This is a genomic window from Enterobacter sp. 22466 (assembly GCF_052044775.1).
Lineage (GTDB): Bacteria > Pseudomonadota > Gammaproteobacteria > Enterobacterales > Enterobacteriaceae > Enterobacter > Enterobacter dissolvens.
In genome coordinates this window covers 173,015-230,685 of record NZ_JBQENX010000003.1, presented here as the reverse complement: position 1 = coordinate 230,685, position 57,671 = coordinate 173,015, and the positions used below count along the sequence as shown (strand labels likewise).

Annotated in this window: 51 protein-coding genes, 1 pseudogene and 1 other annotated feature (2 of these 53 running past the window's edge); of the genes and pseudogenes, 39 read left to right on the top strand and 13 right to left on the bottom strand. The window is 54.8% G+C overall.

Annotation, left to right across the window (positions count from 1 at the left end; translation table 11 throughout):
• On the bottom strand, nt 1-1,220 hold the 5' portion of the coding sequence (locus tag ACTJJI_RS10850) for a YjjI family glycine radical enzyme (RefSeq protein ID WP_440654010.1). It extends 328 nt beyond the left edge of the window; 1,220 of the gene's 1,548 nt are visible here — the first part of the coding sequence; the start codon lies at nt 1,218-1,220; its stop codon lies beyond the left edge, outside the window.
• A gap of 262 nt (nt 1,221-1,482) precedes the next feature.
• On the opposite strand from ACTJJI_RS10850, the gene deoC reads away from it, so the two are divergent.
• The 4 genes from deoC to deoD all read left to right on the top strand — a co-directional run bounded on the left by deoC (nt 1,483) and on the right by deoD (nt 5,815).
• Nucleotides 1,483-2,262, top strand: a complete 780-nt coding sequence (deoC, locus tag ACTJJI_RS10845; protein ID WP_014830577.1) for a deoxyribose-phosphate aldolase — start codon at nt 1,483-1,485, stop codon at nt 2,260-2,262.
• Between the two features lie 100 nt (nt 2,263-2,362).
• The gene (gene deoA / locus ACTJJI_RS10840) at nt 2,363-3,685 is read left to right on the top strand and encodes a thymidine phosphorylase (RefSeq protein WP_014830578.1); all 1,323 of its coding nucleotides are present in this window, start codon (nt 2,363-2,365) and stop codon (nt 3,683-3,685) included.
• 53 nt (nt 3,686-3,738) lie between these two features.
• A complete protein-coding gene (gene deoB / locus ACTJJI_RS10835) occupies nt 3,739-4,962 on the top strand; it encodes a phosphopentomutase (RefSeq protein ID WP_028015441.1) in 1,224 nt (407 codons plus the stop codon).
• Between the two features lie 130 nt (nt 4,963-5,092).
• The gene (deoD, locus tag ACTJJI_RS10830; RefSeq protein WP_013095492.1) at nt 5,093-5,815 is read left to right on the top strand and encodes a purine-nucleoside phosphorylase; all 723 of its coding nucleotides are present in this window, start codon (nt 5,093-5,095) and stop codon (nt 5,813-5,815) included.
• Nucleotides 5,816-5,876: 61 nt separating this feature from the next.
• Here the strand turns inward: deoD and lplA are convergent, their stop codons facing one another.
• On the bottom strand, nt 5,877-6,893 hold the full coding sequence (gene lplA / locus ACTJJI_RS10825) for a lipoate--protein ligase LplA (protein ID WP_047360282.1): 1,017 nt from the start codon (nt 6,891-6,893) through the stop codon (nt 5,877-5,879).
• 39 nt (nt 6,894-6,932) lie between these two features.
• The gene (locus ACTJJI_RS10820) at nt 6,933-7,577 is read right to left on the bottom strand and encodes a YtjB family periplasmic protein (RefSeq protein ID WP_013095494.1); all 645 of its coding nucleotides are present in this window, start codon (nt 7,575-7,577) and stop codon (nt 6,933-6,935) included.
• Nucleotides 7,578-7,694: 117 nt separating this feature from the next.
• Between ACTJJI_RS10820 and serB the strand changes: the two genes are divergently transcribed.
• From serB to nadR, 3 genes are all read left to right on the top strand, one after another.
• Nucleotides 7,695-8,663, top strand: coding sequence for a phosphoserine phosphatase (gene serB, locus ACTJJI_RS10815; protein WP_014830581.1), 969 nt, complete (start codon nt 7,695-7,697; stop codon nt 8,661-8,663).
• Between the two features lie 75 nt (nt 8,664-8,738).
• Nucleotides 8,739-10,124, top strand: coding sequence for a DNA repair protein RadA (gene radA, locus ACTJJI_RS10810; RefSeq protein ID WP_440654008.1), 1,386 nt, complete (start codon nt 8,739-8,741; stop codon nt 10,122-10,124).
• A gap of 35 nt (nt 10,125-10,159) precedes the next feature.
• Nucleotides 10,160-11,392 (top strand): multifunctional transcriptional regulator/nicotinamide-nucleotide adenylyltransferase/ribosylnicotinamide kinase NadR, encoded by a 1,233-nt coding sequence (gene nadR, locus ACTJJI_RS10805; RefSeq protein ID WP_014830583.1) that lies wholly within the window; start codon nt 10,160-10,162, stop codon nt 11,390-11,392.
• 70 nt (nt 11,393-11,462) lie between these two features.
• Here the strand turns inward: nadR and ACTJJI_RS10800 are convergent, their stop codons facing one another.
• The gene (locus ACTJJI_RS10800; protein ID WP_440654005.1) at nt 11,463-12,464 is read right to left on the bottom strand and encodes a zinc-binding alcohol dehydrogenase family protein; all 1,002 of its coding nucleotides are present in this window, start codon (nt 12,462-12,464) and stop codon (nt 11,463-11,465) included.
• Between the two features lie 108 nt (nt 12,465-12,572).
• Here ACTJJI_RS10800 and ACTJJI_RS10795 point away from each other — a divergent pair, with 108 nt between their 5' ends.
• Complete coding sequence (locus ACTJJI_RS10795; RefSeq protein ID WP_440654003.1) at nt 12,573-13,472, top strand: LysR family transcriptional regulator; 900 nt, start codon at nt 12,573-12,575, stop codon at nt 13,470-13,472.
• A gap of 91 nt (nt 13,473-13,563) precedes the next feature.
• On the opposite strand, the gene ettA is transcribed toward ACTJJI_RS10795, so the two are convergent.
• Nucleotides 13,564-15,231 carry an energy-dependent translational throttle protein EttA gene (ettA, locus tag ACTJJI_RS10790; protein WP_013095500.1) on the bottom strand — a complete coding sequence of 556 codons (1,668 nt, stop codon included), beginning with the start codon at nt 15,229-15,231 and terminating at the stop codon, nt 13,564-13,566.
• Nucleotides 15,232-15,458: 227 nt separating this feature from the next.
• On the opposite strand from ettA, the gene sltY reads away from it, so the two are divergent.
• Nucleotides 15,459-17,396 (top strand): murein transglycosylase, encoded by a 1,938-nt coding sequence (sltY, locus tag ACTJJI_RS10785; RefSeq protein ID WP_440654001.1) that lies wholly within the window; start codon nt 15,459-15,461, stop codon nt 17,394-17,396.
• 55 nt (nt 17,397-17,451) lie between these two features.
• Nucleotides 17,452-17,781: a trp operon repressor gene (trpR, locus tag ACTJJI_RS10780; protein ID WP_013095502.1), complete on the top strand. Its 330-nt coding sequence runs from the start codon at nt 17,452-17,454 to the stop codon at nt 17,779-17,781.
• A gap of 27 nt (nt 17,782-17,808) precedes the next feature.
• Here the strand turns inward: trpR and yjjX are convergent, their stop codons facing one another.
• Nucleotides 17,809-18,324, bottom strand: a complete 516-nt coding sequence (yjjX, locus tag ACTJJI_RS10775; RefSeq protein ID WP_118283619.1) for an inosine/xanthosine triphosphatase — start codon at nt 18,322-18,324, stop codon at nt 17,809-17,811.
• Between the two features lie 50 nt (nt 18,325-18,374).
• Here yjjX and gpmB point away from each other — a divergent pair, with 50 nt between their 5' ends.
• Nucleotides 18,375-19,022, top strand: coding sequence for a 2,3-diphosphoglycerate-dependent phosphoglycerate mutase GpmB (gene gpmB, locus ACTJJI_RS10770; protein WP_008502057.1), 648 nt, complete (start codon nt 18,375-18,377; stop codon nt 19,020-19,022).
• Here the strand turns inward: gpmB and robA are convergent.
• On the bottom strand, nt 19,019-19,888 hold the full coding sequence (robA, locus tag ACTJJI_RS10765) for an MDR efflux pump AcrAB transcriptional activator RobA (RefSeq protein WP_013095505.1): 870 nt from the start codon (nt 19,886-19,888) through the stop codon (nt 19,019-19,021). The genes gpmB and robA overlap by 4 nt on opposite strands.
• Before the next feature lie 211 nt (nt 19,889-20,099).
• Here robA and creA point away from each other — a divergent pair, with 211 nt between their 5' ends.
• Nucleotides 20,100-20,573, top strand: coding sequence for a protein CreA (creA, locus tag ACTJJI_RS10760; RefSeq protein ID WP_014830590.1), 474 nt, complete (start codon nt 20,100-20,102; stop codon nt 20,571-20,573).
• 46 nt (nt 20,574-20,619) lie between these two features.
• Here the strand turns inward: creA and arcA are convergent, their stop codons facing one another.
• Complete coding sequence (arcA, locus tag ACTJJI_RS10755; protein ID WP_003856501.1) at nt 20,620-21,336, bottom strand: two-component system response regulator ArcA; 717 nt, start codon at nt 21,334-21,336, stop codon at nt 20,620-20,622.
• Between the two features lie 95 nt (nt 21,337-21,431).
• Here arcA and yjjY point away from each other — a divergent pair, with 95 nt between their 5' ends.
• The 7 genes from yjjY (at nt 21,432) to ACTJJI_RS10720 (ending at nt 28,239) form a co-directional block, all read left to right on the top strand.
• A complete protein-coding gene (gene yjjY / locus ACTJJI_RS10750; protein WP_001541509.1) occupies nt 21,432-21,572 on the top strand; it encodes a protein YjjY in 141 nt (46 codons plus the stop codon).
• 399 nt (nt 21,573-21,971) lie between these two features.
• Entirely contained in the window at nt 21,972-22,658 is a 687-nt protein-coding gene (locus ACTJJI_RS10745) for a tRNA/rRNA methyltransferase (protein WP_153907965.1), read from the top strand.
• A gap of 211 nt (nt 22,659-22,869) precedes the next feature.
• On the top strand, nt 22,870-22,938 hold the full coding sequence (thrL, locus tag ACTJJI_RS10740; RefSeq protein WP_015572623.1) for a thr operon leader peptide: 69 nt from the start codon (nt 22,870-22,872) through the stop codon (nt 22,936-22,938).
• Nucleotides 22,877-22,994: a sequence feature (Thr leader region), on the top strand. Its footprint overlaps the gene before it by 62 nt.
• A 24-nt stretch (nt 22,995-23,018) precedes the next feature.
• Nucleotides 23,019-25,481, top strand: coding sequence for a bifunctional aspartate kinase/homoserine dehydrogenase I (gene thrA, locus ACTJJI_RS10735; RefSeq protein ID WP_096927786.1), 2,463 nt, complete (start codon nt 23,019-23,021; stop codon nt 25,479-25,481).
• Nucleotide 25,482: 1 nt separating this feature from the next.
• Nucleotides 25,483-26,412: a homoserine kinase gene (gene thrB / locus ACTJJI_RS10730; protein WP_013095510.1), complete on the top strand. Its 930-nt coding sequence runs from the start codon at nt 25,483-25,485 to the stop codon at nt 26,410-26,412.
• Nucleotides 26,413-26,415: 3 nt separating this feature from the next.
• Entirely contained in the window at nt 26,416-27,702 is a 1,287-nt protein-coding gene (gene thrC, locus ACTJJI_RS10725; protein WP_440653996.1) for a threonine synthase, read from the top strand.
• A 243-nt stretch (nt 27,703-27,945) separates the two neighbouring features.
• On the top strand, nt 27,946-28,239 hold the full coding sequence (locus ACTJJI_RS10720; protein WP_014830594.1) for a DUF2502 domain-containing protein: 294 nt from the start codon (nt 27,946-27,948) through the stop codon (nt 28,237-28,239).
• 32 nt (nt 28,240-28,271) lie between these two features.
• Here ACTJJI_RS10720 and yaaA read toward each other — a convergent pair whose 3' ends face one another.
• Nucleotides 28,272-29,045, bottom strand: coding sequence for a peroxide stress protein YaaA (gene yaaA / locus ACTJJI_RS10715; RefSeq protein ID WP_046889357.1), 774 nt, complete (start codon nt 29,043-29,045; stop codon nt 28,272-28,274).
• Between the two features lie 66 nt (nt 29,046-29,111).
• On the bottom strand, nt 29,112-30,542 hold the full coding sequence (locus tag ACTJJI_RS10710) for an alanine/glycine:cation symporter family protein (protein WP_014830596.1): 1,431 nt from the start codon (nt 30,540-30,542) through the stop codon (nt 29,112-29,114).
• Nucleotides 30,543-30,804: 262 nt separating this feature from the next.
• Here ACTJJI_RS10710 and tal point away from each other — a divergent pair, with 262 nt between their 5' ends.
• The 3 genes from tal (at nt 30,805) to ACTJJI_RS10695 (ending at nt 33,901) form a co-directional block, all read left to right on the top strand.
• The gene (gene tal / locus ACTJJI_RS10705; protein WP_014830597.1) at nt 30,805-31,758 is read left to right on the top strand and encodes a transaldolase; all 954 of its coding nucleotides are present in this window, start codon (nt 30,805-30,807) and stop codon (nt 31,756-31,758) included.
• Nucleotides 31,759-31,868: 110 nt separating this feature from the next.
• Entirely contained in the window at nt 31,869-32,456 is a 588-nt protein-coding gene (mog, locus tag ACTJJI_RS10700; RefSeq protein WP_013095516.1) for a molybdopterin adenylyltransferase, read from the top strand.
• 122 nt (nt 32,457-32,578) lie between these two features.
• Complete coding sequence (locus ACTJJI_RS10695; protein WP_046889355.1) at nt 32,579-33,901, top strand: MFS transporter; 1,323 nt, start codon at nt 32,579-32,581, stop codon at nt 33,899-33,901.
• On the opposite strand, the gene satP is transcribed toward ACTJJI_RS10695, so the two are convergent.
• Nucleotides 33,878-34,444: an acetate uptake transporter gene (gene satP / locus ACTJJI_RS10690; protein WP_014830599.1), complete on the bottom strand. Its 567-nt coding sequence runs from the start codon at nt 34,442-34,444 to the stop codon at nt 33,878-33,880. The two genes, ACTJJI_RS10695 and satP, sit on opposite strands and share 24 nt — an antisense overlap.
• Nucleotides 34,445-34,741: 297 nt before the next feature.
• Here satP and dnaK point away from each other — a divergent pair, with 297 nt between their 5' ends.
• From dnaK to nhaR, 4 genes are all read left to right on the top strand, one after another.
• The gene (gene dnaK, locus ACTJJI_RS10685) at nt 34,742-36,655 is read left to right on the top strand and encodes a molecular chaperone DnaK (RefSeq protein WP_013095521.1); all 1,914 of its coding nucleotides are present in this window, start codon (nt 34,742-34,744) and stop codon (nt 36,653-36,655) included.
• Between the two features lie 87 nt (nt 36,656-36,742).
• Nucleotides 36,743-37,888 carry a molecular chaperone DnaJ gene (dnaJ, locus tag ACTJJI_RS10680; RefSeq protein ID WP_014830600.1) on the top strand — a complete coding sequence of 382 codons (1,146 nt, stop codon included), beginning with the start codon at nt 36,743-36,745 and terminating at the stop codon, nt 37,886-37,888.
• A gap of 175 nt (nt 37,889-38,063) precedes the next feature.
• Complete coding sequence (nhaA, locus tag ACTJJI_RS10675; RefSeq protein ID WP_014830601.1) at nt 38,064-39,239, top strand: Na+/H+ antiporter NhaA; 1,176 nt, start codon at nt 38,064-38,066, stop codon at nt 39,237-39,239.
• Nucleotides 39,240-39,297: 58 nt separating this feature from the next.
• Nucleotides 39,298-40,197 (top strand): transcriptional activator NhaR, encoded by a 900-nt coding sequence (gene nhaR / locus ACTJJI_RS10670; protein ID WP_046889354.1) that lies wholly within the window; start codon nt 39,298-39,300, stop codon nt 40,195-40,197.
• 57 nt (nt 40,198-40,254) lie between these two features.
• Here nhaR and rpsT read toward each other — a convergent pair whose 3' ends face one another.
• Complete coding sequence (gene rpsT / locus ACTJJI_RS10665) at nt 40,255-40,518, bottom strand: 30S ribosomal protein S20 (RefSeq protein WP_003856458.1); 264 nt, start codon at nt 40,516-40,518, stop codon at nt 40,255-40,257.
• 101 nt (nt 40,519-40,619) lie between these two features.
• Between rpsT and ACTJJI_RS10660 the strand changes: the two are divergent.
• The 10 genes and pseudogenes from ACTJJI_RS10660 to ACTJJI_RS10615 all read left to right on the top strand — a co-directional run bounded on the left by ACTJJI_RS10660 (nt 40,620) and on the right by ACTJJI_RS10615 (nt 52,899).
• Nucleotides 40,620-40,838: pseudogene (locus ACTJJI_RS10660) on the top strand (DUF2575 domain-containing protein).
• A 7-nt stretch (nt 40,839-40,845) separates the two neighbouring features.
• On the top strand, nt 40,846-41,772 hold the full coding sequence (ribF, locus tag ACTJJI_RS10655; protein WP_046889353.1) for a bifunctional riboflavin kinase/FAD synthetase: 927 nt from the start codon (nt 40,846-40,848) through the stop codon (nt 41,770-41,772).
• Nucleotides 41,773-41,817: 45 nt separating this feature from the next.
• On the top strand, nt 41,818-44,634 hold the full coding sequence (gene ileS, locus ACTJJI_RS10650; protein ID WP_440653987.1) for an isoleucine--tRNA ligase: 2,817 nt from the start codon (nt 41,818-41,820) through the stop codon (nt 44,632-44,634).
• A complete protein-coding gene (gene lspA / locus ACTJJI_RS10645; protein WP_047360289.1) occupies nt 44,634-45,134 on the top strand; it encodes a signal peptidase II in 501 nt (166 codons plus the stop codon). The genes ileS and lspA overlap by 1 nt, the downstream gene beginning before the upstream one ends.
• Nucleotides 45,135-45,251: 117 nt before the next feature.
• Nucleotides 45,252-45,701 carry an FKBP-type peptidyl-prolyl cis-trans isomerase gene (gene fkpB / locus ACTJJI_RS10640; protein WP_333487565.1) on the top strand — a complete coding sequence of 150 codons (450 nt, stop codon included), beginning with the start codon at nt 45,252-45,254 and terminating at the stop codon, nt 45,699-45,701.
• 1 nt (nt 45,702) lies between these two features.
• Nucleotides 45,703-46,653, top strand: coding sequence for a 4-hydroxy-3-methylbut-2-enyl diphosphate reductase (gene ispH, locus ACTJJI_RS10635; RefSeq protein ID WP_440653984.1), 951 nt, complete (start codon nt 45,703-45,705; stop codon nt 46,651-46,653).
• Nucleotides 46,654-46,858: 205 nt separating this feature from the next.
• Nucleotides 46,859-47,680: a 4-hydroxy-tetrahydrodipicolinate reductase gene (gene dapB / locus ACTJJI_RS10630; RefSeq protein WP_440653982.1), complete on the top strand. Its 822-nt coding sequence runs from the start codon at nt 46,859-46,861 to the stop codon at nt 47,678-47,680.
• A 454-nt stretch (nt 47,681-48,134) separates the two neighbouring features.
• The gene (gene carA / locus ACTJJI_RS10625; protein WP_046889351.1) at nt 48,135-49,283 is read left to right on the top strand and encodes a glutamine-hydrolyzing carbamoyl-phosphate synthase small subunit; all 1,149 of its coding nucleotides are present in this window, start codon (nt 48,135-48,137) and stop codon (nt 49,281-49,283) included.
• Between the two features lie 18 nt (nt 49,284-49,301).
• Nucleotides 49,302-52,526 carry a carbamoyl-phosphate synthase large subunit gene (carB, locus tag ACTJJI_RS10620; protein WP_440653979.1) on the top strand — a complete coding sequence of 1,075 codons (3,225 nt, stop codon included), beginning with the start codon at nt 49,302-49,304 and terminating at the stop codon, nt 52,524-52,526.
• A 139-nt stretch (nt 52,527-52,665) separates the two neighbouring features.
• On the top strand, nt 52,666-52,899 hold the full coding sequence (locus ACTJJI_RS10615; RefSeq protein WP_013095533.1) for a YgdI/YgdR family lipoprotein: 234 nt from the start codon (nt 52,666-52,668) through the stop codon (nt 52,897-52,899).
• A 48-nt stretch (nt 52,900-52,947) separates the two neighbouring features.
• Here the strand turns inward: ACTJJI_RS10615 and ACTJJI_RS10610 are convergent, their stop codons facing one another.
• A complete protein-coding gene (locus ACTJJI_RS10610) occupies nt 52,948-55,491 on the bottom strand; it encodes an autotransporter family protein (protein WP_440653977.1) in 2,544 nt (847 codons plus the stop codon).
• Between ACTJJI_RS10610 and ACTJJI_RS10605 the strand changes: the two genes are divergently transcribed.
• From ACTJJI_RS10605 to kefC, 3 genes are all read left to right on the top strand, one after another.
• On the top strand, nt 55,382-55,873 hold the full coding sequence (locus tag ACTJJI_RS10605; protein WP_163281471.1) for a hypothetical protein: 492 nt from the start codon (nt 55,382-55,384) through the stop codon (nt 55,871-55,873). The genes ACTJJI_RS10610 and ACTJJI_RS10605 overlap by 110 nt on opposite strands.
• A gap of 353 nt (nt 55,874-56,226) precedes the next feature.
• Nucleotides 56,227-56,757, top strand: a complete 531-nt coding sequence (gene kefF, locus ACTJJI_RS10600) for a glutathione-regulated potassium-efflux system oxidoreductase KefF (RefSeq protein WP_046889350.1) — start codon at nt 56,227-56,229, stop codon at nt 56,755-56,757.
• Nucleotides 56,750-57,671, top strand: partial view of a glutathione-regulated potassium-efflux system protein KefC gene (gene kefC, locus ACTJJI_RS10595; RefSeq protein WP_440653974.1) — the 5' end (the start) only. Its footprint extends 944 nt past the window's final position; the window shows 922 of its 1,866 coding nt (coding positions 1-922); it begins with the start codon at nt 56,750-56,752; its stop codon lies off the right edge, out of view. The genes kefF and kefC overlap by 8 nt, the downstream gene beginning before the upstream one ends.

The following is a 57,671-nucleotide window of genomic DNA, read 5'->3' as shown; positions in this document are numbered from 1 at the left end:
GCCAGCAGATGACTGATCGGATCCGGCTCATCGCCGTACGGCAGACGCGCGCCCGGCGTCGTACCGGTATCGGAACTTATTCCCGACTGTGCATGGAGCATCGCACGCTGTTTCCAGCCGTATTTCACCGGCGTGTTTTCCACAAACGCCGCCAGCTGTTCGCTGATGCGATAGCCCAGCGCGTTGGCCTTCTCGCTTTTACCGTAACGGCCTTCAATGCCCGCCTTCTCGCAGAGCGTATTCACCGCTTCTGCCAGACCGTACATGCCAAACATCGGGACAAAGCGATAGGCATCAATCAGCCCCTCTTTCACCAGAAAGCTATTCTCAAAGAAGCCGGATTGTTGATAGAGAAACGCGCAGCGGGCATCAATGATGGCGATTTGTTGCTGGCAGTAGTGCGGCAACATACGGGTGAAGAAATCATCGGGTGACGTGCTGTGTTCAGCAATCGCCCGCAGATTGAGGCGGACCAGCGTGCTGCCACCGCCCGCCAGCGGCAGCGAGTTGTAACAGCTCACGATGCCATAGCGTCCTTTTGTGAAAATTTTATCATTCGCCGGTCCATGGGAAATATGCGGTTTGCTGCACTCACAGATGTTTTTTGCCACCTCGAGCAGCAGATCGTCCGGCGTCACGTCCGGGTCATAAATAAACGTCAGATTCGGTGCGACCTGCTTCAGTTCTGCATCGGCACGCAGAATGGCACGGGTGACAGGCGTATCTGCCGGACCGATGTTGACGTGCGTGAAGGCATCCGGCAACGTTCTGTCGAGATAGCGCCAGAAACGTTTTATTCGGCTATCAATCTCTTCTTGTGTTAGAATTCTAACATAAGGTTGCAGTAAGGCATCAAGATGACCGAGATAGACCGGCATCGATGTGACGGACGGAACATGATGGTAGAGAATGGTTAACAGCGAGAGGGCATCATCCAGATCTTTCGCCCCCTCCAGTTCCAGCCATTCTGAACCCTTAGCCAGAAACGTTGCGTAATCCGGCAGAACATAACGGGGTTTGTAAGGTGCATGGCCTTCGAACATGTCGCAGATAAATCCCTTGTCCAGCGCGGCACGAGCCGCCTCAGGAAGTGCCGGATAAGGCAGAGTGTTTTCCGCTTCCAGCGCCAGAAAATGACGTTTTTGTTCCGGGCTTAACACCGGGCTTGTCACAATGTGCTGGCAACGTTGTTGCAGGGTGTCGGGGCTGGCGTGGGGCATGTTCGCTTCCTTGAGTGTTCTGCGGATGATGAACGGATTGTAGGAAGCCATCCCGTCAGGGCTTTTGATCTGACAAGGGGAATCGCTGCATTCGTCAGCAGTTTACGCATTAAAGTTTGAAGAAGATCTCATTACAGTAATGCAAATTTGTACGTAGTTTTCATTAACTGTGATGAATGTCGAAGTGTGAATGCGGGTGGATGTTAGAATACTCACAGACCCGCAAGGTAAAATTGATACGGCACCGCCGTTGGAGAATGTTATGACCGATTTAACTGCAAGCAGCCTGCGCGCGTTGAAACTGATGGACCTGACCACCCTGAACGATGACGACACTAATGAAAAAGTCATCGCCCTGTGCCATCAGGCGAAAACGCCAGTGGGCAACACTGCCGCTGTCTGCATCTATCCGCGCTTTATCCCGATTGCCCGCAAAACGCTGAAAGAGCAGGGTACCCCGGACGTGCGCATTGCAACCGTCACTAACTTCCCGCACGGTAACGACGATATCGAGATCGCGCTGGCGGAAACCCGCGCGGCGATTGCCTACGGCGCAGACGAAGTGGACGTGGTATTCCCGTACCGTGCGCTGATTGCGGGCAACGAGCAGGTGGGCTTTGACCTGGTGAAAGCCTGTAAAGAGGCGTGTGCCGCGGCAAACGTGCTGCTGAAAGTGATCATCGAAACTGGCGAACTGAAAGAAGAAGCGCTGATTCGTAAAGCGTCCGAAATCTCCATCAAAGCCGGTGCCGATTTCATTAAAACCTCAACCGGTAAAGTGCCGGTGAATGCGACCCCGGAAAGCGCGCGCATCATGATGGAAGTGATCCGCGATATGGGCGTGTCCAAAACCGTGGGCTTTAAACCGGCGGGCGGCGTGCGTACTGCGGAAGACGCGCAGCAGTTCCTGGCGATTGCCGACGAGTTGTTCGGCTCCGACTGGGCCGATTCCCGTCACTACCGCTTCGGCGCGTCCAGCCTGCTGGCAAGTCTGCTGAAAGCGCTGGGTCACGGCGACGGTAAGAGCGCAAGCAGCTACTAAGTTTGAATTGCCGGGTGGCGCTACGCTTACCCGGCCTACCCGATCGTGGTTGGGCAAACCTTGCCCGCCACCGTTCACCCGATTCCTCATGGGGGTTACCGTGTTTCTCGCACAAGAAATTATTCGTAAAAAACGTGATGGTCATGCATTAAGCGACGAAGAGATCCGCTTCTTTATCAATGGCATTCGGGATAACACCATCTCTGAAGGGCAAATTGCTGCCCTGGCGATGACCATCTTCTTCCACGATATGTCGATGCCTGAGCGTGTCTCGTTGACCATGGCGATGCGAGATTCAGGAACCGTACTGGACTGGAAGAGCCTCAACCTTAACGGTCCGATTGTTGATAAACACTCCACCGGCGGCGTAGGTGATGTCACGTCTCTGATGCTCGGCCCGATGGTAGCGGCCTGCGGTGGTTACATCCCGATGATCTCCGGGCGCGGCCTGGGGCATACCGGCGGTACGCTCGACAAACTGGAAGCCATTCCGGGCTTTGATATCTTCCCGGATGACAACCGCTTCCGCGACATTATTAAAGACGTTGGCGTGGCGATTATCGGCCAGACCAGCTCTCTTGCGCCGGCAGACAAGCGTTTTTACGCGACCCGTGATATCACCGCAACCGTTGACTCTATCCCGCTGATCACCGCCTCTATTCTGGCGAAGAAGCTGGCGGAAGGGCTGGACGCGCTGGTGATGGACGTGAAGGTGGGCAGCGGCGCGTTTATGCCAACCTATGAACTCTCTGAAGCGCTGGCCGAAGCGATCGTTGGCGTCTCCAACGGCGCGGGCGTGCGCACCACCGCGCTGCTGACCGACATGAACCAGGTGCTGGCGTCCAGCGCCGGTAATGCGGTTGAAGTGCGTGAAGCCGTGCAGTTCCTGACAGGCGTTTACCGCAACCCGCGCCTGTTTGACGTAACGATGGCGCTGTGCGTGGAGATGCTGATTTCCGGCAAGCTGGCCAAAGACGATGCTGACGCGCGTGCGAAGCTGCAGGCGGTGCTGGATAACGGCAAAGCGGCAGAGATCTTCGGCCGCATGGTGGCGGCGCAAAAAGGCCCGACCGACTTCGTGGAAAACTACGCGAAGTACCTGCCGACCGCGACGCTCAGCAAAGCGGTGTATGCCGATAGCGAAGGTTTCGTCTCCGCTATGGACACCCGTGCGCTCGGCATGGCGGTGGTCTCGATGGGCGGCGGCCGTCGTCAGGCCTCAGACACCATTGATTACAGCGTCGGCTTTACCGATATGGCCCGTCTGGGTGACAGCGTTGACGGTCAACGTCCGCTGGCGGTGATCCACGCCAAAGACGAAGCCAGCTGGCAGGAAGCGGCGAAAGCGGTGAAAGCAGCCATTACGCTTGCTGATAAAGCGCCAGAAACCACACCGACTGTCTATCGCCGTATCACCGAATAGCGGTATACTGATCTGATCGATAATTTTTGAAGCACTACGTACGGAGAACAATTATGAAACGTGCATTTATTATGGTGCTGGACTCATTCGGCATCGGCGCAACCGAAGATGCAGAACGTTTTGGTGACGTGGGTTCCGATACCATGGGTCACATCGCGGAAGCCTGTGCGAAAGGCGAAGCGGACAACGGTCGTAAAGGCCCTCTGACTCTGCCCAACCTGACCCGCCTCGGTCTGGTGAAAGCGCATGAAGGTTCTACCGGTAAAATCGCTGCCGGTATGGACGGCAACGCGGAAGTGGTGGGCGCTTACGCCTGGGCGCATGAGCTCTCTTCCGGTAAAGATACCCCGTCCGGTCACTGGGAAATTGCCGGTGTGCCGGTTCTGTTTGACTGGGGCTATTTCTCCGATCACGAGAACAGCTTCCCACAGGAACTGCTGGATAAACTGGTTAAGCGTGCCAACCTGCCGGGCTACCTCGGTAACTGCCACTCTTCCGGTACCGTAATTCTGGATCAGCTCGGCGAAGAGCACATGAAAACCGGCAAGCCGATTTTCTACACCTCCGCTGACTCCGTGTTCCAGATTGCCTGCCACGAAGAGACGTTTGGCCTGGATAAACTGTACGAGCTGTGTGAAATCGCCCGTGAAGAGCTGACCGAAGGCGGCTACAACATCGGTCGCGTTATTGCGCGTCCGTTTATCGGCGACAAAGCGGGTAACTTCCAGCGTACCGGTAACCGTCACGATCTGGCCGTTGAGCCACCGGCACCGACCGTACTGCAGAAACTGGTTGATGAGAAAGGCGGCCACGTGGTTTCTGTAGGTAAAATCGCGGATATCTACGCCAACTGCGGTATCACCAAAAAAGTGAAAGCCACCGGTCTGGATGCGCTGTTTGACGCCACCATCAAAGAGATGAAAGAAGCGGGTGATAAGACTATTGTCTTCACCAACTTCGTCGACTTCGACTCCTCCTGGGGCCACCGTCGCGACGTGGCCGGTTATGCTGCCGGTCTGGAGCTGTTCGACCGTCGTCTGCCAGAGCTGATGGAGCTGGTGGGTGAAGATGACATTCTGATCCTGACCGCTGACCACGGCTGTGACCCGACCTGGACCGGTACTGACCACACCCGTGAGCACATTCCGGTGCTGGTGTACGGCCCGAAAGTGAAACCGGGCTCGCTCGGTCACCGTGAAACCTTCGCGGACATCGGCCAGACGATTGCGAAATACTTTGGCACGTCTGACATGGAATATGGCAAGGCGATGTTCTGAATGATGTTGGGGTGCGGCCTGATGCCCTCACCCCGCCCCTCTCCCACGAGAGATACGGGTGCGGCCTGATGCCCTCACCCCAACCCTCTCCCACAGGGAGAGGGAGAATTTAAATGAAAAGGAACTGAAGATGGCAACTCCTCACATTAACGCAGAAATGGGTGATTTCGCTGACGTCGTATTGATGCCGGGCGACCCGCTGCGCGCGAAACACATTGCAGAAACTTTCCTGGAAGACGTGCGTGAAGTGAACAACGTTCGCGGCATGCTGGGCTTCACCGGCACTTACAAAGGCCGCAAAATCTCCGTGATGGGCCACGGTATGGGTATCCCATCCTGCTCCATCTACACCAAAGAGCTGATCACCGATTTCGGCGTGAAGAAAATCATCCGTGTTGGCTCCTGCGGCGCGGTGCGCATGGACGTTAAACTGCGTGACGTGGTGATCGGTATGGGTGCCTGCACCGATTCCAAAGTTAACCGCATGCGTTTTAAAGATCATGACTTCGCGGCGATTGCTGACTTCGGCATGGTGCGTAACGCGGTTGACGCGGCGAAAGCGCTGGGCGTTGATGCCCGCGTGGGTAACCTGTTCTCCGCGGATCTGTTCTATGCGCCGGACGGCGGCGAGATGTTCGACGTGATGGAAAAGTACGGCATCCTGGGCGTGGAAATGGAAGCGGCGGGCATCTACGGCGTCGCGGCTGAGTTCGGTGCGAAGGCACTGACCATCTGCACCGTATCTGACCATATCCGTACTCACGAGCAGACCACGGCTGCTGAGCGTCAGACTACCTTCAACGACATGATCAAAATCGCGCTGGAATCCGTTCTGCTGGGCGATAAAGAGTAATTCTGTCTCTTCCCTCCCTCTCCCTGTGGGAGAGGGCTGGGGTGAGGGCACCAAACTGCACTTAGCGTACGGCCTGTGCAATCCACCCCGACAGCTCCCGCAGCTCATTTTCCTGCTCCGGAAAATCCCCAATCAACGCGTCGCATTCCTGCTGCAGCATATCCGCCCGGTACAAACAGCCCTGTAAACGTGCCGCAAGTGCTTCCAGCGGTGCCGGGTTCAGGCTATCGGTAAACACCTGTGTGCGGGTGATATGGCCCTTCTCCACGTCAAAATGCAGCTCCACGCCGCCCCAGGTAAAACGCTCATCCAGCAGATGGGAAAACGCTGGCGCCTGGCCGAAGTTCCACTCCCAGCTGCTCTGACGGGCGAAGGTCCCGGCGAAATTAGGCAGATCCGGGGTTTTATCCGGGGAGATGACCTCTGCCTCCACGCGCTCACCGTAATGGGCAAAGAAGGCTTCCTGGATCGCCTCGCAGATTTGCGCGTGAGTAATGTCCGGCAGCAGCTCAACCAGGTTGGCCACGCGCCCCCGCACGGAGGTGATCCCTTTGGCCTGCAGTTTTTTCTTATCAGGATTCAGGTAGTTCGCCAGACGGCTGAGATCGGCGTTAAGAAGAAGGGTGCCGTGGTGAAATCCGCGATCCAGTGTTTCGCGATAGGCAGAGCCTGACACTTTGCGATCGCCGTCGGGTGTTTTGACCACCAGGTCGTTACGCCCGGAGGCTTCAGCCGACACGCCGAGTGAATTAAGTGCGTTGAGGACAATGGACGTTGAGATGGTCTTGTCGTATTCCGGCTTACCCGCCATAAAGGTAAAGCAGGTGTTGCCCAGATCGTGGAATACCGCACCACCGCCGCTGCTGCGGCGCGCCAGACGGACGTTGTCCTCTTCCATACGACGGGTGTTACACTCTTTCCACGGATTCTGTGCGCGGCCAATGACCACCGTGTCGGCGTTGCGCCAGAGGAATAGCACCCGTTGGGTGGCGGGCATCTGGCGGAAGATGCACTCTTCCACCGCGAGATTAAACCACGGATCGTAAGAGTCAGAGAGCAGCAGGCGTAACGTCGTCATGGCAGAGTTCCTTTTCCAAATCATCCGCCTACTTTATCACTAATCTTTCTTCTCGCTCTCTTCGTCTTCAGGAACGGATTTGCTGGCGGTCAGCAGGAAAGGCGACTGCTGCCAGCGGGTGCGTTTGCCCTGCAGCAACGTGCGCGCCAGCACCACGCCGATGGCGAGGGAGAGCAGGAGCATCAGACGAAGTATATTGGTGGTGTTATCCACCTGTTTGGCCTCTGTGGGCAGGGTGTGGGTATCGAGCGTCAGGCGCAGATAGCCTAGCGGACCATTTTTTCCCTGAATGGGTTCGACGATCTGCTGGTTAAAGTAGCCCCCGGCTTTTTTACCGTCCAGCGCCAGCCTGTCGCGCACGTCGACATGCTCGCCAGCGCGGGCAATCAGATCGCCTTTTTCATCGTAGACACCGGCATCCAGGATACGGCTGTTCTCGGTTAACTGGCGCAAAACCTGGCTGATGCGTTTGTCATCCGGCGTTTCGGTGCGCATTGCGGGCGCGACGTTAAGCGTAACCTGACGCGCCAGCGTGCGGGCCAGCTCCTCAAACTGCGGATTCCGTTGCCGTTGGTGATTCTGGCTAAACCATGACGCCCCTTGCATCAGCACCACTAACAGTGCGAGACAGAAAAGGACGATCACGGCGCGATGAAGCCGGAATTTCAATTTTGCGCGAGCCATATTCCACCTGCTGAAAATTTACGGCTTAATGTTGCCAGAAGTGATGGTTACAGGGTAGCCTCATGCGTTATTTTCCCTCTGGAACCTTCCGGCGCGAACGAAATTACAGGAGCTTCAATGCCGAACATTACCTGGTGCGACCTGCCAACGGATGTCTCTTTATGGCCAGGATTGCCGCTCTCTTTAAGTGGCGATGAGGTGATGCCTCTGGATTACCATGCTGGCCGTAGCGGCTGGCTGCTGTACGGACGCGGCCTGGATAAGCAACGCCTTACCCAGTATCAAACGAAACTGGGGGCGGCGATGGTGATTGTCGCCGCCTGGTGTGTGGAAGATTATCAGGTGATTCGCCTGGCCGGTTCCCTGACGCAGCGCGCGACGCGTCTGGCGCATGATGCCGGGCTGGACGTTGCCCCGCTGGGTAAAATCCCCCATCTGAAAACGCCGGGTCTGCTGGTGATGGATATGGACTCTACCGCCATCCAGATTGAGTGTATCGACGAGATCGCCAAACTGGCGGGCAGCGGCGAGCTGGTGGCAGAAGTGACCGAGCGCGCGATGCGCGGCGAGCTGGATTTCACTGCCAGCCTGAGACAGCGTGTTGCGACCCTGAAAGGGGCTGATGCCCACATTCTGCGTCAGGTTCGTGATGAGCTGCCCCTGATGCCCGGGCTGACGCAGCTGGTGCTCAAGCTCCAGTCGCTGGGCTGGAAAGTGGCGATCGCCTCCGGTGGCTTCACCTTCTTCGCGGATTACCTGCGGGAAAAATTGCATCTGACCACCGTGGTGGCCAACGAGCTGGAGATCATGGACGGTAAGCTGACCGGGCAGGTGATCGGCGATATCGTGGATGCGCAGTACAAAGCCAATACGCTGAGCCGCCTGGCAGAGAAATATGAAATCCCGGTTGCCCAGACCGTTGCCATCGGCGATGGCGCAAACGATCTGCCGATGATCAAAGTTGCCGGCCTCGGCATTGCCTACCATGCCAAGCCAAAAGTGAATGAAAAGACGGAAGTCACTATCCGTCACGCTGACCTGATGGGGGTGTTCTGCATCCTCTCCGGCAGCCTGAATCAGAAATAACGGTATGCGATTCCAGGCCGGGCAAGCGTTAGCGCCACCCGGCGCGCAGGCCGCACTGAAATAACGAGGTAAACCGTGGCTAAAGCCCCAAAACGCGCATTTGTCTGTAATGAATGTGGTGCGGATTATCCGCGCTGGCAGGGGCAATGCAGCGCCTGTCATGCCTGGAACACCATCACCGAAGTGCGTGGTGTGGCGGCTTCGCCGAGCGTGGCCCGCAATGAACGCCTGAGCGGCTATGCGGGTAATGCCGGTGTGGCAAAAGTCCAAAAACTGTCAGACATCAGTCTGGAAGCGTTGCCGCGCTTCTCCACCGGCTTCAAAGAGTTTGACCGCGTGCTTGGCGGCGGCGTGGTACCGGGCAGTGCGATCCTGATCGGTGGTAACCCGGGGGCGGGTAAATCGACCCTGCTGCTGCAAACGCTTTGCAAGCTCGCGGAACAGATGAAAACCCTGTACGTCACCGGCGAAGAGTCCCTGCAGCAGGTGGCAATGCGCGCGCACCGTCTGGGGCTGCCTACCGGCAATCTGAATATGCTGTCAGAAACCAGCATTGAGCAGATCTGCATGATTGCCGAAGAAGAGCAGCCGAAGCTGATGGTGATCGACTCCATCCAGGTGATGCACATGGCGGATATCCAGTCCTCGCCGGGCAGCGTGGCGCAGGTGCGCGAGACCGCCGCGTATCTGACGCGCTTTGCCAAAACCCGCGGCGTGGCGATCGTGATGGTCGGCCACGTTACCAAAGACGGCTCGCTGGCGGGGCCAAAAGTGCTTGAGCACTGTATCGACTGCTCCGTCATGCTCGACGGCGACGCAGACTCCCGCTTCCGTACCCTGCGCAGCCACAAAAACCGCTTTGGTGCGGTGAATGAACTGGGCGTATTTGCCATGACCGAGCAGGGGCTGCGCGAAGTCAGCAACCCGTCGGCCATCTTCCTGAGCCGGGGGGATGAAGTCACCTCCGGCAGTTCGGTGATGGTGCTGTGGGAGGGAACGCGTCCGCTACTCGTCGAAATTCAGGCGCTGGTGGATCACTCCATGATGGGCAACCCGCGGCGCGTGGCGGTCGGTCTGGAACAGAACCGCCTGGCAATCCTCCTGGCGGTGCTGCACCGTCATGGCGGCCTGCAGATGGCGGATCAGGACGTCTTCGTCAACGTGGTGGGGGGCGTGAAAGTTTCAGAGACCAGTGCCGATCTGGCGCTGCTGCTGGCGATGGTTTCCAGTCTTCGCGACAGGCCGCTGCCGCAGGATCTGGTGGTCTTCGGCGAAGTGGGGCTGGCCGGGGAGATCCGCCCGGTGCCGAGCGGCCACGAGCGCATCTCCGAGGCGGCGAAACATGGTTTCCGCCGGGCGATTGTACCGGCGGCCAACGTGCCAAAGAAGATCCCCGAAGGGATGCAGGTATTTGGCGTTAAAAAACTCGCAGATGCGTTAAATGTCTTTGACGACTTATAATTACGTATTCGATTTTGCAGGAGGCACCGTAATTTATGTCATCATTTGACTACATCAAGACCGCAATCCGTCAGAAAGGCTGCACGCTACAGCAGGTGGCTGACGCCAGCGGCATGACGAAGGGCTATCTTAGCCAGTTGCTGAACGCCAAAATCAAAAGCCCCAGCGCGCAAAAGCTGGAAGCGTTACATCGCTTTCTGGGGCTTGAATTCCCGCGTATGCAAAAGAATATCGGCGTGGTGTTTGGTAAGTTTTATCCGCTGCATACCGGCCATATCTACCTGATCCAGCGTGCCTGTAGCCAGGTCGACGAGCTGCACATCATCATGGGGTACGACGAAACCCGTGACCGCCAGCTGTTTGAAGACAGCGCCATGTCGCAGCAGCCGACGGTGCCGGACCGCCTGCGCTGGCTGCTTCAGACCTTCAAATATCAGAAAAATATTCGTATTCATGCCTTTAATGAAGAGGGCATGGAGCCGTATCCACACGGCTGGGACGTGTGGAGCAACGGCATTAAAGCGTTTATGGAAGAGAAGGGCATTGCGCCCAACTGGATCTACACCTCTGAAGAGTCCGACGCGCCGCAGTTCCGCGAGCATCTGGGCATTGAAACCGTGCTGATCGATCCGAAGCGTACGTTTATGAACATCAGCGGGGCGCAGATCCGCGAAAACCCGTTCCGCTACTGGGATTACATCCCGACCGAAGTGAAGCCGTTCTTTGTGCGCACAGTTGCGATTCTGGGTGGCGAATCCAGCGGGAAATCGACGCTGGTCAATAAGCTGGCGAACATCTTCAATACTACCAGCGCGTGGGAATACGGACGTGATTATGTCTTTTCCCATCTGGGGGGAGACGAGATGGCGCTTCAGTATTCTGATTACGATAAAATCGCGCTCGGTCATGCGCAGTACATTGATTTCGCTGTGAAATATGCCAACAAAGTGGCCTTCATCGACACCGATTTTGTCACCACACAAGCCTTCTGTAAGAAGTATGAAGGGCGCGAACACCCGTTCGTACAGGCGCTGATCGATGAATATCGCTTCGACCTGGTGATCCTGCTGGAAAACAACACCCCGTGGGTAGCCGATGGGATGCGCAGTCTTGGCAGCTCTGTGGACAGAAAAGAGTTCCAGACGATGCTGGTGGAGATGCTTCACGAGAACAACGTGGAGTTTGTCCACGTTGAAGCGTCAGATTACGACACCCGTTTCCTGCGCTGCGTCGAGCTGGTGAAGGAGATGATGGGGGAGCAGGGGTAAATTCGCAGGCTTGCCCCTCACCCTAACCCTCTCCCTTTGGGAGAGGGCCGGGGTGAGGAAATCAGGCCAATCAGAACGCAACCACCACTTTCCCGCGCATATGCCCGTCCAGCACTTTGCGGTGCGCCTCGGTAATGCTTTCCACGCTCAGCCCGTGCAGCGTTTCGCTGAGCGAGCTTTCCACCACGCCGTTATCCACCAGCTTCGCCACCTCGTTTAAGATCTCACCCTGACGCGCCATATCGGCAGTCTGGTACATGCTGCGGGTGTACATAAATTCCCAGTGCAGGGCGGCGGATTTGGATTTCAGCTTGTCCTGGTTCAGCGGATGCGCATTTTCGACGATGGAGCAGATATGCCCCTGCGGTGCAATCAGTTCGCTGGCCGCATCCCAGTGGCCATCGGTATCATTGAGGATGAAAATGTAATCCACAAAGGTGATGCCCTCTTTGGCCAGTTCACCTTGCAGATCGCGATAATTCACCACCAGATCCGCGCCGCGATCGCGACACCACCGGGCAGAATCTTCCCGCGATGCGGTGGCGATCACTCTGACTTTGCTGTTGTGTTTTGCAAACGGGATCGCCAGGGAGCCTACGCCGCCGGCACCGCCGATGATCAGCAGCGTTTTGTCCGATCCGGCATCCTGAATGTTCAGGCGCTCAAACAACCCTTCCCAGGCGGTGAGCGCGGTCAGCGGCAATGCGGCGGCGGCATCCCAGCCAAGGCTTGTCGGTTTGTGTCCGACAATGCGTGCATCAATCAGCTGGTGCGTGGCATTACTGCCCGGACGGGTAATGTCGCCCGCGTACCACACCTGATCGCCCTGTTTGAAGCCGGTGACGTTTGTCCCCACCGCTTTGACGATCCCGCTGGCATCCCAGCCGAGAATGCGCGGATCCTTGAGGCCATTTTTAGCAATACTCGCGTGGACTTTGGTATCAACCGGGTTAATTGAGACGGCCTTCACTTCCACCAACAGATCGTGCTCGCCAGGCTGCGGCATGGGTTGGGAAATTTCAATGAAAGCAGCGGGATTTTCTGGGTTAACGGCAATGGCTTTAACTGACATGGTGAACTCCTCAATGGAATGCGTTTTGTTGAGACTAGTCTATTAAGTGGCCATGCGCGTGATAAGATGGACAATCAAGAACGAAGTGTTCGTACAGGATGAACAATCATGTTTAAACAGCTTCAGGATATGGCGCTGTTTGCGCTGGTGGCCGAGATGGGGAGCTTTACTGCCGCAGCGCAGAAGGCTGACTTGCCGAAATCCAGCGTTAGCCAGCGGATTAGCCAGCTTGAGCAGCAGGTGGGGATCCGCCTGCTAAATCGCACCACGCGCAGGCTGAATCTGACCTTTGCGGGGGAGCACTATCTGGTGCATTGTCGCGAGATGCTGGCGGCCAGCGAAAGGGCGGAATATGCCATTCAGCGACTGCGAGAAAACCCCAGCGGACGGCTTCGCATCACCTGCCCGGCAGGGATTGGCGCGACATTACTGGCACACCTGAATGCCGAGTTTCAGCTCCGCTATCCTGACGTTTCGCTGGATGTCTCGATTTCTGACGACGTGCTCGATCTGCTGGAGTCTGGCTTTGACGTCGCGCTGCGTACCGGTAAACCGCAAGACTCCTCGCTGATAGGGCGCATGATTGGTCACTGCCCGCGCTTTATGCTGGCTTCGCCAGATTATCTGGCGCGCCGGGAGCCACTGAACCATCCCCGCCAGCTGGTGGAGCACCGCTGTATAACCCATAAGGCCTGGTCTGAATGGCTGCTGCAAAGCGAGAGCGAGGATTACCGCTATCTGCCGGATAACGCACATATGACGGATAATCTGGTGTATGCCCGTGAGTGCGCGGTTGCTGGCGCGGGGATCACTTTGCTGCCCGCATTTCTACTGGAAGATAAGATCGAAAAAGGGGCACTGGTGCAGGTACTGCCGGCGTGGAACGTCGAAGGAAACGACCTGTGGCTGGCCTATCCGAGCCGTAAGCTTAACTCGCCCGCGCTGATGAGCTATATCGACTTTGCGATGCAGTTTGATGAGGTTAAGCGGTTTTACGTGGGCGGGTGATTATGTGCGGCCTGATGCCCTCACCCTGACCCTTTCCCACGGGGAGAGGGAACAAACATAAAAAACGGCAACCGAAGTTGCCGTTTTACTTTTATTTCGCGATACGCTTGTACTTAATACGCTTCGGCTCCAGCGCATCGGCGCCCAGCGTGCGTTTCTTGTACTCTTCGTATTCGGTGAAGTTACCTTCGAAGAACTCCACTTTCCCTTCATCCTGGTAATCCAGAATGTGGGTGGCGATACGGTCAAGGAACCAACGGTCGTGCGAGATAACCATCGCGCAGCCCGGGAACTCCAGCAGGGCGTTTTCCAGCGCGCGCAGGGTTTCGATGTCGAGGTCGTTTGTTGGTTCATCGAGCAGCAGAACGTTACCGCCAACCTGCAGCAGTTTCGCCAGATGCAGACGACCACGCTCACCACCGGACAACTCGCCGACGCGTTTACCCTGATCGGTGCCTTTGAAGTTAAAGCGACCAACATAGGCGCGGCTTGGCATTTCGGTGTTACCGATACGCATGATATCCAGACCGCCGGAGACTTCTTCCCACACGGTTTTGCTGTTATCCATTGCGTCACGGAACTGGTCAACGGACGCCAGCTTCACCGTTTCACCCAGGGTAATAGAGCCGCTGTCAGGCTGCTCCTGACCAGACATCATACGGAACAGGGTGGATTTACCCGCGCCGTTCGGACCGATGATACCGACGATGGCACCCTTCGGTACGGAGAAGGAGAGGTCGTCGATCAGCACGCGGTCACCGTAAGATTTACGCAGGTTGCTGACTTCGACCACTTTATCCCCCAGACGCGCGCCAGGTGGAATAAACAGTTCGTTGGTTTCGTTACGTTTCTGGTATTCGGTGTTGTTCAGCTCTTCAAAGCGTGCCAGACGGGCTTTGCCCTTCGACTGACGGCCTTTCGTGCCCTGACGTACCCACTCCAGCTCTTTCTCAATAGACTTACGGCGTGCTGCTTCAGCAGAGGCTTCCTGCGCCAGACGCTGATCTTTCTGCTCCAGCCAGGAAGAGTAGTTGCCTTCCCATGGAATACCCTCACCGCGGTCCAGCTCCAGGATCCAGCCCGCCACGTTGTCGAGGAAGTAACGGTCGTGGGTGATCGCCACTACGGTGCCTTCGAAGTCGTGCAGGAAGCGTTCCAGCCACGCCACGGACTCTGCATCCAGGTGGTTAGTCGGTTCGTCGAGCAGCAGCATGTCTGGCTTTTCCAGCAGCAGACGGCATAGCGCCACGCGGCGACGCTCACCACCGGAGAGGTTGGCGATTTTCGCATCCCAGTCCGGCAGACGCAGGGCGTCAGCGGCGCGCTCCAGCTGCACGTTCAGGTTGTGACCGTCGTGCGCCTGGATAATCTCTTCAAATTTGCCTTGCTGAGCGGCCAGTTTATCGAAGTCCGCATCTGGCTCGGCGTATTTGGCATACACTTCATCCAGACCTTTCAGCGCGTTAACCACTTCGGATACCGCTTCTTCAACAGATTCACGAACGGTGTGTTCAGGGTTCAGCTGAGGTTCCTGCGGCAGGTAGCCAATTTTGATGCCAGGCTGCGGACGGGCTTCACCTTCGATGTCTGTATCGATGCCGGCCATGATGCGCAGCAGGGTGGACTTACCGGCACCGTTGAGGCCCAGAACACCGATTTTTGCGCCCGGGAAGAAGCTCAGCGAGATATTTTTAAGAATATGACGTTTCGGCGGTACCACTTTGCCGACACGATGCATGGTATAAACGAATTGAGCCACGTTGGACTTCGCCTCTTTTATCGTGATGAAAAGGAATTTCAGCCTCGAAGTGTAGCCTTTTTCCCGCCCTAATCCCAGCCAGGAACGTCGGGAGTGTTAAAACGCGCAGGAAAGGTAAAAAAGTGTCCGTAACGTGGCGCGTTCCGGGATGCCTGGTTAGCATAAGTTAATGAGACTTTGACGTGGCAAGACGCTGCAATTGACGAAAAAACAATGAGGAAGAGCTTGTGGAAAAAGCCAAACGGGTGGTCTGGCGTCTGCTGGCGGCCAGCGTATGCGTAATGGCGGTAAGCCAGGCAGTGCATGCCGATTCACTGGATGAACAACGTAACCGCTACGCCCAGATTAAACAGGCGTGGGACAACAAACAGATGGATACCGTGCAGGCGTTGATGCCGACGCTGAAGGACTATCCTCTCTATCCCTATCTGGAGTATCGCCAGATTACTGACGATCTCATGAATCAACCCACGGTCACCGTGAATAACTTCATTCAGGCGAACCCGACCCTGCCGCCCGCCCGGAACCTGCAGTCTCGTTTTGTAAATGAGCTGGCGCGTCGTGAAGACTGGCGCGGGCTGCTGGCTTTTAGCCCTGACAAGCCGAACACCACGGAAGCCCAGTGTAATTATTACTATGCGAAATGGGTCACCGGTCAGCAGGAGGAGGCCTGGGCCGGGGCAAAAGATCTGTGGCTGACCGGGAAAAGCCAGCCGAACGCCTGTGATTCGCTCTTTGGCACCTGGCGTGCTTCCGGTAAACAGGATCCGCTGGCTTACCTTGAGCGAATTCGTCTGGCGATGAAAGCCGGGAACACGCGTCTGGTGACCGCCCTGGCGGGGCAAATGCCGTCGGATTACCAGACCATTTCCACCGCCGTGATGTCGCTGGCAAACGATCCCAACAGCGTTCTGACCTTTGCCCGCAGCACGGGAGCGACCGATTTTACCCGTCAGATGGCGGCGGTGGCCTTTGCCAGCGTGGCGCGTGACGATGTTGAAAACGCGCGGCTGATGATCCCGCAGCTGGTGCAGGCCCAGCAGCTCAATGAAGAGCAAACCCAGGAACTGCGCGACATCGTGGCGTGGCGACTGATGGGCTCGGACGTGACCGACGAACAGGCCCGCTGGCGGGACGATGCCATTATGCGCTCCAGCTCCACGTCGCTGGTGGAACGCCGCGTGCGCATGGCGTTGGGGACCGGCGATCGAAAAGGCCTCAATACCTGGCTGGCGCGTCTGCCGATGGAGGCCAAAGAGAAAGACGAATGGCGCTACTGGCAGGCGGACCTGCTGATGGAGCGGGGACGCGATGATGAAGCCAAAGAGATCCTCCACGCGCTGATGCAGCAGCGTGGCTTCTACCCGATGGCGGCCGCGCAGCGTCTGGGTGAGGAATACACCTTCCGCATTGATAAAGCACCGGCGAACGCCAGCCCGGCGTTGACCCAGGGGCCAGAAATGGCGCGCGTGCGCGAGTTGATGTACTGGAATATGGACAATACCGCCCGTAGCGAGTGGGCGAATCTGGTGACCAGCCGCACGACGGATGAAAAAGCCCAGCTTGCGCGCTACGCCTTTGATAACCACTGGTGGGATCTGAGCGTTCAGGCGACGATCGCTGGCAAGCTGTGGGATCATCTCGAAGAACGTTTCCCGCTGGCCTACAAAGATCTGTTCGATCGCTACACCAGCGGCAAAGATATTCCGCAAAGTTATGCCATGGCGATTGCCCGTCAGGAGAGCGCCTGGAACCCGAAAGTCCGTTCCCCGGTAGGGGCCAGCGGCCTGATGCAGATTATGCCGGGCACGGCGACGCATACGGTGAAGATGTTTAATATCCCGGGATACAGCAGTCCATCACAGCTGCTGGATCCGGATACCAACATCAACATTGGTACCAGCTATCTGCAGTACGTCTATCAGCAGTTTGGTAACAACCGCATTTTCGCCTCTGCGGCGTATAACGCGGGCCCAGGGCGCGTGCGTACCTGGCTGGGTAACAGTGCCGGACGCATCGACGCCGTGGCGTTTGTCGAGAGCATTCCGTTCTCAGAAACGCGAGGCTACGTGAAGAACGTGCTTGCGTATGATGCTTACTACCGCTACTTCATGGGGCAGAAAGATAGCCTGATGAGCGACGCGGAGTGGCAGAGACGTTACTGATCGGGATGGGTTGTGTTATGCTGTACTCGTTAATGAGTACAAGAGGCAGCATAACATGACCCAGCATTCCCCGTATTCCTCGGCACTGGCCGAACAACGTCATCAGGAGTGGCTTCGTTTTGTGGAGTTGCTTCGCCAGTCTTACGACCAGGATCTGCATTTACCCCTGCTGCAACTGATGCTGACGCCAGACGAACGTGAGGCGCTGGGAACGCGCGTGCGAATCATCGAAGAGTTACTGCGCGGTGAGATGAGCCAGCGTGAGCTCAAAAACGAGCTGGGCGCGGGTATCGCGACGATCACCCGCGGTTCAAACAGCCTGAAGTCTGCGCCAGTTGAGCTGCGTCAGTGGCTGGAAGCGGTATTGCTGAAAAACGCCGGATGACGGCTGCGCCTTATCCGGCCTACACGTTCAACGATAAATGGCGTTATGAAACGGGCTTAACGCCAGGATCACTGCCTGATGGTACACGCTTGAACGCGTAAGTGCGCCAGCGGTAAAGACGCCAATCGCCCCTTCTTTGCGACCAATCTCATCAATGCCGGTGTATTGTGACATCACCGGCCCGAGCGCCTCACCTGCGCGGACCTTTTCCAGAATGATCTCCGGCAGCGGCAGGGTGGCCGAGCGTGCTTCACCACGCTGTTCGCGGCTTTCGATAACCACCCAGCTAAACGTCGCGCCTTCGTCAATTCCCGCTTCAATGGCGACCCAGAAGTCGGCATCGGGTACGGCAGCTTTCGCATTGAGCACGCGATTTCGTGCGCCAGCGCGCGTTTCTTCGCTGCCAAACGGCTGTTCAGGAACGCCACTCTCGACGCCGATGGCATCAATATGGCAGGATCCTTCGCCGAAAATCTCTTCAAAGGCCCTTAGAATTGCCTGAATTTTGGCAGGATTGGTGGTAGCAGAGACAACATGGTGCATAATTAAGCTCGATTAAAAAAAAACTCATCGCAGTATAACGGAAAAAAAGCATGTTACAGGTATACCTTGTTCGCCACGGTGAAACGCAGTGGAACGCCGAGCGACGTATTCAAGGCCAGTCCGACAGTCCTCTCACTGAAAAGGGTGTGCAGCAAGCGTGGCAGGTGGCAGAACGTGCCAGAACGCTGGGCATTACCCATGTCATCACCAGCGATTTAGGTCGCACGCAGCAGACGGCGCGCATAATTGCTGATGCCTGTGGTTGTGATGTGATGCTTGAACCACGCCTGCGCGAACTGGATATGGGGGTGCTCGAAAAACGCCATATCGATACGCTGACGGAAACGGAAGAGGGCTGGCGTCGCACGCTGGTCAACGGTACCGAAGATGGCCGTATTCCTGAGGGTGAATCGATGCAGGAGTTGAGCGTGCGTATGCATGCTGCGCTGGCAGAGTGCCTGAAGCTGCCCGCCGGAAGCCGTCCACTGCTGGTGAGTCACGGAATTGCGCTGGGCTGTCTGGTGAGCACCATTCTGGGGTTACCGGCCTATGCTGAACGCCGCTTGCGCCTGCGCAACTGCTCTATTTCCCGTATTGATTATCAGGAAAGTGCGTGGCTGGCGTCGGGGTGGGTCGTGGAGATGGCAGGGGACATTTCGCATCTTGATGCCCCTGCACTGGATGAACTGCAGCGCTAACGACGTATCGGAATTAAGAATTCCATCCGCAGATTAATGGGGCCTTCTTCCGGTTTTGCATCGCTTGCCGGGTAGTAGCGCTCAATATCCTGACCTTTACGGCGATTCAGGTTCAGCATAGGCATGCATGTTCCGTAAACGGTCAGGATAAATTCCTGTACGCCCGTTCCCAGCCCTTCATAGGAGAACATCACGTACTCTCCGCCTTCCAGCACGACCGGTTTAGAGCCCTGAATATAGCCATTGGCCATCTCCGGCGTTAACGCGGTGGTGTAGAACACCTCCTGCTCGTCGTCTTTTTCCTGGCTTGGATGCGTTTCGTTGAGACCATACAGGATAGGCGGGATCGCCGGCGCATGGCTCAGGAAGTCGCGCCAGAACTGAACGCGCATTTGATGGCGGAACTCGGAAATCTGCTCCAGAGAACAGGTGTAACTCTGTGTCGTACCGATCAAATGGGTTTCCGGCAGGGTAATGATTTCGTACTTCGGCATGGCGAACTCGCCCAGGCGCAGCGGCGGGCGCATACCGTATGAGCTCCAGTCCGGTGAACGTCGATAGAGCGCTGGCGTCAACGAGAACTGTTTTTTAAAGGCTCGGGTGAACGTTTGTTGTGAATCGAAACGATACTGCAGGGCAATATCGAGAATAGGCCGCGCGGTCAGGCGCAATGCCACGGCAGATTTTGATAAACGACGTGCGCGAATATAGGCACCGATAGCATGACCGGTGACATCCTTGAACATCCTTTGCAGATGCCACTTGGAATAGCCTGCTTTTGCCGCCACATTATCCAGTGACAAAGGCTGGTCGAGATGACCTTCCAGCCAGGTGAGCAGGTCGCGAATAATTCCAGCCTGATCCATATACTATCCTCATCCTTAAAACAGCAGGTGCCTGATAACAGGTTAGCGGATAATAGCATTTTTTGATGTTTTAGCATTCAGTGTTTTTTTTGCTCATTAATGCTTTTTGTCCTGCGTTTTGGGGGAATATATTCTAATCCTGTGATCTTGCTACATTTTTGTCTAACGTGTTGAATAATCGCTCAACGTAATATTAAGAAATGGTAACAATATGAAATATAAGACTTTGCTCTTAACTGCCTTACTGCTGATGGTTGGCCGCGCGGCGCAGGCAGAACAGATTGGTTCTGTCGATACCGTCTTTAAGATGTTTGGCCCTGACCACAAAATTGTGGTGGAAGCGTTTGACGATCCGGATGTGAAAAACGTCACCTGCTACGTTAGCCGGGCGAAAACCGGGGGAATCAAAGGCGGGCTGGGACTGGCCGAGGATACATCCGATGCGGCCATCTCCTGTCAGCAGGTGGGCCCGGTTGAATTGAGCGAGAAAATCAAAAACGGCAAAGCGCAGGGGGATGTGGTATTCCAGAAACGGACTTCTCTGGTCTTCAAAAAGCTGCAGGTGGTGCGTTTTTACGATGCTAAACGTAACACCCTGGCCTACCTTGCCTACTCCGACAAAGTGGTGGAAGGCTCACCGAAAAACGCGATAAGCGCGGTGCCAATCATGCCATGGCGGGAATAAAAAAACGGCGCGAAAGCGCCGTTTTTTTATGGTGCTCACTGCGGGATCACTCCTGCAGGTCACCGCAGAAGCGATAGCCTTCGCCGTGGATCGTGGCGATGATTTCCGGCGTATCTGGTGTAGATTCGAAATGTTTACGAATACGACGGATGGTCACGTCTACAGTACGGTCGTGTGGCTTCAGCTCACGGCCGGTCATTTTCTTCAGCAGTTCTGCACGGGACTGAATTTTGCCCGGGTTTTCACAGAAGTGCAGCATGGCGCGGAATTCACTGCGCGGCAGTTTATACTGCTCACCGTTCGGGCTGATCAGTGAACGGCTATTGATATCAAGTTCCCAGCCGTTAAATTTGTAGCTGTCTACGCTACGACGCTCTTCGCTGACGGTGCCCAGGTTCATGGTGCGGGACAGCAGGTTGCGTGCACGAATGGTTAACTCGCGAGGGTTAAACGGTTTGGTGATGTAGTCATCCGCACCGATTTCCAGGCCAAGAATCTTATCAACTTCGTTATCACGGCCTGTCAGGAACATTAATGCGACGTTCGCCTGTTCACGCAGTTCACGCGCCAGAAGAAGGCCGTTTTTACCTGGCAGGTTGATATCCATAATGACCAGGTTGATATCATTTTCAGAAAGGATCTGATGCATCTCTGCGCCATCGGTCGCTTCAAAGACATCGTAGCCTTCTGCTTCGAAAATGCTCTTTAACGTGTTGCGTGTTACCAACTCGTCTTCAACGATAAGAATGTGCGGGGTCTGCATGTTTGCTACCTAAATTGCCAACTAAATCGAAACAGGAAGTACAAAAGTCCCTGACCTGCCTGATGCATGTCGCAAATTAACATGACCGGGCTAACGTGACTAAAGTACGTAATTGCGTTCTTGATGCACTTTCCATCAACGTCAACAACATCATTAGCTTGGTCGTGGGTACTTTCCCTTTGGACCCGACAGTGTCAAAAACGGCTGTCATCCTAACCATTTTAACAGCAACATAACAGGCTAAGTGACACCTGACACCCAATAAAACTACGCTTCGTTGACATATATCAAGTTCAATTGTAGCACGTTAACAGTTTGATGAAATCATCATAGCTAAATGCTAGCCTTTGTCACAATTTTTCAATAAACCAACTAGTTGCGGACATTGATTGATAAACAATACGAATCCAACCCAGAAACGGTATTCATACAGTCATTATCATTATAAAACATAAGGATAATAGGGTTCTGTTAACATACTAACTGATTGTTCAGTCACAAAATAGTTTAGCGTCTTTAATTTGTTATGAAACGCTATTTCGGTGATTTGTGTTGCAATATTGTAAATTCGCGCTGCGTAATATGTTGAAGTGCATCACATTTATCCCCGCTAACTGATTAAAAAGAGAGCATAAATGCATCTGTCGATTGTACTGGTCGCGCCAGCCAGAGCAGAAAATATAGGCGCTGCGGCGCGTGCCATGAAGACCATGGGGTTCACCGATTTGCGTATTGTGGGCAGCGTTGCGCATCTGGAACCTACGGCGCGCTGGGTGGCGCATGGTTCGGGTGATATTCTTGATAATATAACCACTTACGCTACGCTCGCCGATGCCTTGCACGATATCTCATTTACCGTTGCGACCACGGCGCGCAGTCGGGCGAAGTTCCACTATTACGCCACGCCAGCAGAACTGGTACCGATGCTGAGCGAGAAAAGTCAGTGGCTGGAAAAAGCCGCGCTGGTATTTGGGCGGGAAGATTCAGGATTAACAAACGACGAACTGGAACTCGCGGACGTGCTGACCGGGGCGCCGATGGTGGCGGATTATCCGTCGCTGAATTTAGGTCAGGCGGTGATGGTTTATTGCTATCAATTAGCATCCCTAATACAAATTCCCCAACCGCAAGCGGCGGGGACAGATGAAAACCAGCTGGCCGCGCTGCGCACGCGCGTTGAGCATCTGCTGGCGCAACTCGGCGTGGCTGACGACCAAAAAATGGCAGACTGGTTGCAGCAGCGTCTTGGCCGTCTTGAGCAACGGGACACTGCAATGCTGCACCGTTTGCTGCACGATATCGAAAAAAAATTAGCCGAGTAAAATGCTGCCATAAGTTTTTACTATGGCGTAAGCCTCTGACATTGAGGGTTGCCTCTGGCGGAATCGGATGAAAATAAATCTGCACGCAGCGGGACGTAAGAACGTCCCGAATTGTGATCAAATTAAAAATTCATTGACTTAAGGTGCCCGATCCTTTAACCCTAAAAGAATACAGCACAGACAGATAATAATGACAGAGTACACAACATCCATGAAACGCATCAGCATCACCACCATTACCACAACCATCATCATTACCACAGGTAACGATGCGGGCTGACGCGTACAGGAAAAACAGAAAAAAGCCCGCACCTGAACAGTGCGGGCTTTTTTTTCGGCTAAAGGAAACGAGGTAGAACCATGCGAGTGTTGAAGTTCGGCGGTACATCAGTGGCAAATGCAGAACGCTTTCTGCGTGTTGCCGATATCCTGGAGAGCAACGCCAGACAGGGACAGGTCGCGACCGTACTCTCTGCGCCGGCAAAAATCACCAACCACCTGGTGGCGATGATTGAAAAGACCATTGGTGGTCAGGATGCACTCCCGAACATTAGCGACGCCGAGCGTATCTTCGCCGAGCTGCTGCAGGGGCTGGCGGAGGCACAGCCAGGCTTCCCGCTCGTACAGCTGAAAGCCTTCGTAGAACAAGAATTTGCCCAGATTAAACATGTCCTGCACGGCATCAGCCTGCTGGGTCAGTGCCCGGACAGCATCAACGCGGCGTTGATTTGCCGCGGTGAGAAACTCTCTATCGCCATCATGGCGGGCCTGCTGGAAGCGCGCGGCCATCACGTCACGGTGATTGATCCGGTTGAAAAACTGCTGGCGGTGGGCCACTACCTCGAATCCACCGTTGATATTGCCGAATCAACCCGCCGTATCGCCGCGAGCAAAATACCGTCTGACCATATGATCCTGATGGCGGGCTTCACCGCCGGTAATGAGAAGGGGGAGCTGGTGGTGCTGGGCCGTAACGGCTCCGACTATTCTGCTGCCGTGCTGGCCGCCTGTTTACGCGCGGACTGTTGCGAGATCTGGACTGACGTTGACGGCGTATACACCTGCGACCCGCGCCAGGTACCGGACGCCAGGTTGCTGAAGTCGATGTCTTACCAGGAGGCGATGGAGCTTTCCTACTTCGGCGCGAAAGTGCTTCACCCTCGTACCATCTCCCCGATTGCCCAGTTCCAGATCCCCTGCCTGATTAAAAATACCGGTAACCCGCAAGCGCCTGGCACGCTGATTGGCGCCAGTACCGATGAAGATGGCCTGCCGGTGAAAGGCATCTCCAACCTGAACAATATGGCAATGTTCAGCGTCTCCGGGCCGGGTATGAAAGGGATGGTCGGCATGGCAGCGCGCGTGTTTGCCGCGATGTCCCGTAACGGGATCTCTGTGGTGCTGATCACCCAATCCTCATCCGAATACAGCATCAGCTTCTGCGTGCCGCAGGCGGATTGCCTGCGCGCCCGTCGCGCGCTGGAGGAAGAGTTCTATCTGGAGCTGAAAGAGGGACTGCTGGAGCCGCTGTTCATTCAGGAGCGCCTGGCGGTTATCTCAGTCGTCGGTGACGGCATGCGCACGCTGCGCGGCATCTCCGCTAAATTCTTTGCTGCGCTGGCGCGCGCCAATATCAACATCGTGGCGATTGCGCAGGGCTCATCCGAGCGTTCTATTTCGGTGGTGGTTGATAATGATGATGCGACAACCGGCGTACGCGTGGTTCATCAGATGCTGTTCAATACCGATCAGGTGATTGAACTGTTCCTGATTGGCGTGGGCGGCGTGGGCGGTGCGCTGCTGGAGCAGGTGAAGCGTCAGCAGGAGTGGCTGAAGAAGAAGCATATCGATCTGCGCGTCTGCGGGATCGCCAACTCAAAAGCGCTGTTGACCAACGTTCACGGGCTGAACCTGGAAAACTGGCAGGCCGAGTTGAACGAGGCAAAAGAGCCGTTCAACCTTGGGCGTCTGATCCGTCTGGTGAAAGAGTATCACCTGCTGAACCCGGTGATTGTCGATTGTACGTCGAACCAGGCGGTTGCCGATCAGTACGCGGACTTCCTGCGCGAAGGATTCCACGTGGTCACGCCGAATAAAAAGGCCAACACCTCGTCGATGGATTACTATCACCAGCTGCGTCTGGCGGCGAGCAAATCGCGCCGCAAGTTCCTGTACGACACTAACGTGGGGGCGGGCCTGCCGGTTATCGAGAACCTGCAGAACCTGCTGAACGCGGGTGATGAACTGCAACGTTTCTCCGGCATTCTCTCCGGCTCGCTGTCCTTTATCTTCGGTAAGCTGGATGAAGGGATGAGCCTCTCAGAAGCAACCCGCGCCGCGCGTGAGTTGGGCTACACCGAGCCGGATCCGCGTGACGATCTCTCCGGGATGGACGTGGCGCGCAAACTGCTTATTCTGGCCCGTGAAACGGGCCGTGAACTGGAGCTTTCCGATATCGTGATTGAACCCGTGCTGCCGGCTGAATTTGACAGCAGCGGTGACGTCAGCGCCTTTATGGATAATTTACCGCAGCTGGATGACGCTTTTGCCGCACGCGTGGCGAAAGCCCGTGATGAAGGTAAGGTATTGCGTTATGTTGGCAACATTGAAGAAGATGGCGTGTGCCGGGTGAAGATTGCCGAAGTCGATGGCAACGATCCGCTGTACAAAGTCAAAAACGGCGAAAACGCCCTGGCGTTTTACAGCCACTATTATCAGCCATTGCCGCTGGTGCTTCGCGGCTATGGCGCAGGGAACGATGTTACGGCGGCGGGTGTGTTTGCCGATCTGCTGCGTACCCTGTCATGGAAGTTAGGAGTTTAACATGGTCAAAGTTTATGCCCCGGCTTCCAGCGCCAATATGAGCGTCGGGTTTGATGTGCTGGGTGCGGCGGTGACGCCGGTGGACGGTTCACTATTGGGCGATACGGTCACGGTGGAAGCGGCAGAAAGCTTCAGCCTGAATAACGTGGGACGTTTTGCCAGCAAGCTGCCGTCCGAACCGCGCGAGAATATCGTCTATCAGTGCTGGGAGCGATTCTGTCAGGAGATCGGGAAAAACGTGCCGGTCGCCATGACGCTGGAAAAAAGTATGCCGATTGGCTCCGGTCTGGGGTCAAGCGCCTGCTCTGTGGTGGCCGCGCTGGTGGCGATGAATGAGCACTGCGGCAAACCTCTGAACAATAGCCGTCTGCTGGGGTTAATGGGCGAGCTGGAAGGCCGTATCTCCGGCAGCATCCACTACGACAACGTCGCGCCGTGTTTCCTCGGCGGTATGCAGTTGATGATCGAAGAAAATGGCATCATCAGCCAGCAGGTGCCAGGGTTTGATGAGTGGCTGTGGGTGCTGGCCTATCCGGGCATTAAGGTCTCCACCGCGGAAGCGCGTGCGATCCTGCCTGCGCAGTATCGCCGTCAGGACTGTATTGCCCACGGGCGTCACCTGGCAGGCTTTATTCACGCCTGCTATACCCGTCAGCCACAGCTGGCGGCGAAACTGATGAAAGATGTGATTGCCGAACCGTATCGTACGAAGCTGCTGCCTGGCTTCAATGAGGCGCGACAGGCATCGCTTGATATCGGCGCGCAGGCGTGCGGCATCTCCGGCTCCGGCCCGACGCTGTTCGCCCTGTGCGATAAGCCAGACACCGCGCAGCGCGTGGCGGACTGGCTCTCTAAACACTACCTGCAAAATCAGGAAGGCTTTGTTCATATTTGCCGTCTGGACACGGCTGGCGCACGAGTACTGGGATAACGAATGAAACTCTACAATCTGAAAGATCATAACGAGCAGGTCAGCTTCGCGCAGGCGGTGACTCAGGGACTGGGCAAAAATCAGGGGCTGTTCTTCCCTCACGATCTGCCGGAATTCCAGCTGACCGACATTGATGAGCTGCTGAAGCAGGACTTTGTTACCCGCAGCACGAAAATTTTGTCTGCGTTTATCGGCGACGAAATCCCGCAGGAGCTGCTGGAAGAGCGCGTGCGTGCGGCGTTTGCCTTCCCGGCACCGGTTCAGCAGGTTGAGCCGGATGTGGGTTGTCTGGAGTTGTTCCATGGCCCAACGCTGGCGTTTAAAGACTTCGGCGGCCGCTTTATGGCGCAGATGCTGACGCACATCAGCGGTGACAAACCGGTGACCATTCTGACCGCCACCTCCGGGGATACAGGTGCCGCCGTGGCGCATGCCTTCTACGGTCTGAAGAACATCCGTGTGGTGATCCTCTATCCGAAAGGCAAGATCAGCCCGCTCCAGGAAAAACTGTTCTGTACTCTCGGCGGCAACATTGAAACCGTAGCAGTAGATGGCGACTTTGATGCTTGTCAGGCGCTGGTTAAGCAGGCTTTCGATGATGAAGAGCTGAAGGTTGCGCTGGGGCTCAACTCTGCCAACTCCATTAACATCAGCCGTCTGTTGGCGCAGATTTGCTACTACTTCGAAGCGGTTGCCAAACTGCCGCAAGAGGCGCGCAATCAGCTGGTGGTTTCAGTACCGAGCGGAAACTTTGGTGACCTGACCGCGGGCCTGCTGGCGAAATCACTCGGCCTGCCGGTGAAACGCTTTATTGCGGCGACCAACGCCAACGACACCGTGCCACGCTTCCTGAAAGACGGTAAATGGGCGCCGAACGCGACCCAGGCGACGCTCTCTAACGCGATGGATGTGTCACAGCCAAACAACTGGCCGCGTGTGGAAGAGCTGTTCCGTCGTAAGGTCTGGCGTCTGGGCGATCTGGGCTATGCGGCGGTCACGGATGAAACCACCAGAAGCACCATGCGTGAGCTGAAGGCGGTGGGGTATACCTCTGAACCGCATGCGGCGATTGCTTATCGTGCGCTGCGCGACCAGCTGAATCCCGGTGAGTATGGCCTGTTCCTGGGGACGGCGCATCCGGCAAAATTCAAAGAGAGCGTGGAAGAGATTCTGGGTGAAACACTGCCGCTGCCGAAAGAGCTGGCGGATCGCGCTGACCTGCCGCTGCTCTCTCATGAGCTGCCGGCGGATTTTGCCGCGCTGCGTAAGCTGATGATGACCCGAGCGTGATTTTTTGCCCGGTGGCGCTGCGCTTACCGGGCCTACAACGATCTCAATCGTAGGCCGGGTAAGCGAAGCGCCACCCGGCTTTTTTGTGAAGAAATTAAGGAGGAAAATAGCAGGGAAAAAGCAGAAATTCCCAATAAATGCGGTCACTTAGCGTTTAGGATTGCAGAGAATAACATCCCCGGTTCCCCTCACGTAATCTCCTTACATCGGCCCATGTTGGGCAAGAATCATAAGGAGTCACCGATGTCTAAACTGAAACCTGCGCTGATTGCGCTTTCACTGATGCTGGTCGCTCCCATGGCGGTACAGGCATCCGAAATTACTCTGGTTCCGGCGGTCAAACTGCAGATTGGCGATCGAGATAATAACGGTCATTACTGGGACGGCGGCCGCTGGCGCGACCATGACTGGTGGAAGGCGCATTATGACTGGCGTGATAACCACTGGCGTCCGCATGATGAGCATCGCGATCGTGACGATCGCCATGATCACCGCCACGACGATCACCGACCAGGCCCGGACTGGAAGCATCACTAATACAAACCCCGCCAGAAGGCGGGGTTGTTTTTTTACTGTTCGTGACGCTTAAACACCAGTTCCCCTTTCCCCGACGCGTCCTCGTCAAAGAAATACCCCTCGCTGTTGAATCCGGTCAGCTGCTCAGGCTTCGTCAGACGGTTTTGAATGATGTAGCGGCTCATCAGGCCACGCGCTTTTTTGGCATAGAAGCTGATGACCTTAAACTTGCCGTTTTTCTCATCGAGGAAGACCGGTTTAATAATCTGTGCATCCAGCTTCTTCGGCTTCACCGACTTAAAGTATTCATCGGAGGCAAGGTTAATCACCACGTTATCACCCTGCGCGTGCAGGGCTGCGTTCAGCTTATCGGTGATAATGTCGCCCCAGAAATGGTACAGATCTTTGCCTTTGGCGTTTTCCAGGCGGATGCCCATCTCCAGACGATAGGGCTGCATCAGATCCAGCGGGCGCAGCACGCCGTAGAGACCCGAGAGCATACGCAGATGTTGCTGGGCAAAATCGAAATCGGCTTCGCTGAACTCTTCAGCCTGCAGACCGGTATAGACGTCACCTTTGAAGGCCAGAAGCGCCTGGCGGGCATTTGCAGGGGTGAAGTCAGGATGCCACTCGTGGAAGCGGGTCGCATTCAGATCGGCGAGCTTATCACTGATGCTCATCAATGAGGCGATTTGCGGCGCGGAGAGCTTACGTGCCTCGTGAATCAGCTGTTGTGAGTAGTCCAGCAGTTCAGGCTGGGTATAACGCTCAGTCGCGAGCGGGCTCTGGTAGTCGAGCGTTTTTGCAGGTGAAATCAGAATCAGCATATCCAGTCCTTGCAGGAAATTTAGAGCGACTTTAGCAAAAAATCGCCCTGAATTGATCGATAGCTGTTATTGCCGTGGCAAATCATCCCAGGCGCCGGGCGCAATCTGCGACTTGATTTCGGGATAGCGCGCGGCATCAAAGACGGGGGGGATACCCAGTTTGCGCTGGCGTAGATAATCTCCGGCGATAAGGTTTACAACAGGAGAGAGCAGCAAAATCGCCGTCAGGTTAGTGATGGCCATCAACGCCATAATCACGTCCGCCAGCTGCCAGACCAGCGGCATGCTGAGCAAAGAACCCGCTATTACCATTAATATCATCCCCAGACGTAGCAGGTTGCGCACAGGACGGGAGTTGAACTTCAGGAAAATGAGGTTGTTTTCGGCGTAAAGGTAATTGACGACCATCGAGCTATAGGCGAACAGCATCAGAATGAGCGAGACAAATCCGGCCCCCCAGCCACCGGTAAGGTTCATCAGCGCCTGTTGAAGAAGCTGTATCCCGGCGGCTTCCGATGAGTGCGGTACCGGGCCGGCCAGCAGCAGGATCATGGCGCTGGCGGAACAGATAATAATCGTGTCCGTAAAGACGCCAATCATCTGCACAATCCCTTGCGCGGCCGGGTGAGGAGGCCACGACGCGGCCGCCGCGGCGGCATTTGGCGTAGATCCCATTCCGGCTTCATTAGAGAACATGCCGCGCTGAAAACCCGCCATCAGCGCCTGGCTAAAGGTATAGCCCAGCGCGCCCGAAGCAGCTTCACGCCAGCCAAAGGCGCTTCTGAAGATGGTCGCAATCACATCCGGCACCTGGTCGATATGCAGCGCAGCGACCAGCAGGCTGGCCGCAACCCAGAGCAGCGCCATGACGGGAACCAGCCATTGCATCAGACGGGCAGTGCCCTTGAGTCCGGTAGAGATAGTCAGCAGTATGCAGAGGGCTAACACCGCGCCGGTTAACCATTCCGGACAGGCAAAGGCATAGCGGAGGGCATGGGCGACAGAATTTGCCTGAACGGTGTTGAAAATCAGACCATAGGCGACAAGCAAGAATAGCGAGAACAGCACGCCCATCCAGCGCATCCCTAAGCCTCGAGCCATGTACCAGGCCGGGCCGCCGCGAAACTGGCCGTTGTTGTCTTTTTCTTTGTAGAGCTGAGCGAGAGAACATTCGGCAAACGACGTTGCCATGCCGATAATTGCCGTAATCCACATCCAGAAAACCGCGCCCGGTCCGCCGGCGCTGATAGCCAGCGCGACCCCCGCCAGATTACCGCTGCCAAGACGTGCCGCGAGGCTGGTACACAGTGCCTGGAACGACGTTAATCCACCCGGTTGCGGTGTGACGCTGTTTTTCAGACTTCTGCCAAATTTGCGGATATAACGAAACTGGATAAAACCGCTGCGAAGCGTAAACCAAATACCTGCTCCGAGAAGCAGGTAAATCATGATCGAACCCCAGAGAACTTCGTTAATAAAGAAAAAGAAATCAGGCATTAACGTCCCTCTTGTTGATGCCAGGGCAATTATGTAAGCGCTACCACATATTGAGCGTGCTGTTACTTAGCTGCCTGTTAATATTTCGAGTTTATCATACAATGGTGAAGCGCACTGTCTGCGGTTGCGCTACCCCTCCGTCGTGTTATCATCAGGGCAGACCGGTTACATCCCCCTAACAAGTAAACCTGTCATTTTTCCGCTGCAGACATGCTGTCGGTAGCGTGAATTATCCAGGGCACGTTAAAAGAGAAACACTATCATGACGGATAAATTGACCTCCCTTCGTCAGTTCACCACTGTCGTAGCTGACACCGGAGATATCGCGGCAATGAAGCTGTACCAGCCGCAGGATGCCACAACTAACCCTTCTCTGATCCTTAACGCCGCACAGATCCCTGAGTATCGCAAACTGATTGACGACGCTGTGACCTGGGCGAAAGCACAGAGCAACGACCGCGCGCAGCAGGTTGTGGATGCCACTGATAAACTGGCAGTGAACATCGGTCTGGAGATCCTTAAACTGGTTCCTGGCCGTATCTCTACCGAAGTGGATGCGCGTCTCTCCTACGACACCGAAGCGTCTATCGCGAAAGCAAAACGTCTGATCAAAATGTATAACGATGCGGGTATCAGCAACGACCGTATCCTGATCAAACTGGCTTCTACCTGGCAGGGTATTCGCGCGGCTGAACAGCTGGAAAAAGACGGTATCAACTGTAACCTGACGCTGCTGTTCTCCTTCGCGCAGGCGCGTGCATGTGCGGAAGCGGGCGTATACCTGATTTCTCCGTTCGTGGGCCGTATTCTGGACTGGTACAAAGCCAATACCGACAAGAAAGAGTACGCTGCATCTGAAGATCCGGGCGTGGTTTCCGTGACTGAAATCTACGAATACTACAAACAGCACGGCTATGAAACCGTTGTTATGGGCGCAAGCTTCCGTAACGTGGGTGAAATCATCGAGCTGGCTGGCTGTGACCGCCTGACCATCGCACCAGCGCTGCTGAAAGAGCTGGCTGAAAGCGAAGGTACCATCGAGCGTAAACTGTCTTACACCGGTGAAGTGAAAGCGCGTCCAGAGCGTATCACCGAATCCGAGTTCCTGTGGCAGCACAACCAGGATCCAATGGCGGTAGACAAACTGGCAGACGGTATCCGTAAGTTTGCTATCGACCAGGAAAAACTGGAAAAAATGATCGGCGATCTGCTGTAATCATTCTGCGTGACCGGGCTCCCGGTCACGCGACTTCTTTCGTACTCTGTCTGAATTTCCCCTCTGCGTGTATCATTCCCTTTAATCAGTACTTATTGAATGGAATGGATATGAATACCTTACGCATCGGCTTAGTGTCGATTTCTGACCGCGCCTCAAGCGGTGTCTATCAGGATAAAGGCATCCCTGCTCTTGAAGAGTGGTTGGGCAGCGCGCTGACCACCCCGTTTGAAATCCAGACCCGCCTGATCCCGGATGAACAGCCGATCATCGAGCAGACGTTGTGTGAGCTGGTGGATGAGATGAGCTGCCACCTGGTGCTGACGACCGGCGGAACCGGTCCTGCACGTCGTGATGTGACGCCAGATGCTACGCTTGCTATAGCTGACCGCGAAATGCCGGGCTTCGGTGAACAGATGCGCCAGATCAGCCTGCACTTTGTTCCAACGGCGATCCTCTCCCGTCAGGTAGGGGTCATTCGCAAGCAGGCGCTAATCCTGAATCTGCCAGGGCAACCTAAGTCGATTAAAGAGACGCTCGAAGGGCTAAAAGCGGATGATGGCAGCGTGATCGTCCACGGGATCTTTGCAAGTGTACCGTATTGTATACAGCTGCTTGACGGGCCGTACGTGGAAACCGATGACAAAGTCGTAGCAGCATTTCGTCCTAAAAGCGCACGCCGCGAAACAATCTCCTGAAAATAATAAAAATGTGACATTAGCTGAAGCGGCGATGGTGTGCTAAACGTTTTACGGTATAGTAATTTTTTCTTTACGTTAGCTGTAAAAATAAATCCACAACACACGCTCAATGGTTCGCTATGTCACATAACACCCGACCTCTGAATCGACAGGACTACAAAACCCTCACGCTCGCGGCCCTGGGCGGCGCGCTGGAGTTTTACGACTTCATCATCTTTGTCTTCTTCGCCGCCGTGGTGGGGGAGTTGTTCTTCCCGGCGGATATCCCGGAATGGCTGCGTCAGGTGCAAACCTTCGGTATTTTTGCTGCCGGGTATCTGGCGCGCCCTCTTGGTGGGATTGTGATGGCGCACTTTGGCGATCTGGTCGGGCGTAAGAAGATGTTTACCCTCAGTATCCTGCTGATGGCTGTGCCGACGCTGGCGATTGGTCTGCTGCCAACCTACGCCTCAATGGGCATTCTCGCCCCGTTATTGTTGCTGCTGATGCGTATTCTTCAGGGGGCGGCTATCGGCGGTGAGGTGCCGGGGGCGTGGGTGTTTGTCGCGGAGCATGTTCCGGCGCGCCGTATTGGTATCGCCTGCGGAACCTTAACCGCAGGGTTAACGGTGGGGATTTTGCTCGGTTCCGTCGTCGCAACAATTGTGAATACCAGCATGACACAACAGGCCGTGCATGACTGGGGCTGGCGTCTACCGTTCCTGCTGGGCGGGGCGTTTGGTCTGGTGGCCATGTACCTGCGCCGTTGGCTGCAGGAGACACCGATTTTCCTCGAAATGCAGCAGCGCAAAGCGCTGGCGCAGGAGTTGCCGGTAAAAGCTGTCGTGGTGCGTCATAAAAAAGCGGTGGTGGTGTCGATGCTGCTTACCTGGCTGCTCTCGGCGGGCATTGTGGTGGTGATTTTGATGTCGCCGGTCTGGCTGCAAAAGCAGTACGGCTTCGCCCCGGCGGTGACCTTACAGGCAAACAGTATCGCCACCATTATGCTCTGCTTCGGCTGTCTGGCCGCCGGGCTGGCTGCAGATCGGTTCGGCGCCAGCGTCACCTTTATCGTCGGCAGTCTGTTACTGGCGGGCTCAAGCTGGGCGTTTTACCATCTTGCAGGCAGTCATCCTGAACAATTGTACCTTCTGTACGGCGTGGTAGGGCTGTGCGTCGGTGTGGTGGGGGCTGTGCCTTACGTGATGGTACGCGCATTCCCGCCAGAGGTACGCTTCACCGGGATCTCATTCTCCTACAACGTTTCGTATGCCATCTTCGGTGGACTGACGCCGATTGCGGTTACGGTGTTGATGGGCGTGTCACCGATGGCACCTGCCTGGTACGTGCTGGCGTTGTCGCTGATGGGGCTGGTATTGGGAATTTGGCTACGTCAATCGGGGAGAAGTCGTGCCCGCGAGGCAGGCACGACAGAGGGATCAGTGTTTTTCACCAATCGGTAGAATGGTGCGGTCAAACTGCTCGTTCAGCACTTCGCCCATTGCCAGGTAGATTGCGCTTGCGCCGCAAACCAGGCCAATCCAGCCTGCTACGTGAACGATGCCTTCATTATCGACCAGGTGACCAATCGCCAGCAGGGCGAACAACACGGTCAGGCTCAGGAAGACGAACTGCAGTACGCGGTTGCCCTTAAGGGTGCCGAAGAACATGAACAGGGTGAAGACGCCCCAGAGGCCCAGATACACGCCCAGGAAATGGGCGTTTGCCGCATCAGCCAGACCCATTTTAGGCATCAGCAGAATGGCGACCAGGGTCAGCCAGAAAGAACCGTAAGAGGTAAAGGCGGTTAAGCCGAAGGTGTTGCCTTTCTTATATTCCAGCAGGCCCGCGAAGATTTGCGCGATACCGCCGTAAAAAATGCCCATCGCCAGGATAATGCCATCCAACGGGAACATCCCGATGTTATGCAGGTTCAGCAGGATGGTGGTCATGCCAAAACCCATCAGGCCCAGCGGAGCCGGATTAGCCAACTTAGTGTTGCCCATAAGTCCTCAAAAAAAATCATCATTGATATGGTGAAATGGTTAAACCCGCGACAGTTCTCCCTGACGGGGCGCGGCATCATAATGGGCGCAAACGATGCCGTCTATGATCTCATCAGGGTGAAATTAAAATTTTTTTTATCCTTCCCCCTTGATGGATGCGCTGGTGACCCCATCTTGTAAGCAACCGCAGTGTGTGGACCTGAAAAAAATCAAATCTGGGCAGTTGAAAAAGCACGTTTTGCCCTTATTACAGGTACACAACCACATGTTGACTGAATTTTTAGTGGAGACGTTTAGATGGGTAAAATTATTGGTATCGACCTGGGTACTACCAACTCTTGTGTAGCGATTATGGATGGCACTACTGCACGCGTGCTGGAGAACGCCGAGGGCGATCGCACCACGCCTTCTATCATTGCCTATACCCAGGATGGTGAAACTCTGGTTGGTCAGCCGGCTAAACGTCAGGCAGTGACAAACCCGCAAAACACCCTGTTTGCGATTAAACGCCTGATCGGCCGCCGCTTCCAGGACGAAGAAGTTCAGCGTGACGTTTCTATCATGCCTTACAAAATCATCGCAGCTGATAACGGCGATGCATGGCTTGATGTGAAAGGCACCAAAACAGCACCACCTCAGATCTCTGCTGAAGTGCTGAAAAAAATGAAGAAAACCGCAGAAGATTACCTGGGTGAGCCGGTAACTGAAGCTGTTATCACCGTTCCTGCATACTTCAACGATGCTCAGCGTCAGGCAACCAAAGATGCTGGCCGTATCGCAGGTCTGGAAGTAAAACGTATCATCAACGAACCAACCGCTGCTGCTCTGGCTTACGGTCTGGATAAAGAAGTTGGCAACCGTACTATCGCGGTTTACGACCTCGGTGGTGGTACCTTCGATATCTCTATTATCGAAATCGACGAAGTTGACGGCGAAAAAACCTTTGAAGTTCTGGCAACCAACGGTGATACGCACCTGGGTGGTGAAGACTTCGATACGCGTCTGATCAACTACCTCGTTGACGAGTTTAAGAAAGATCAGGGCATTGACCTGCGTAACGACCCGCTGGCCATGCAGCGCCTGAAAGAAGCCGCTGAGAAAGCGAAGATCGAACTCTCTTCCGCTCAGCAGACCGATGTTAACCTGCCGTACATCACTGCAGATGCGACCGGTCCTAAACACATGAACATCAAAGTGACCCGTGCGAAACTGGAAAGCCTGGTAGAAGACCTGGTGAACCGTTCTATCGAGCCACTGAAAGTTGCACTGCAGGATGCTGGCCTGTCCGTGTCTGATATCAACGACGTTATCCTCGTTGGTGGCCAGACTCGTATGCCAATGGTTCAGAAGAAAGTGGCTGAATTCTTTGGTAAAGAACCACGTAAAGACGTTAACCCGGACGAAGCAGTGGCAATTGGTGCTGCGGTTCAGGGCGGCGTGTTGACCGGTGATGTTAAAGACGTTCTGCTGCTGGACGTAACCCCGCTCTCTCTGGGTATCGAGACCATGGGTGGCGTGATGACGGCGCTGATCAGCAAAAACACCACCATCCCGACCAAGCACAGCCAGGTGTTCTCTACTGCTGAAGACAACCAGTCTGCGGTAACCATCCATGTGCTGCAGGGTGAGCGTAAGCGTGCATCTGATAACAAATCTCTGGGTCAGTTCAACCTGGATGGTATCAACCCGGCACCACGCGGCATGCCGCAGATCGAAGTGACCTTCGATATCGATGCTGACGGTATTCTGCACGTTTCCGCGAAAGACAAAAACAGCGGTAAAGAGCAGAAGATCACCATCAAGGCCTCTTCCGGTCTGAACGAAGAAGAGATCCAGAAAATGGTTCGCGAAGCAGAAGCCAACGCAGAATCTGACCGTAAGTTCGAAGAGCTGGTTCAGACCCGTAACCAGGGCGACCATCTGCTGCACAGCACCCGTAAGCAGGTTGAAGAAGCAGGCGATAAACTGCCAGCGGAAGACAAAACTGCTATCGAAGCTGCACTGAGCGCGCTGGAAACGTCTCTGAAAGGCGAAGACAAAGCGGATATCGAAGCGAAGATGCAGGAGCTGGCACAGGCTTCTCAGAAGCTGATGGAAATCGCTCAGCAGCAGCATGCCCAGCAGCAGGCAGGCGCTGACGCTTCGGCGAACAATGCGAAAGACGACGACGTTGTCGACGCTGAGTTCGAAGAAGTTAAAGACAAAAAATAATCGCCCTGATGCAGGGTAATTAATCGGCACGGGCGTAGGAGAACTCTCCACGCCCGTGCTCGCATGTTAAGGGGCTTAAAAAAACCAATGGCAAAGCAAGACTATTACGAGATTTTAGGCGTTCCGAAAACTGCGGAAGAGCGTGAAATCAAAAAGGCGTATAAGCGCCTGGCCATGAAATTCCACCCGGATCGCAACCAGGGTGACAAAGAGGCTGAAGCTAAATTTAAAGAGATCAAAGAAGCCTACGAAGTCCTGACCGATGCACAAAAACGTGCGGCCTATGACCAGTATGGTCACGCAGCCTTTGAACAGGGCGGCATGGGTGGTGGTGGATTCGGTGGCGGCGGCTTTGGCGGCGGCGCTGATTTCAGCGATATCTTTGGCGATGTGTTCGGCGATATCTTTGGTGGTGGTCGCGGTCGTCAGCGCGCAGCGCGTGGTGCCGATCTGCGCTACAACATGGAGTTGACGCTGGAAGAGGCCGTTCGCGGTGTCACCAAAGAGATCCGTATCCCGACGCTGGAAGAGTGTGACGTTTGCCATGGCAGCGGCGCGAAAGCGGGCACGCAGCCACAAACCTGTCCAACCTGTCACGGTTCCGGTCAGGTGCAGATGCGTCAGGGCTTCTTCGCCGTACAGCAGGCGTGTCCGCACTGTCATGGTCGCGGGACGCTGATTAAAGATCCTTGCACCAAATGCCACGGCCACGGTCGCGTTGAGAAAACCAAAACCCTGTCCGTTAAAATCCCGGCTGGCGTGGATACGGGTGACCGCATCCGTCTGGCAGGCGAAGGCGAAGCAGGTGAGCATGGCGCACCAGCAGGCGATCTGTACGTTCAGGTGCAGGTGAAACAGCACGCTATCTTTGAGCGTGAAGGCAACAACCTCTACTGTGAAGTACCGATCAACTTTGCCATGGCGGCGCTCGGTGGCGAAATTGAAGTGCCTACACTTGATGGTCGCGTGAATCTGAAAATTCCAGGCGAAACCCAGACCGGTAAGCTGTTCCGCATGCGCGGTAAAGGCGTGAAATCCGTTCGTGGTGGGGCGCAGGGCGATCTGCTGTGCCGCGTGGTGGTTGAAACGCCGGTTGGCCTGAACGACAAGCAGAAACAGTTGCTGAAAGAGTTGCAGGAAAGCTTTGGCGGCCCGACGGGTGAGAAAAACAGTCCACGTTCCAAAAGCTTCTTCGATGGCGTCAAAAAATTCTTCGATGATTTGACTCGCTGATCCGTTAGCCACTCTTCATCCTGACAAAGCCCGGAAGCGATTCCGGGCTTTTTTCTTTTTTAAAGGTATTGTTCGGTAAAACTGAATTTATACTCAATATTAATCTGTTTTTGCCGAGTTGTTAGGCTTGGTATTATGGTTTTATCGAGGTATCTTGCTTAAAGAGAGAGCTTAAGTGAAATTATTACACCGTTTTTTTAGCAGTGAAGCGTCAGGGGGCGTGATCCTGATTATCGCCGCTGCGGCAGCGATGTTGCTGGCTAACCTGGGCATCACACGTGAGTTCTATCATGCGTTTCTGGAAACGCCCGTCGAACTGAAGGTCGGCGCGCTGGAAATCAACAAAAACATGCTGCTGTGGATCAACGATGCATTGATGGCGGTGTTTTTCCTGTTGGTAGGACTTGAGGTGAAGCGTGAGCTGGTGCTGGGCTCGTTGGCCAGCCGCCAGCGCGCAGCGTTTCCGGTGATCGCCGCCATTGGCGGGATGGTCGTTCCGGCGCTGCTCTTCCTTGCGTTTGCCTGGCAGGATCCCGTTGCACGTGACGGCTGGGCGATCCCGGCCGCAACGGATATCGCGTTTGCGCTCGGCGTTTTAGCCTTGCTTGGAAGCCGTGTTCCGGTTGCACTGAAAATCTTCCTGATGGCGCTGGCGATCATCGATGACCTGGGGGCGATCGTTATCATCGCGCTGTTCTACACCAGCGAGCTGTCAATTCTGTCGTTGAGCGTGGCCGCAGCGGCGATTGCAGTACTGGCGTTGTTAAACATTTTCAATGTACGTCGCATCGGTATTTATATCCTGGTGGGGATGGTGCTGTGGACGGCCGTGTTGAAATCCGGCGTGCATGCCACGCTGGCAGGGGTCATCGTCGGTTTCTTCGTACCGCTTAAGCCGCAGGAGGGTAAATCACCGGCCAAACAGCTGGAGCATGTGCTGCATCCGTGGGTCGCCTTTATGATCCTGCCGCTGTTTGCGTTTGCCAACGCAGGCGTTTCCCTGGGAGGCGTTACGCTGGACGGTCTGACGTCTGTCCTGCCGCTGGGCATTATTGCCGGGCTGTTTATTGGTAAACCGCTGGGGATTAGCCTGTTCTGCTGGCTGGCGCTGAAGCTTAAGCTGGCGTCGTTGCCGAACGGCACCACATTTGGTCAGATTATGGCGGTCGGCGTGCTCTGCGGGATTGGATTTACCATGTCGATCTTTATCTCGACGCTGGCGTTTGGCGCAAACGCGCCTGAGCTGATTGTCTGGGCAAAACTCGGCATTCTTATCGGTTCACTGCTGGCCGCGGTTATTGGTTATACCTTGTTGAAGGTGAAATTGTCCGGACAGGCCGTCCAGGCATAACGGAAAACCGGGAGAAGGTAATCCTTCTCCCGATACACACTCAGGGAGAGCAGACGCGATGTCTCATTTGAATTACAACCATCTTTACTACTTCTGGCATGTTTACAAACAAGGCTCGGTTGTGGGAGCGGCAGAAGCACTTTTTCTGACGCCACAAACGATCACCGGGCAAATCAAGGCCCTGGAAGAACGCCTGCAGGGCAAGCTGTTCAAGCGTAAAGGGCGTGGGATAGAGCCAAGCGAACTGGGCGAACTGGTCTTTCGCTATGCGGACAAGATGTTTACCCTGAGCCAGGAGATGCTGGATATCGTCAACTACCGCAAAGAGTCTAATTTGCTGTTTGATGTGGGCGTGGCGGATGCACTCTCAAAACGGCTGGTGAGCGGCGTGCTGGATGCGGCGGTGGTTGAAGACGAACAAATTCATCTGCGCTGTTTTGAGTCCACCCATGAGATGCTGCTGGAGCAGTTGAGCCAGCATAAGCTGGATATGATTATCTCGGACTGCCCCATCGACTCCACGCAGCAGGAAGGGCTGTTCTCGGTCAAAATCGGCGAATGTGGGGTAAGCTTCTGGTGCATCAACCCGCCCCCGGAAAAACCGTTCCCTGCCTGCCTGGAAGAACGCCGTTTGCTGGTGCCGGGAAGGCGTTCCATGCTGGGGCGTAAGTTGCAGAACTGGTTTAACTCTCAGGGGCTGAACGTAGAGATCCTCGGTGAGTTCGATGATGCTGCGCTGATGAAAGCCTTTGGTGAAGCACACAACGCTATCTTTGTCGCGCCGACGCTTTATATGCACGATCTCTATTCGGATAACAGGATTACGGAAATTGGCAGGGTGGATAACGTGATGGAGGAGTACCACGCGATATTTGCCGAAAGGATGATTCAGCATCCGGCGGTGCAGCGTATCTGTAACCGCGACTACGCGTCGCTGTTTACGCCACCGGCAAACTGAAGGCATAAAAAAACCCGCGTTAAGCGGGTTCTTTAAACAAGCAACAACAAGCGGCGATTAAGCCAGTTTGTTGATCTGCGCGGTCAGGTTTGCTTTATGACGCGCTGCTTTGTTTTTGTGGATCAGACCTTTAGCAGCCTGACGATCCACGATTGGTTGCATTTCGTTAAATGCGTTCTGCGCTGCAGCTTTGTCGCCAGCTTCGATTGCTGCGTATACTTTCTTGATGAAAGTACGCATCATAGAGCGACGGCTTGCGTTGTGCTTACGAGCCTTTTCAGACTGAACGGCACGTTTCTTAGCTGATTTGATATTAGCCAAGTCCAACTCCCAAATATGATCTATGTGGACAATTCAAAGGCCGAGGAATATGCCCTCTTTGCCTTCTTTTGTCAATGGATTTGTGCAAATAAGCGCCGTTAATTAGCGACGCTACGTTACGTAGTGATGGCGCAGGATTCTACCAGCTTGTCTCGTGTGAATACAGCTTTTCGGCATAAAAATCGCAGTTCACGGACAGATTTTTTCGCTGTGAAAGGTCAGCCTGATGAAATCATTACGGCTTTCTGTTTTGCGCGAACAATCGCCGGTTAACCTTAACCGCTCTACAAGGTATACTTTGGCGATTTTCACTGTTTTGAGCCAGACATGAAGCTGATACGCGGCATACATAATCTCAGCAAAGCCCCACACGGGTGCGTGCTGACCATTGGTAATTTCGACGGCGTGCATCGTGGGCATCAGGCGCTGTTGCAGGGATTGCGTAAAGAAGGGGAGGCCCGTGGCCTGCCCGTGGTAGTGATGATTTTCGAGCCGCAGCCGCTGGAGCTGTTTGCAGGGGAGAAATCACCCGCCCGCCTTACTCGCCTGCGCGAGAAGTTGCGCTATCTGGCAGAGTCCGGTGTGGACTACGTATTGTGTGTCCGTTTTGATCGTCGCTTTGCCGCACTGACAGCACAAAATTTCGTCAGCGACCTGTTGGTTAAGCGCCTTGGCGTGCAGTTTCTCGCCGTGGGCGATGATTTCCGCTTTGGCGCTGGTCGTCAGGGCGATTTCTTGCTATTACAGAAGGCTGGCCTGGAGTACGGTTTTGACGTCACCAGCGCGATGACATTTTGCGAAGGCGGCGTTCGCGTCAGCAGTACAGCGGTTCGCCAGGCACTGGCGAATGATGAGCTGGAGACCGCAGAAAACCTGCTGGGGCATCCGTTTACCATTTCTGGTCGTGTGGTTCATGGCGATGCGCTGGGCCGCACTATCGGTTTCCCGACGGCGAATATACCGCTGCGTCGTCAGGTCTCCCCGGTTAAAGGGGTATATGCGGTAGAAGTGGCTGGACTGGGCGACAAGCCTTTTTATGGCGTCGCCAACATTGGCACACGTCCTACGGTCGCCGGTGTGCGGCAGCAGCTGGAAGTGCATCTGCTGGACGTTGTAATGGACCTCTACGGTCGCCATATAGATGTCATACTGCGTAAAAAAATACGCAATGAGCAGCGATTTGCCTCGCTGGATGAACTAAAGGCGCAAATCGCGCGAGATGAATTAACGGCCCGCGAGTTTTTTGGGCTTTGAACCCGGCTTAAATGCCTACGTGATAAATACGGAACCGAGAATCTGATGAGTGACTATAAATCAACCCTGAATTTGCCGGAAACAGGGTTCCCGATGCGCGGCGATCTCGCCAAGCGCGAACCGGGAATGCTGGCGCGTTGGACCGATGATGACCTGTACGGCATCATTCGTGCAGCCAAAAAAGGCAAAAAGACCTTCATTCTGCATGATGGCCCTCCATATGCGAATGGCAGCATTCATATTGGTCACTCTGTAAACAAGATTCTGAAAGACATTATCGTGAAGTCCAAAGGACTCGCGGGATATGACTCACCTTACGTTCCGGGTTGGGACTGCCACGGCCTGCCAATCGAACTGAAAGTTGAGCAGGAATTTGGCAAGCCGGGTGAGAAATTTACCGCGGCGGAATTCCGTGCGAAATGCCGTGAATATGCGGCTACGCAGGTTGACGGTCAGCGCGCAGACTTTATTCGTCTGGGCGTGCTGGGCGACTGGTCGCACCCGTACCTGACCATGGACTTCAAAACCGAAGCCAACATCATCCGTGCGCTGGGTAAAATCATCGGCAATGGCCACCTGCATAAAGGTGCGAAGCCGGTGCACTGGTGCGTAGACTGCCGTTCTGCCCTGGCAGAAGCGGAAGTTGAGTATTACGACAAAACCTCTCCGTCTATCGACGTGGCGTTCCACGCGGTTGATCAGGACGCGGTGAAAGCCAAATTTGGCGTCACCTCTGTAAACGGCCCGATCTCGCTGGTTATCTGGACTACTACCCCATGGACGCTGCCTGCTAACCGTGCGATCTCCCTGTCTGGTGAGTTTGAATACGCGCTGGTGCAGGTTGACGGTCAGGCGCTGATCCTGGCGAAAGATTTGGTTGAAAGCGTGCTGAAACGCGCGAAGATCACCGACTACACCGTGCTGGGCACCGTAAAAGGTGACGCGCTGGAGCTGATGCGCTTTAAACATCCGTTCCTGGACTTCGATGTCCCGGCGATCCTGGGCGACCACGTCACGCTGGAAGCGGGTACCGGTGCGGTGCACACCGCAGGTGGCCACGGTCCTGACGACTATAACATCAGCCTGAAATACGGTCTGGAAATCGCGAACCCGGTTGGCCCGGATGGTGCTTACCTGCCTGGCACTTACCCGTCACTGGACGGGATCAACGTCTTCAAAGCGAACGACATTATCGTGGAGATGCTGCGTGAGCGCGGCGCACTGCTGCACGTTGAGAAAATGCAGCACAGCTACCCATGCTGCTGGCGTCACAAGACGCCGATCATCTTCCGTGCGACCCCACAGTGGTTCGTCAGCATGGATCAGAAAGGCCTGCGCGAGCAGTCCCTGAAAGAGATCAAAGGCGTGCAGTGGATCCCGGACTGGGGCCAGGCGCGTATCGAATCCATGGTGGCTAACCGTCCTGACTGGTGTATCTCCCGTCAGCGTACCTGGGGCGTGCCGATGTCGCTGTTCGTGCATAAAGAGACGCATGAACTGCATCCGAACACCCTGGAACTGATGGAAGAAGTGGCGAAGCGCGTCGAAGTTGACGGCATTCAGGCGTGGTGGGATCTCGACGCCCGCGACATTCTGGGCGCTGACGCGGATAACTACGAAAAAGTCCCTGATACCCTGGACGTGTGGTTCGACTCCGGTTCCACCCACGCTTCCGTGGTTGACGTGCGTCCTGAGTTTGCCGGTCACGCTGCCGATATGTATCTGGAAGGCTCTGACCAACACCGTGGCTGGTTCATGTCATCTCTGATGATCTCCACCGCCATGAAAGGCAAGGCCCCTTACCGCCAGGTACTGACTCACGGTTTCACCGTGGATGGTCAGGGCCGTAAGATGTCCAAGTCCATCGGTAACACCGTTTCTCCGCAGGATGTGATGAACAAACTGGGTGCAGACATTCTGCGTCTGTGGGTGGCGTCTACCGACTACACCGGCGAAATGGCGGTGTCTGATGAGATCCTGAAACGTGCCGCCGACAGCTATCGTCGTATCCGTAACACCGCGCGCTTCCTGCTGGCGAACCTGAATGGTTTTGATCCGGCAAAAGACATGGTGAAACCGGAAGAGATGGTGGTGCTCGATCGCTGGGCTGTTGGCTGCGCAAAAGCGGCGCAGGAAGACATCGTTAACGCCTACGAATCCTACGATTTCCACGAAGTGGTGCAGCGTCTGATGCGCTTCTGCTCCATCGAGATGGGCTCGTTCTACCTCGACATTATCAAAGACCGCCAGTACACCGCGAAAGCGGACAGCGTGGCGCGTCGTAGCTGCCAGACTGCGCTGTATCATATCGCAGAAGCGCTGGTGCGCTGGATGGCACCGATCATGTCCTTCACCGCGGATGAAATCTGGGGCTACCTGCCTGGTGACCGTGAGAAGTATGTCTTCACCGGTGAGTGGTACGAAGGTCTGTTCGATCTCTCCAGTACTGAAGCAATGAACGATGCGTTCTGGGACGAACTGCTGAAAGTGCGTGGCGAAGTGAACAAGGTCATCGAACAGGCGCGTGCTGACAAGAAAGTGGGTGGCTCTCTGGAAGCGGCAGTGACCCTGTATGCAGAACCTGAGCTGGCAGCCAAACTGACTGCACTGGGTGATGAATTACGATTTGTCCTGTTGACCTCCGGTGCGAAAGTTGCGGATTATGCCGATGCTTCTGCTGATGCTCAGCAGAGCGAACTGCTCAAAGGACTGAAAGTCGCGCTGAGCAAAGCCGACGGTGAGAAGTGCCCGCGTTGCTGGCATTACACCACCGATGTCGGCCAGGTGGCGGAACACGCAGACATCTGCGGACGCTGTGTGAGCAACGTCGCCGGTGACGGCGAGAAACGTAAGTTTGCCTGATGAGTAAAACTCTCTGTTCAACAGGACTGCGCTGGCTGTGGCTGGTTGTGGTGGTGCTGATTATCGATCTGGGCAGCAAATACCTGATCCTCCAGAACTTTGCTCTGGGGGATACGGTTCCGCTGTTCCCGTCGCTGAACCTGCACTATGCGCGTAACTACGGCGCGGCGTTTAGTTTCCTTGCTGACAGCGGTGGCTGGCAGCGCTGGTTCTTCGCGGGTATTGCTATCGGTATCTGTGTGGTGCTGGCGGTGCTGATGTACCGTTCGAAAGCGACGCAAAAGCTGAATAACATCGCCTACGCGCTGATCATTGGCGGCGCGTTAGGCAACCTGTTTGATCGCCTGTGGCACGGCTTTGTGGTCGATATGATCGACTTCTACGTCGGCGACTGGCACTTTGCGACCTTTAACCTCGCCGATAGCGCAATTTGTATCGGTGCGGCGTTAATCGTGCTGGAAGGTTTCTTGCCGAAACCCGCCGCGAAAGAGCAGGCTTAATTGTAAATGCCGGGTGGCGCTGCGCTTACCCGGCCTACAGAATTTGTGGCCTCCCGTAGGCCCGGTAAGCGCAGCGCCACCGGGCAACAGGTGACCCAAAACAAGCGAGCAATTTGCATGTCTAAATCCGTACAAAGCAATAGCGCGGTTCTCGTGCACTTCACGCTGAAGCTGGATGATGGCTCAACGGCTGAATCCACCCGCAATAACGGCAAACCCGCCCTGTTTCGTCTTGGCGACACGTCATTATCCGAAGGTCTGGAGCAACAACTTCTGGGTCTGAAAGAGGGCGAGAACAAGGCGTTTTCGCTGGAGCCGGATGCGGCGTTTGGCGTGCCAAGCCCGGATCTGATCCAGTACTTCTCGCGTCGTGAGTTTATGGATGCGGGCGAGCCGGAAATCGGGGCGATTATGCTCTTTACCGCTATGGATGGCAGCGAAATGCCTGGCGTGATCCGCGAAATCAACGGCGACTCCATCACCGTAGATTTCAACCATCCGCTTGCCGGGCGCACCGTCCATTTTGATATTGAAGTGCTGGAGATTGATCCGGCACTGGAGGCCTGAAATGCAGATCCTGTTGGCTAACCCGCGCGGCTTCTGCGCCGGTGTAGACCGCGCTATCAGCATTGTTGAAAACGCGCTGGAGATTTACGGCGCGCCGATTTATGTGCGCCACGAAGTGGTGCATAACCGTTACGTGGTCGACAGCCTCCGTGAACGCGGTGCAATCTTCATTGAGCAGATCAGCGAAGTGCCGGACGGTGCGATCCTGATATTCTCCGCACACGGCGTCTCCCAGGCGGTACGTAACGAAGCGAAAAGTCGCGATCTGACCGTGTTTGACGCCACCTGCCCGTTAGTAACGAAAGTACATATGGAAGTGGCGCGTGCCAGTCGTCGTGGTGAAGAGTCGATCCTGATTGGTCATGCCGGTCATCCGGAGGTCGAAGGTACCATGGGGCAGTACAGCAACCCGGAAGGGGGCATGTACCTGGTGGAGTCGCCGGAAGATGTGCTCACGCTGAACGTGAAAAACGAATCGCGTCTGTCCTTCATGACGCAGACCACGCTTTCCGTGGATGATACCTCTGATGTGATCGACGCTTTGCGCCAGCGTTTCCCGAAAATTGTCGGGCCGCGTAAAGATGATATCTGCTACGCCACCACCAATCGTCAGGAAGCGGTGCGTGCGCTGGCTGAACAGGCGGACGTGGTGCTGGTGGTGGGTTCTAAAAATTCCTCTAACTCCAACCGTCTGGCCGAACTGGCTCAGCGGATGGGGAAAGCGGCGTTTCTGATCGACGACGCGACGGACATTCAGGAAGCGTGGGTCAAGAATGCGAACTGCGTAGGCGTGACGGCGGGCGCTTCCGCACCGGATATTCTGGTGCAGAATGTGATTGCTCGTCTGCAGGAGCTGGGCGGTGGAGAAGCGATACCGCTGGAAGGACGCGAAGAGAATATTGTCTTCGAAGTACCGAAAGAACTGCGTATCGACGCCCGTGAAGTTGAATAATCCTTCTTCTGATGAAAGGCCAGCACCTCCTGTGCTGGCCTTTTTTTTATCTGAAACTTTATCGTGACGACAAAATCATGTCTTTTACTGATATTTGAGTCTGTTTCACGTTAAATTCTAATTATCGGTGTTTTCAGTTGGCAGCCCTGACAAAGGCTGGTTAATCTGAAAACGGTTTACATCATTTTAACGTAAGAGAATAACTATGCATGATGCACAGATCCGTGTCGCCATTGCGGGCGCGGGTGGACGTATGGGTCGCCAGCTCATTCAGGCGGCACTTCAGATGGATGGCGTGGCCCTGGGCGCGGCACTGGAGCGTGACGGTTCATCGCTTCTTGGGACCGATGCCGGTGAACTGGCTGGTGCCGGCAAGACAGGTGTGACCGTGCAGAGCAGCCTGGAAGCGGTCAAAGATGTTTTTGATGTGTTCATTGATTTCACCCGGCCAGAAGGCACTCTGAACCATCTGGCATTTTGCCGTCAGCACGGCAAAGGAATGGTCATTGGCACCACCGGGTTTGATGAAGCCGGTAAACAAGCCATTCAGAATGCGTCAAACGAGATTGCGATTGTCTTCGCCGCTAACTTTAGCGTGGGCGTAAACGTCATGCTGAAGCTGCTGGAGAAGGCCGCGAAGGTGATGGGCGATTATACCGACATTGAGATTGTCGAAGCTCACCACCGCTATAAAGTCGATGCACCCTCCGGCACGGCGCTGGCAATGGGCGAAGCGATTGCGCATGCACTGGATAAAGATTTAAAAGACTGCGCGGTTTATACCCGTGAAGGTCATACCGGCGAACGTGTCCCGGGGACGATTGGTTTCGCAACCGTTCGTGCGGGTGACATCGTCGGTGAACATACCGCGATGTTCGCCGATATCGGCGAACGTGTTGAGATCACGCATAAAGCCTCCAGCCGCATGACATTCGCGAATGGCGCTGTTCGCTCCGCTTTGTGGCTAAAAGGCAAGGATAACGGTCTTTTTGATATGCGAGATGTGCTCGATCTTAACAATTTGTAAGAGTTATTACCCATCGTGATGTGGTTATTGCAGTCGTAATTGTTTGATTGCATAGGGCAATAATTTATTGCCCTTTTATTTTTAAAATTTCATTATATATTTCGAGCTTTGTCGTAGAAAGTTTATGTTATCTCTCCATTTTGTGTTGCCAGTATGTAAATTTTGACCATTTGGTCCACTTTTTATTGCCCCGTCACAGGCAATTCTAATAAACTTGTCACGCAAGCGTTTTCCGCAGTGATTTACCTGATCTTTTTGCCGCTTAACATCTTTTCAGGCTGCCAGGCTTGCAAAAGGATAATTAAAATCTCCGTTTTAAGTTGACTTTTACCCACCAAATCTCCAGAATGCCGCCGTTTGCCAAAAATCCGCTGGCAACACATTTGCATTGATTTATGACATGGTTGTGAATTAATATGCAAATAAAGTGAGTGAATATTCTCTGGAGGGTGTTTTGATTAAGTCAGCGCTATTGGTTCTGGAAGACGGAACCCAGTTTATCGGTCGGGCCATAGGGGCAACGGGTTCGGCGGTTGGGGAAGTCGTTTTCAATACTTCAATGACCGGTTATCAAGAAATCCTCACTGATCCTTCCTATTCTCGCCAAATCGTTACTCTTACTTATCCTCATATCGGCAATGTTGGCACTAATGCTGCTGATGAAGAGTCCTCTCAGGTTCATGCGCAAGGTCTGGTCATTCGCGACCTGCCGCTGATTGCCAGCAACTTCCGCAACACCGAAGACCTCTCTTCTTACCTGAAGCGCCATAACATCGTGGCGATTGCCGATATCGATACCCGTAAGTTAACGCGTCTGCTGCGCGAGAAGGGTGCACAGAACGGCTGCATCATTGCAGGGGATAACCTCGATGCGGCGCTGGCGCTGGAAAAAGCGAAAGCCTTCCCTGGCCTGAACGGCATGGATCTGGCGAAAGAAGTGACCACTACAGAAGCTTATAGCTGGACGCAGGGGAGCTGGACGCTGGAAGGCGACCTGCCGGAAGCGAAGCCAGAGAGCGAGCTGCCATTCCACGTTGTGGCCTATGATTTTGGTGCCAAGCGCAATATCCTGCGCATGCTGGTTGACCGCGGCTGCCGCCTGACGGTGGTACCTGCGCAAACTTCCGCTGAAGAGGTTCTGAAGATGAACCCGGATGGCATCTTCCTTTCTAACGGACCTGGCGACCCGGCACCGTGCGATTACGCTATCAATGCCATCACGTCCTTCCTCGAAACCGATATTCCGGTATTCGGTATTTGCCTGGGCCATCAGCTGCTGGCGCTGGCGAGTGGGGCGAACACCATTAAGATGAAGTTCGGTCACCACGGTGGTAACCACCCGGTGAAAGACATCGACAACAACACGGTGATGATTACGGCACAGAACCACGGCTTCGCCGTGGATGAAGCGTCTATGCCTTCTAACCTGCGCGTGACGCACAAATCCCTGTTCGATGGCACCCTGCAGGGTATCCATCGCACCGATAAGCCAGCGTTCAGCTTCCAGGGACACCCGGAAGCCAGCCCGGGCCCGCACGATGCCGCACCGCTGTTCGATCACTTTATCGAACTTATCGAGCAATACCGTAAGACCGCTAAATAATCAGGAGCCGAGAAGACAATGCCAAAACGTACAGACATAAAAAGCATCCTGATCCTTGGCGCTGGCCCGATTGTTATCGGTCAGGCCTGTGAATTCGACTACTCCGGTGCGCAGGCGTGTAAAGCCCTGCGTGAAGAGGGTTACCGCGTTATCCTGGTCAACTCTAACCCGGCGACCATCATGACCGACCCGGAAATGGCTGATGCAACCTACATCGAGCCGATTCACTGGGAAGTGGTGCGTAAAATTATCGAAAAAGAGCGTCCGGATGCGGTTCTGCCGACCATGGGCGGCCAGACAGCACTGAACTGCGCGCTGGAGCTGGAACGTCAGGGCGTGCTGGAAGAGTTCGGCGTGACCATGATTGGTGCCACCGCTGACGCGATTGATAAAGCAGAAGACCGTCGTCGCTTTGACGTGGCGATGAAGAAAATTGGCCTCGACACCGCGCGTTCCGGTATTGCACACAATATGGAAGAAGCGCTGGCCGTGGCGGCTGAAGTCGGCTATCCGTGCATCATCCGTCCGTCCTTCACGATGGGCGGAACCGGCGGGGGTATCGCCTACAACCGTGAAGAGTTCGAAGAGATTTGCGAACGCGGTCTGGATCTCTCCCCAACCAAAGAACTGCTGATTGATGAATCGCTGATTGGCTGGAAAGAGTATGAGATGGAAGTGGTGCGTGACAAAAACGACAACTGCATCATCGTCTGCTCCATCGAAAACTTCGATGCAATGGGTATCCACACCGGCGACTCCATCACCGTGGCGCCAGCGCAAACGCTGACCGACAAAGAGTACCAAATCATGCGTAACGCCTCGATGGCGGTACTGCGTGAAATCGGGGTGGAAACGGGCGGGTCTAACGTCCAGTTCTCCGTGAACCCGAAAACTGGCCGTCTGATTGTTATCGAAATGAACCCGCGCGTGTCCCGTTCTTCCGCGCTGGCGTCTAAAGCTACCGGCTTCCCGATTGCGAAAGTGGCCGCGAAACTGGCGGTGGGTTATACCCTCGACGAGCTGATGAACGACATTACCGGTGGCCGCACACCTGCGTCCTTCGAACCGTCCATCGACTACGTTGTGACCAAGATCCCTCGCTTTAACTTCGAGAAATTCGCCGGTGCGAACGATCGTCTGACGACCCAGATGAAATCGGTCGGTGAAGTGATGGCGATTGGCCGCACGCAGCAGGAATCCCTGCAAAAAGCGCTGCGCGGTCTGGAAGTGGGGGTGACCGGTTTCGATCCGAAAGTGAGCCTCGACGACCCGGAAGCACTGACCAAAATCCGTCGCGAGCTGAAAGACGCGGGCGCAGAGCGTATCTGGTACATTGCCGACGCCTTCCGCGCAGGCCTCTCCGTCGATGGCGTCTTCAACCTGACCAACATCGACCGCTGGTTCCTGGTGCAGATTGAAGAGCTGGTGCGTCTGGAAGAGAAAGTGGCGGACCTGGGCATCAACGGCCTGGACGCTGACTTCCTGCGCATGCTGAAGCGCAAAGGCTTTGCCGACGCGCGTCTGGCAAAACTGGCCGGCGTGCGCGAAGCGGAAATCCGCAAGCTGCGTGACCAGTATGACCTGCACCCGGTCTACAAACGTGTTGATACCTGTGCAGCAGAATTTGCGACCGACACCGCTTACATGTACTCCACGTATGAAGACGAGTGTGAAGCGAATCCGTCCGTTGACCGCGACAAGATTATGGTACTGGGCGGTGGCCCAAACCGTATCGGTCAGGGTATCGAGTTTGACTACTGCTGCGTACACGCCTCTCTGGCGCTGCGCGAAGATGGTTACGAGACCATTATGGTCAACTGTAACCCGGAAACGGTTTCTACCGACTACGACACCTCTGACCGTCTCTACTTCGAACCGGTAACACTGGAAGACGTGCTGGAAATCGTGCACATCGAGAAGCCTAAAGGCGTGATCGTGCAGTACGGCGGCCAGACTCCGCTGAAACTGGCGCGCGCGCTGGAAGCCGCGGGTGTGCCGGTTATCGGTACCAGCCCGGATGCCATTGACCGTGCAGAAGACCGCGAGCGTTTCCAGCAGGCGGTTGACCGTCTGAAGCTGAAACAGCCGGCAAACGCCACCGTGACGGCGATTGAACAAGCGGTTGAGAAGGCGAAAGAGATTGGCTACCCGCTGGTGGTGCGTCCTTCCTACGTACTGGGCGGCCGCGCTATGGAAATCGTCTACGACGAAGCTGACCTGCGCCGCTACTTCCAGACGGCAGTCAGCGTGTCCAACGATGCGCCGGTGCTGCTGGATCGCTTCCTCGACGATGCGGTTGAAGTGGATGTGGATGCTATCTGTGATGGCGAAATGGTGCTGATTGGCGGCATCATGGAGCACATCGAGCAGGCGGGCGTGCACTCAGGCGACTCCGCCTGTTCTCTGCCAGCGTACACCCTGAGTCAGGAAATTCAGGATGTGATGCGTCAGCAGGTGCAGAAACTGGCCTTCGAACTGCAGGTTCGCGGTCTGATGAACGTTCAGTTCGCCGTGAAAGACAACGAAGTCTACCTGATTGAAGTGAACCCGCGTGCAGCACGTACCGTACCGTTCGTCTCTAAAGCGACCGGTATTCCGCTGGCAAAAGTGGCGGCGCGTGTGATGGCTGGCCAGACGCTGGCACAACAGGGCGTCACTAAAGAGATTATCCCGCCGTACTACTCGGTGAAAGAGGTGGTGCTGCCGTTCAACAAATTCCCGGGCGTTGACCCACTGTTAGGGCCAGAGATGCGCTCTACCGGGGAAGTGATGGGCGTGGGCCGCACCTTCGCAGAAGCGTTTGCTAAAGCGCAACTGGGCAGTAACTCCACCATGAAGAAATCTGGCCGTGCGCTGCTCTCGGTTCGCGAAGGTGATAAAGAGCGCGTGGTTGACCTGGCGGCCAAGCTGCTGAAACAGGGCTTCGAGCTGGATGCAACCCACGGTACGGCGATTGTGCTGGGTGAAGCGGGAATCAACCCGCGTCTGGTGAACAAGGTGCATGAAGGTCGTCCGCACATTCAGGATCGCATCAAGAATGGCGAATACACCTACATCATCAACACCACTGCGGGCCGCCAGGCGATTGAAGACTCCAAGCTGATTCGCCGCAGCGCGCTGCAGTACAAAGTGCATTACGACACCACCCTGAACGGCGGTTTCGCAACAGCCATGGCGCTGAACGCGGATGCTACCGAGAAGGTGATTTCGGTTCAGGAAATGCACGCCCAGATTAACAAGTAAGACAAATTGCCCGGTACCGTTCGGTTGCCGGGCATTCTTCCCCTCTTCAGAACCTTCTGGTTTTCCATCCGCATTCAGTCAGTTAGCCTAAAATGGTTAGGTCGATAATGAAATTCAACTGAGAGCAGGGGAAAACACCATGCAAAATAAACTACTGATCGCTTCCGTTCTGGCTGCCACTGCAATGTTCACCGTAGCAGGGTGTTCATCTAATCAGGCGGTAAAAACCACCGATGGCCGCACCATTATTACTGACGGCAAACCGCAGGTGGATGACGACACCGGTCTGGTGTCCTATAAAAACGCGGAAACCGGTCAAACCGAGCAGATTAACCGTGACCAGGTTAAATCCATGGGTGAACTGGATAATTAAAAAAAGCAGTGGCATCCGCCACTGCTTTTTTTGCTTGATGCTGATGGATTACCAGCGGTGGTTTAACAAAATATGACCGCCGTAAGCGGCATAGTTGTTTTCACCCCATTCGCCGCTGGCGCGAAGTGAAATCGTCGTGGTCTCGTTAAGATTGCCGGTAATACCCAGCTCTACCTGACCACGATCCTCCGGCGTATCATTACTTACGGTTTCGTCGTTGAAGGCCAGATCGTTTTGACCTGCATCCTTCAGCCAGTTCACCGCAACGTATGGCTGCCAGGCCGTGACGTCCTTTTGCTGGAAATAGCTGGATTTCACACCCAGACGACCGAAGACGCTGTCGTTATCCAGAGTCGTCACCCGGACGCCATCGCGGTCCGTATGATTTTCCTGATCAAGATAGCTGTAGATCACCTGCGCCTGAGGCTCGATCTTCCAGGTACGCTCGTTTTCAGATGGGATAACCCACGCATGGCCGACTTCAACAGACGCGGCAAAACCTTCGCTGTCGTAATCTTCATCGTTGCGGTTGCTGGTCACTTTGTTGTTGTACCAGCTGTAGGCGGCCCAGGTATCAATGTAGCTGCCCAGACGTAATTTCTGATCTTCCTGCCAGGTGGCGTAGAGCCCAACGTTGAAGCCATCGACTTTACCCTGTGCGTCACGCACGTTGTGTTTCGCATCTGAGTGGGTCTTCGCCTGGCCTGCACCGAACATGCCACCGGCACGCAGGATACCGCTGTCCATTGGCTTGCTGAGGAAATCGCTGCCGACTTGCAGAACGGTGGTCGTGGTGTCGTAGCTGACTTTATCACCGCCTGCATCATTTTCATGGTAACGACCTTTTACATACATCCAGGTATTCAGATCGTCTTCGTTACGGAAGGTGAGCTGATCGCGATCGTCACGTTTGTGCAGGAACATACTCTGAGCAGCCAGATAGTTGCCTAAATACGCGCCCACTTCAGGTGCCATCACTTCTGGTGCTGGGGTATTGCCGCCGCCGTTATCGGTATTATCACCACCGTCGCCGTTATCATTGCCGCCGCTGTTGCCGCCATCGTCGGTATTGCTGCCATTGTCACTGTTACCGCCATTATCAGTGTTGCCGCCATCGTCGGTATTGCCACCGTTGTCGGTATTATCTCCGTCATCGGTATCATCTGTCGGATCGACAGGTGGCGTGGCCTTCGATTCCAGGTACCAGTTCCCGTCACTATGCTGGTAAAGAGAGTATTCGTATGCGCCTGCCACAACCGGTTTGGCCAGGGTTAGCTGTGCTTCAGAGCTGCCGGCGACGCTGACAATCTCCATGCCGTTCACGGTCTGTGCGCCAAGTCCACCCATGTTGCTGACGGTCACGCCGGACTGGCCAAAACTGCTGCCGGTTATTGTGAGATGATCGGTAGGCGCCGTGTCAGTACCCAGCTCGCTGTTTAATACAATCTGGCTACCTTCTGCGCCGGTATAATCGCCGTTAATGGTAAAATCATTACCCACGCTGTGGTCGGCTGAACTGAGCAAAAGCGTGCCGCTGTTGGTCACGTTGCCGTTAATGATATCAATGCCGGCGTCGTTGAGCGTTGCGTTACCCTCGATTGCATTCCACGCTGCCAGCGTACCGCCGCTGAGAATAGTAATGTTGTTGTAGACGGTTCCTGCGGTGGCAAACTTTGCCCCGTTCTGCACGGTAAGAGTGGCATTGCTGTTTTCGACACCTAACGTTGCGCCTGCCGCTACCAGCGTTGTGCCGTTTCGCAGGGTCGTATCGCCGGTATAGCTGTTGTTGCCGGTAAGCGTCAGCGTATTCGCATCAACTTTCTCTACGTTTCCGCTGCCGGTCATGTCAGTAGAAAACGTGAAATTGTCTCCCTGGTTAAAGATAACCGTACCATTGTTGGTTAGCCCGCCGCTGAGACTTGCCATACCTTCGCCATTGCCCAGCTGCAGCGTGGCTTCATTCGCCACCAGCGTATTGCCAGCATTGGAAACGGTACCCGCCAGGGTCAGGTTGCCGCTATTCACCTGCAGTGAATCACCGGCACCAATGATGTCGACGTTACCCGTCAGCGTCCAGTCTTCACCGTTCATTTTGACAGAGGCGAAACCATCGCCTTCGTTCAGCCCGATAAAATTGCTGTCTTCTGTCCCGGCGCCTACCAGGGTCAGGGTGTTACCGGTTGAAAGCGTGGAAATGACATCGCCAGACAGGTTTGAACCTGTGTTGAGGGTGAGGGTATTATTTTTGTTACTGGCGAACATTATAGCTGTCTTGCCACCGCCAATTGAGCCATTGTTAATGATGTCAGCCTTCGCGGTATCCGTTACGTTGATACCATTCTGATCACCCTGAATGGTGCCGGTATTGATGATTTTGGTTCCACCACCGCTGAGTTTGATACCATCTTCGCTTGTGCCGATAATCGAGCCATTATTATCAATCACGATTCCGGCGTCAGTAGCCAGACCTGTATTGCCTTTAATGATGCCTGTTTCCGTATTTGATATGCTAATTGCAGAGGAATCTTCATTAACAAAAATCCCCTTTTCAAAGCCGGTTATGTTTCCTTTGTTGGTTAAACTACCCTGCATCGTGACTATGTTTACAGCGTTCTTTGTGGCGGAGGAAATGGTAGCGCCAGCATTATTATTAATATCGAGTGGCTGCGCGCTAGTGTTTATATCAAGTCCATTCGAAGTGCCGGAAATATTCCCATTGTTTGTTATTGAACTGACTTTAAATCCTGAGGCGGAAACAGCGGCTAAATCGCCAGACGAAGACACAGTAATATCTTTATTGATGACGTATTCGGTATCGGCGGAGAAATCTTGCGGAGCAGAGGTTGACTGGTCGATGGTGCCTGCAGAACTGATTATTGGTGTAAAAACAAGCAGGGCGGGAAATAATCTCCCCAGTAACTGGGTGGTCCTGTTTAATTCCAGACGTTTTACTTTCATATTCACATCCATTTAAAAGGAAATTCGAAGTGAAGAAAAATATTCTCTTTCAGGTTTTAAAGAAAAGCGTTGAGAGGAGTAGATTGAAATTATTATGTTTTCAATGTGTTATGTATACTTCGATTTATTAAAATGCAAATTTAATAAATCTAAATATGACACGATTATAAATAATGCAGTGTAAATTATTTGTGAGGGGAATATATTTGCAGGTGTTCAAATAAGTACTGGAAAACCTCTGCGAACTGGCACTAAAGAGTAGCAATACTTGCGTTTTGCTCCCGACGCGTCACTGAACACTTTCAGCGGGCGGGTTAACTGTCTACACTCACATCTACAAGAGAGAAGACAGTCAAAACAGGCCGATTCATGATTCTGATAATTTATGCGCATCCCTATCCGCAGCACTCCCATGCGAATAAGCGCATGCTTGAGCAGGTAAGGACACTCGACAACGTAGAGATACGTTCCCTCTATCAACTTTATCCTGATTTTAACATCGACATCGCCGCCGAACAGGAGGCGCTCACTCGCGCCGATCTGATCATCTGGCAACACCCGATGCAGTGGTACAGCACACCACCGCTCCTCAAATTGTGGATCGACAAAGTCTTTTCCCACGGCTGGGCATATGGTCACAACGGGCATGCGCTTAAGGGAAAAAGCCTGATGTGGGCTGTGACCACCGGTGGTGGAGAAAGCCACTTCGATATTGGCTCTTTCCCGGGTTTTGAGGTGCTGGCACAACCGCTTCAGGCGACAGCGCTCTACTGTGGTCTTACCTGGCTTCCTCCTTTTGCTATGCACTGTACATTTGTTTGTGACGATGAGACGTTGCAGGCGCAGGCTCGTCATTATAAACAACGCTTACTAGAGTGGCAGGAGGCGCACAATGGATAGCCATACGCTGATACAGGCGCTGATTTACCTTGGCGCGGCGGCGCTGATTGTGCCCGTTGCGGTTCGCCTGGGGCTGGGCTCCGTGCTGGGCTACCTGATCGCCGGGTGTGTTATCGGACCCTGGGGATTCCGCCTGGTCACGGATGCGGAGGCGATTCTGCATTTCGCCGAAATTGGCGTCGTGCTGATGCTGTTTGTCATTGGTCTGGAACTCGACCCGCAGCGGTTGTGGAAGCTGCGCGCCTCAGTATTTGGCGGCGGGGCGCTACAGATGGTGGCCTGCGGTCTGCTGTTGGGCGGGTTCTGTATTTTACTGGGAATGGACTGGAAAGTGGCTGCGCTTATTGGCATGACGCTGGCACTCTCTTCGACGGCGATTGCCATGCAGGCAATGAACGAGCGAAACCTGACCGTTTCTCAGATGGGGCGCAGTGCATTTTCGGTGCTGCTGTTTCAGGATATCGCGGCCATTCCGCTGGTGGCGATGATCCCGCTGCTGGCTGCCAGCGGGGCATCAACGACGCTAGGCGCTTTTGCCCTCTCTGCGTTGAAAGTGGTCGGTGCGCTGGCACTGGTTGTCCTGCTTGGCCGTTATGTTACCCGTCCGCTGCTGCGCTTCGTCGCTCGCTCGGGACTGCGGGAAGTGTTCAGTGCCGTGGCGCTGTTCCTGGTGTTTGGTTTCGGTCTGCTGCTGGAGGAAGCCGGGCTGTCGATGGCGATGGGAGCCTTCCTCGCGGGCGTTCTGCTGGCCAGCTCAGAGTACCGACACGCGCTGGAAAGCGATATCGAGCCATTCAAAGGATTGCTGCTGGGGCTGTTTTTCATCGGAGTCGGGATGTCTATCGACTTTGGCACGCTGGTCACGCATCCACTGCGGATCCTCATCCTGCTGGTCGGTTTCCTGGTCATCAAAA

What these genes read in the sequence shown, in the direction of transcription:
- carB (WP_440653979.1), top strand. Translation starts at nt 49,302, where the DNA reads ATGCCAAAACGTACAGACATAAAAAGCATCCTGATCCTTGGCGCTGGC.
- creA (WP_014830590.1), top strand. Translation starts at nt 20,100, where the DNA reads ATGAAATATAAGACTTTGCTCTTAACTGCCTTACTGCTGATGGTTGGC.
- trpR (WP_013095502.1), top strand. Translation starts at nt 17,452, where the DNA reads ATGACCCAGCATTCCCCGTATTCCTCGGCACTGGCCGAACAACGTCAT.
- ribF (WP_046889353.1), top strand. Translation starts at nt 40,846, where the DNA reads ATGAAGCTGATACGCGGCATACATAATCTCAGCAAAGCCCCACACGGG.
- ACTJJI_RS10745 (WP_153907965.1), top strand. Translation starts at nt 21,972, where the DNA reads ATGCATCTGTCGATTGTACTGGTCGCGCCAGCCAGAGCAGAAAATATA.
- deoB (WP_028015441.1), top strand. Translation starts at nt 3,739, where the DNA reads ATGAAACGTGCATTTATTATGGTGCTGGACTCATTCGGCATCGGCGCA.
- nhaR (WP_046889354.1), top strand. Translation starts at nt 39,298, where the DNA reads ATGTCTCATTTGAATTACAACCATCTTTACTACTTCTGGCATGTTTAC.
- ispH (WP_440653984.1), top strand. Translation starts at nt 45,703, where the DNA reads ATGCAGATCCTGTTGGCTAACCCGCGCGGCTTCTGCGCCGGTGTAGAC.
- thrB (WP_013095510.1), top strand. Translation starts at nt 25,483, where the DNA reads ATGGTCAAAGTTTATGCCCCGGCTTCCAGCGCCAATATGAGCGTCGGG.
- ileS (WP_440653987.1), top strand. Translation starts at nt 41,818, where the DNA reads ATGAGTGACTATAAATCAACCCTGAATTTGCCGGAAACAGGGTTCCCG.
- ACTJJI_RS10800 (WP_440654005.1), bottom strand. Translation starts at nt 12,464, where the DNA reads ATGTCAGTTAAAGCCATTGCCGTTAACCCAGAAAATCCCGCTGCTTTC.
- ACTJJI_RS10795 (WP_440654003.1), top strand. Translation starts at nt 12,573, where the DNA reads ATGTTTAAACAGCTTCAGGATATGGCGCTGTTTGCGCTGGTGGCCGAG.
- dnaK (WP_013095521.1), top strand. Translation starts at nt 34,742, where the DNA reads ATGGGTAAAATTATTGGTATCGACCTGGGTACTACCAACTCTTGTGTA.
- ACTJJI_RS10605 (WP_163281471.1), top strand. Translation starts at nt 55,382, where the DNA reads ATGATGCCTGTTTCCGTATTTGATATGCTAATTGCAGAGGAATCTTCA.
- arcA (WP_003856501.1), bottom strand. Translation starts at nt 21,336, where the DNA reads ATGCAGACCCCGCACATTCTTATCGTTGAAGACGAGTTGGTAACACGC.
- kefF (WP_046889350.1), top strand. Translation starts at nt 56,227, where the DNA reads ATGATTCTGATAATTTATGCGCATCCCTATCCGCAGCACTCCCATGCG.
- satP (WP_014830599.1), bottom strand. Translation starts at nt 34,444, where the DNA reads ATGGGCAACACTAAGTTGGCTAATCCGGCTCCGCTGGGCCTGATGGGT.
- ACTJJI_RS10720 (WP_014830594.1), top strand. Translation starts at nt 27,946, where the DNA reads ATGTCTAAACTGAAACCTGCGCTGATTGCGCTTTCACTGATGCTGGTC.
- yjjX (WP_118283619.1), bottom strand. Translation starts at nt 18,324, where the DNA reads ATGCACCATGTTGTCTCTGCTACCACCAATCCTGCCAAAATTCAGGCA.
- dnaJ (WP_014830600.1), top strand. Translation starts at nt 36,743, where the DNA reads ATGGCAAAGCAAGACTATTACGAGATTTTAGGCGTTCCGAAAACTGCG.
- thrC (WP_440653996.1), top strand. Translation starts at nt 26,416, where the DNA reads ATGAAACTCTACAATCTGAAAGATCATAACGAGCAGGTCAGCTTCGCG.
- deoC (WP_014830577.1), top strand. Translation starts at nt 1,483, where the DNA reads ATGACCGATTTAACTGCAAGCAGCCTGCGCGCGTTGAAACTGATGGAC.
- nadR (WP_014830583.1), top strand. Translation starts at nt 10,160, where the DNA reads ATGTCATCATTTGACTACATCAAGACCGCAATCCGTCAGAAAGGCTGC.
- fkpB (WP_333487565.1), top strand. Translation starts at nt 45,252, where the DNA reads ATGTCTAAATCCGTACAAAGCAATAGCGCGGTTCTCGTGCACTTCACG.
- ACTJJI_RS10615 (WP_013095533.1), top strand. Translation starts at nt 52,666, where the DNA reads ATGCAAAATAAACTACTGATCGCTTCCGTTCTGGCTGCCACTGCAATG.
- dapB (WP_440653982.1), top strand. Translation starts at nt 46,859, where the DNA reads ATGCATGATGCACAGATCCGTGTCGCCATTGCGGGCGCGGGTGGACGT.
- serB (WP_014830581.1), top strand. Translation starts at nt 7,695, where the DNA reads ATGCCGAACATTACCTGGTGCGACCTGCCAACGGATGTCTCTTTATGG.
- lspA (WP_047360289.1), top strand. Translation starts at nt 44,634, where the DNA reads ATGAGTAAAACTCTCTGTTCAACAGGACTGCGCTGGCTGTGGCTGGTT.
- deoD (WP_013095492.1), top strand. Translation starts at nt 5,093, where the DNA reads ATGGCAACTCCTCACATTAACGCAGAAATGGGTGATTTCGCTGACGTC.
- tal (WP_014830597.1), top strand. Translation starts at nt 30,805, where the DNA reads ATGACGGATAAATTGACCTCCCTTCGTCAGTTCACCACTGTCGTAGCT.
- ACTJJI_RS10610 (WP_440653977.1), bottom strand. Translation starts at nt 55,491, where the DNA reads ATGCAGGGTAGTTTAACCAACAAAGGAAACATAACCGGCTTTGAAAAG.
- robA (WP_013095505.1), bottom strand. Translation starts at nt 19,888, where the DNA reads ATGGATCAGGCTGGAATTATTCGCGACCTGCTCACCTGGCTGGAAGGT.
- gpmB (WP_008502057.1), top strand. Translation starts at nt 18,375, where the DNA reads ATGTTACAGGTATACCTTGTTCGCCACGGTGAAACGCAGTGGAACGCC.
- yaaA (WP_046889357.1), bottom strand. Translation starts at nt 29,045, where the DNA reads ATGCTGATTCTGATTTCACCTGCAAAAACGCTCGACTACCAGAGCCCG.
- ACTJJI_RS10695 (WP_046889355.1), top strand. Translation starts at nt 32,579, where the DNA reads ATGTCACATAACACCCGACCTCTGAATCGACAGGACTACAAAACCCTC.
- mog (WP_013095516.1), top strand. Translation starts at nt 31,869, where the DNA reads ATGAATACCTTACGCATCGGCTTAGTGTCGATTTCTGACCGCGCCTCA.
- thrA (WP_096927786.1), top strand. Translation starts at nt 23,019, where the DNA reads ATGCGAGTGTTGAAGTTCGGCGGTACATCAGTGGCAAATGCAGAACGC.
- ACTJJI_RS10710 (WP_014830596.1), bottom strand. Translation starts at nt 30,542, where the DNA reads ATGCCTGATTTCTTTTTCTTTATTAACGAAGTTCTCTGGGGTTCGATC.
- ACTJJI_RS10820 (WP_013095494.1), bottom strand. Translation starts at nt 7,577, where the DNA reads ATGGCTCGCGCAAAATTGAAATTCCGGCTTCATCGCGCCGTGATCGTC.
- lplA (WP_047360282.1), bottom strand. Translation starts at nt 6,893, where the DNA reads ATGACGACGTTACGCCTGCTGCTCTCTGACTCTTACGATCCGTGGTTT.